This window comes from Streptomyces sp. NPDC006385 (assembly GCF_040612485.1).
Classification (GTDB): domain Bacteria; phylum Actinomycetota; class Actinomycetes; order Streptomycetales; family Streptomycetaceae; genus Streptomyces.
This window is the reverse complement of the sequence record NZ_JBEXQG010000059.1, coordinates 1-56,106: the sequence shown is the minus strand read 5'-3', so window position 1 is coordinate 56,106 and position 56,106 is coordinate 1. Positions and strand designations below refer to the sequence as shown.

Sequence of the window (56,106 nt, the reverse complement as noted above, 5' to 3'; positions counted from 1 at the left end):
GATCGCGCTGCTCGCCTGGTTCTTCTTCGGACCCAGGAGGACACAGCTGGCCCAGGTGGTGGGCGGCGTCCAGGAGATCGGGATCACGGTGAAGGGCGGTTACTCCCCGGATGTCATCCGGGTCCGCCAGGGGGTTCCGGTACGTCTGGTCTTCGACCGGCAGGAGAGCGGGGAGTGCACCTCGCGCGTGGTCTTCCCCGACTTCGCCGTGTCGAAGTCGCTTCCGGCGTTCGGCCAGGCCGTCGTCGAGCTCGTTCCCGACAAGGCCGGCCGGTTCGGCTTCGCCTGCGGAATGAACATGGTGCACGGCGAGCTGCTGGTCGAGACCGGCTCCGGCGACGGCGAGGCGGCGCCGGGCCCTGCGACGGAGGAGGTGCTACGCGTACCGCCCACTCCCGTCACGGGTGCTGAGGAGGCCGCTGGAACGGAGGACGCCGAAGCCGCGGCGCGGCAGGCGGAGATCCGGGATCTTTCCCGGCGGGTGCTGATCGGGGCGCTCTTGTCCGCTCCGGTCGCCGTGGCCGTCATGCTGCACGAGTTCTTCGGCGTCGGCGTACCGGACTTGCTGCTCAACCGCTGGTTCCAGTTCGCGCTCATCACGCCGGTGATGTTCTACACGGGCTGGCCGATCCACCGCACCGGGTGGCTCGCGCTGCGCAATCGCAGCGCCGAGATGAACACCTTGATCACACTGGGGACGACCGCGGCCTATGGCTACAGCCTCGTGGCCACCGCTGTGCCCGGCCTGCTGCCGGCCGGCGTGCGCGAGGTGTACTACGAGGCGGTCGGCGTGATCCTCACCCTGATCCTGCTGGGCCGCCTGTTCGAGTCGAAGGCGAAGGCCGGCACAGGGCAGGCCATCCGTGAGCTGCTGGGCCTGCAGGCCAGGACGGCGCGGGTGATGCGGGACGGCACGGAGATCGAGGTGCCGGTCGAGGAGGTCACCCCGGGTGACATCGTGGTGGTCCGCCCGGGGGAGAAGGTTCCCGTGGACGGGGTCATCGTCGAAGGCCGCTCCACGCTGGACGAGTCCATGGTGACCGGGGAGTCGATCCCGGTGAGCAAGACGGTCGGGGACGAGGTCGTGGGAGCGACCGTGAACCAGACCGGGGCCTTCCGTCTGGAGGCCACCCGGGTCGGTGCGGACACGGTGCTCGCGCAGATCGTGCGGATGGTGCAGCAGGCGCAGGCGTCCAAGGCGCCCATCCAGCGGATCGCCGACCTCGTCTCCGGTTACTTCGTGCCCGCGGTGGTGTTCATCGCGATCGCCTCGTTCGCGCTGTGGTACCTGGTCGGGCCCGCGCCGGCCCTGACGCTGGGGCTGGTGGCCGCCGTGGCCGTGCTGATCATCGCCTGCCCGTGCGCGCTGGGCCTGGCGACACCCCTGTCGATCATGGTGGGCACCGGCAAGGGCGCCCAGGCGGGCATCCTGATCCGCTCCGCCGAGGCCCTGGAGACCGCGCACCGGCTGGGCACGATCGTGCTGGACAAGACCGGCACCATCACCCAGGGCCGGCCTGTGCTGACCGACGTCGTGCCAGTGAACGGGTTCGCCGAGGACGAACTCGTACGCCTGGTCGCCTCCGCCGAGAACTCCTCCGAGCACCCCCTCGGCCAGGCAATCGTGCAGGGCGCCACCGAGCACGGCATCGATCTGGCCCGGGTGAGCGAGTTCGACTCGGTCACCGGCAAGGGCATCACCGCCACCGTCGAAGGGCGCAGCCTGCTGGTGGGCAAGGCCGCCTTGCTCAGCGAGACGGGCATCGACACCGCGCCGCTGCAGGCCGACGCCGACCGGCTCTCCGCCGAAGGCAAGACCCCCGTCTTCGCCGCCATCGACGGACAACTCGCCGGAGTGGTGGCGGTCGCGGACACGGTCAAGGAGGACTCGGCGGCTGCCGTGGCCGAGCTCAAGCGCCTCGGCCTCGAGGTCATCATGATCACCGGCGACAACCGGCGCACCGCCGAGGCCATCGCCCGCCAGGTCGGCATCCAGCGGGTGCTCGCCGAGGTGCTGCCCGAGCACAAGGCCCAGGAGGTGCGCCGCCTTCAGGACGAGGGCAAGAGGGTCGGCATGGTGGGCGACGGCATCAACGATGCCCCGGCCCTCGCCCAGGCCGATGTCGGCTTCGCCATCGGCACCGGCACCGACGTCGCCATCGAAGCGTCCGACATCACCCTCATCTCCGGCGCGCTGGGCGGGGTCGTCACCGCCGTAACCTTGAGCCGGGCCACCATGCGCAACATCCGCCAGAACCTCGTCCTGGCCTTCGTCTACAACACCGCCGGCATCCCGCTCGCGGCCGGCGCCCTCTACCCGCTGACCGGCTGGCTGCTCAGCCCGATCATCGCCGCCGCCGCGATGGCCGCCTCGTCGCTGTCCGTGGTGGGCAACGCCAACCGCCTGCGCACCTTCACCCCCAGGCCGCTTCCCACCGCCCCGCACCCGCGGCGGGCCGAGCCCGCCGCAGCAGGAGCGGCGGCGTGAGCAGCCAAGCCCGCAGCCGGGCAACAAGGACAACAAAAGAAGAAGGAGGAGCACACGTGACCGCGACCGTGCTGGTCGTCGACGACGAGGCGAAGCTGCGCGCTCTGGTACGCGACTACCTGGAGCGCGACGGCTACACCGTGCTCGAGGCCGGGGACGGCCGCCGGGCACTCGACCTCGCCCGCGGCGCCCACCCCGATCTGATCATCCTCGACCTGGGCCTGCCCGGACTGCCCGGCGAGGAGGTGGCCCGGCTGCTGCGCAAGGACAGCGATGTGCCGATCGTGATGCTCACCGCCAAGGCCGGCGAAAACGACCGGGTGATGGGGCTGCGCACCGGCGCCGACGACTACGTGGTCAAGCCGTTCAGCCCCCGCGAGCTGGTCGCCCGGGTCGAGGCGGTGCTGCGCCGCGCCGGGACCGGGCGCGCCGCAGCGCAGGAGACCGCCGCCGTCTCCTACGGAAGCGGACGGCTGCGGATCGACACCGAGCGCCGTGAGGTGCACGCCGACGGCCAACCAGTGGAACTGACCCGCACGGAGTTCGATCTCCTGGCCGCCCTGGCCTCGCGGCCCGGGCGCGCCTGGACCCGCATGGAGCTGGTCGGCCGGATCCAGGGCCACACCTTCGAGGCGTACGAGCGCACCATTGACGTGCATGTGAAGAACCTGCGCCGCAAGCTCGGCGACACCCCGCCCTCCCGCGTGGTCGTCACCGTGCCCGGCATCGGCTACAAATTCGGGATCGACCGTGATGCGTGACCTGCTGCGGGGCCGCTTCGCCCGCCGCCTCGCCCTGGCCTTCGCCGCCCTGGGCATCGGCGCGGCCCTGTTGACGGCCCTGCTCGTCAACACCGCCTTCAACGCCCGCTTCGATGACTACCTCGGCGCGCAGCAGCGGACACAGCAACAGCAGCTCGTCGGATGGTTCGCCGCCGACTACGTCCGGGAAGACGGCTGGAATCCCGCGACACTGAACCAGCTCGCGCCGACGGTCACCATGACCGGCTCCGAGGTGGAGCTCCTCGATCCGGCCGGGCGGCGTGTCTGGTCGCTCGCCGACGCCGATGTCGACGCTGCCACCCTCGCCATGCACCGCGAGATGATGGGCACCGGCGACCTCGGCCCTCCGCGCAGCGTGCCCATCGCCGTGGACGGACAGCAAGTGGGCACCCTTCAGGCCCGCGTCCCCCAGGGCGTGATCCCCGCGGTCGACAGGGACTTCCGCTCGGACGTCAACCAGCTGCTGATCGCCGGGGGCCTCGCCGCCGGCCTGGTCGCGCTCGCCGTCGGCCTGTTCACCGCGCGCCGGGCCACCGCCCCGATCGCCGAACTCACCCATGCCGCGAAGGACCTGGCGGCCGGACAGCGCGACCGGCGGGTCACCACGATCCCCGACAACGAGATCGGCCAGCTCGCCTGCGCCTTCAACACCATGGCCGACCGGGTCGAGAAGGAGGACGAACTGCGCCGCCTGTTCGCCTCCGACGTCGCCCACGAACTGCGCACCCCACTGGCCATACTGCGCAGCGAACTGGAAGCCGTCCAGGACGGCGTCCGTGAACCCACGCCCAAGGTCATCGCCTCCCTGCACGACGAAACCCTGCGCCTGGGCCGGCTCATCGCCGACCTGGAGACCCTCGCCTCCGCGGACGCCGCCGCCTTCACCCTCGAACGCCGCCCGCTGTCCCTTGCCTCCGTAGTCCGCGACACCATCACCAGCCTGGCCGGGCGCTTCTCCGAGGCCGGGATCACCCTGCGCACCGATGTCACGGACGTCACCGTCGACGGCGACCCGGTCCGCCTGCGGCAGATCGTCACCAACCAGCTCACCAACACACTCAAGTTCGTCCCCCGCGGAGGCACCGTCACCATCACCCTGCACCGGGACGACGGCTGGGCCGAACTACGCGTCGCCGACACCGGCCCCGGCATCCCCGCCGAAGACCTCCCCAAGATCTTCGACCGCTTCTTCCGCAGCCGCACCGCCCGCGCCGACGGCTCCGGCATCGGCCTCGCCGTCGCCGCCGAACTCGCCACCGCCCACAGCGGCACCATCACCGCCACCAGCACCCCCGGTGACGGCACCACCTTCACCACCCGCATCCCCGCCCGCTCCAAAGAGCCGGCGCACCCATAGCGGTTCGCGCCCTGGATGCACCGCCGCGCGCCGGTCCATGCCACCGCACACACCCCACACCTAACAAACTTAGGGATGCTGTGTGGGGTGGCGGGGCAGAGTCCCGGAGGATGCCGCCGCCCGGCTCGGTCCGGCGGCGAACCCGGGACCATGAGGGGCGTGGACATGCTGTTCATACAGGACTGGGCGCATGCACCCGACGAAGGGCAATCGCTGCCGGTGCCGGTCATCGCCGGGGCCGTCCTCGTGGCAGCGGCCACGCTGGCAGGCGCGTGGCTGGCCCGGCGGCGTCCGGGGCGGGAGGGATTATGGCTGGCGGTCGCCGCGGGCGCGCTCCTGGCGATCTCCGGCCTGCACCTCCTGCCCGACGCGTGGACCGCTGCGCGTGCGGCCGGGATTCCCCTCTGGGCGGTGCCGGCCGCTGCTGCCGCGTCCTTCGTGCTGTGCGGCCTGGTGGCGCGCAAGGGCTGCCCGTGCGAGCCGGAGACAGCGGGCGGCATGGGCACCGCCGGGGCGGTGGGCGTCCACCGCTTTCTGGAGGGCTCCGCCCTGGCCCTGGGCGGATCACCGGCAGTGGCCGCCGCCCTGGCGGTCCACGCCTTCGCCGAAGGACTCGCGGTCGGGGCCCTGCTGGGCTCCCAGCCGCGGCTGCGGACCGCTGCCTGGCTGACCGCGATGTGCCTGAGCCCCGCCGCAGGGGCGTGGGCCACCGGCCTCCGTCCCCTGCCCGCCGCAGCGGACCCCATACTGATCGCGCTCGTGGCGGGCGTCCTCGGTCAGGCCGCTTACATCAGCCTGACAGCGGCCTCACGCCACGCACCGGCCGGCCGCTACCTGACCGCCCGTGACGGCACGGCGCTACTGGTCGCAACCGGTGTCACCGCCCTGACGGTCCTGGGCGCCGGATGACCCGGCCCCGCACAGCCCGTCCTGTGGGCGTACGGGCGCTGACCGCGCGCTCTGGAGTTGAACCGCTGCGACGTTGACTACTGCCCGGCCTGCGCGGCAGCCTGCCTGGCTACGACGACCGCATTGCGGCGCTCACCACCAGGCGCGGAAGGGGCGTGCCATCACGGCATGCCCCTTCCGCCGTTTCCCGGCGACGGAGCGGTCTCCGGTCCGGGGCTCGCCTCGATGATCTGGCACACCACGGCGTCGCCGCCGGCCCGGCGGACCTGGTCGGCGGTGCGGCGGGCGGCCAGCAGGGACCGGCGCAGCTGCCGCAGGTCGGCCAGGGTGCGGTCGATCTGGGTGATGTGGGCGTCGAGGAGCTGGGTGACCCGGCCGCAGGGCTGGGCGCCGTCGCGCTGCAGGGCGAGGATGTCGCCGACTTCGGCGAGGGTCAGGCCGAGGGTCTTGGCCTGACGGATGAAGTGCAGCACGGCGATGTCGTCGGCGGTGAACAGCCGGTAGCCCGCGTCGGTGCGCTCAGCGGGCGGCAGCAGCCCCTTGTCCTCCCAGATGCGGATCGCCTTACGGCTCACCCCGGCCTGCTCCGCGGCCTGGCCGACCGTGTAGAGGTGCTGGTCAGCAGCGGTCATGGCGCCCTCCGGCGGTTCTGCGGGATTCGGTTCCCTGCCCAGTCTTGGCCTGGCCCTTGGGGCCAAGTTCCAGCGTCGCACTGTGAGGCGGGAACGCGCGAGGTCTTCCCGCACCAGAGCAGGAAGGAGCCGGTCATGACCGAGCGGATGGTGCTGAAGGTACAGGGCATGGACTGCACGGGGTGCGAGCAGCGGCTGACGGCCGCCGTGCAGCGCGTAGAGGAGTGCGCGCGTCCTCAGCCGATCACACGGCAGGGGTGTTGGAGGTCGAGCTGGCTGCTGGTGCGGATCGCGATGCGGTGACCGCGCGGGTGGCCGGGGGCGGGCTACACGGTCACCGAGGAGGAGGTGCGGTCATGACCACGCTGATTGATCGCACCCCGGACTGGGCGGCCGAGCCGAGCAACCTGCCCGGGCACGCTCGGGTGCGGGCCAGGATCGCGGGGCTGCACTGCTCGCTGTGCACGGGCACGATCGAGAAGGCGCTGGGGCGCCAGCCCCGGGTGGCGAAGGTCGCGGTGAGCCTCACCCATGAACAGGCGCTGGTGGACTACGACCCCGACCGGATCAGTGGCGCCGAGATCCTGACGACGCTGCGGGACATCGGTTACGACCTGTACGACCCGCGCAAGCTGCGGCCCTTCGAGGAGGAAGAAGCCGTCCTGGTGCGCGAGGGGGTGCGGTGGCTGGCCGGCGTGGCGGCCAGCCACGGCTCAAGGATCGACGACAGGGACCGGCGACCGCCTGGGGCCTGTGGGCCGCCCAGGCCCTCGCTGCGCTGCTGCCCTGGTCTACGCCCTCGGCGACAGCCTCCGCGGCGTCGCCGGACCGTCGGCGCGGCGCCGACACCAGGGAGGGCGGTGAAGCCCGTACCGCGTTACGGCCGGGATGGCCTTCGCAGGGGGAGCCGCGTCGATGTGGCCACGGTCCGGGTAGCCACTGCCAGGCCGGTAGGGCCCGGTCTACGTGATCATCACCTTCCTTGTCTCGGCCCAGCGGTGCGACGGCAGCGGCCCTGCGCTGGGTGTCCAGATGCCCGGCAATGGGCCCCAATGTTGCACAGAGCGGGCACATGGGCGCTTCATGGCTTCTTCATACCGGCGGCCTAGCGTCGGCGCTGCTCGCTGAAGGCGGCGGAACCCGGGATCGGACAGGGCGTCCTCGAATGGGCCCGTCTGGCCGGTCTCGTTGGACCGTCCACCCGTCCACCCGTGCACGGCGCACGGTTGCTCCGGCAGTCGCCGCGGCCGACTGCCGGGCGAGCGGCACCGGATCGGCGCCGTGCCGTACGTGATCAATGGCCCGTGTCCGGCCAGGGCACCGTGCGGCAGGCATCCGCGACCGAGAAAGGGCCAGGACCATGGCTGAGAGATCGTGCAAGCAGACGGCCAAGGCCCGGAAGCAGCGGACGGAGGCAGGAAACTCCCGGGCTGCGGCTTCCAGGGGCGGCTCGGCGAGCCGGTCGAGTACGTCGACGACCGCGGCGCCGCAGACCAGTACCTCCGTTCCCGCCACGTTCGGGCGCGGGACGGCTGCGGGGCCTCGTGCGGTGACCGGTACGGCCGGGGTCGGGAAGTCCCGGAAATCCGCGGAGTCCGCGGCGTTCGGGAAGGGCGCGGAGAACTGGAAGCCCACAGTGCATTGGAAGGCCGGGGAGCCCTGGAAGCCTTTGGAGCGCACGGAGTCGGGGAAGTCCGTGGAGCCCACGGAGTTCATCGAGCCTGCGGAGTCCGTGGAACAGAGCCGGGAGGTGCTCGGCGCACGCGCCGCGGGCGGGGGATGCGCCGGTCTGATCGCCGAGGCCGAGCCACAGGGTCTCGGTGCCACCTACTGGTTCGATGCCGCCCCGTCCGCCGCCCCGTACTCGGTGACGATCCGGTTCACCGGGACCCGCATAGGGACCGAGGGGAAGCCCGGGTCCGGTGACCGCTTCGAGCAGGTCGAGCGGGTCTCCGGCATCACCGAGGGCATGGGACGGATCGCGGTCACCGCCCGCGTGCAGCAGGGCATCAACGCCGGAACGTGGCGTGTCACGGCGACCCCTGCCGTGCAGGTCGGCGAGGGGACCCCCGCCTCCGACTCCGCTCCGAGGCCCGCCTCCCTGCCGCGTACCGTGACGACCACCACGACCCGGCTGTTCCCCCTTGTCCACGGCCCCGGGGCGCGGCCGTTCGTCTGGCCCTCGCTGGTCGGCCTGGGCGTGGCGGTCGCCATCGCGGTCCAGGCCGCGCTGCTCGCCCGGACGAACGTGAACGTGGTGGCCGCGATCCTGATCTCGCTGGCCGCCTGCGTCATGGGCTACCTCGCCGCGAAGTTCTATTACCTGGCACTGCACCGCAAGCATCCCCGCCACTTCGTCACCGCCGGCACCTGTATCCAGGGTTTCCTGGTGGGCGCGGTCGGCACGCTCGGGATCGCCGCTGCGGTGTTCCAGCTGCCTGTGGGCACCTTCCTGGACGCCACCACCCCGGGACTGTTCTTCGGCATGGCCGTCGGACGGCCCGGGTGCTTCTTCGGCGGCTGCTGCGCGGGACGACCCACCGACGCGCGATGGGGCCTGTGGTCCTCCGACCGCCGCCTCGGCATCCGCCGCCACCCGGTCCAGCTCGTCGAGGCGGCGGTGGCCCTCGTCCTCGGCGCCGGGGCGCTGGCGCTGACGCTCACGGTCGAGGTGCCGGTCGGCGGAACGGTCTTCATAGGTGCGGTCGCCGCCTACACGTTCATCCGGCAGCTGCTGTTCCCGCTGCGCGCGGAATCCCGTACGCCCAGGGGCCGCGCGCTGACCATGGCAATCTGCGCGGTCGTCGTCGCCGCTGCTCTCGCGGTGTCCGTGGCCGCCTGAACATGCCGGCGTTTCCGGAGCCCCCGCAGCATCTCGCCGCCTGACGGGGCCGGGCAGTGGTGACCCGGCGTCCGGTGAGCATGTTGAGTTGCCGCCGAGGCTCGCCGCTGAAGTCCAGCGGGGCTGCTCCCTGCCGCTGGGCTGCGGCGGGCGCGGTCGGACCGCGCAGGCCCTGTTCTCGATGTCAGCTGCGGGAACCGGGGGACTTGCTCTCAGCCGCAGGTCACCCTGTCGCGGGGTACGTAATGGGTTGCGAAGGTCTCTCGTTTGACTTCCTGGCCGCCGGACTTGAAGACTCGGTCCACCTTGACGTCGAAGCCTTCGAGCGGTGTCTGCGGCACGCAGTTCTTTGCGGATTCTGTGCGGGTGCCCGGCTGTTTCACGTTGGTGCGAGGGCCTGTGACTGCTTCGACCGAGTCGTATTTCTTGGTGCCGAGGAAGGTGACGGTGACGGAGGTGTCTGTTGCACTCGCCTGGATGTAGATGGCGTTGCCCGAGTCGTTCTTGAACTTCAGGTCGAGACTGCCCCAGGCCACCGTTGCTTCCCGGCCTTCCGGGTAGCGTTCGATGTAGAACGAATGGGCCCCGTACTCCACCGGTTTGACCCCGGCGAAGAAGATGGCGTTGAAGACCGTGGTGGCGACCGAGGAGACGCCCCCGCCGGACGCTTTGACGTACTGGTCGTTCAGGATGATGGTGCCGTCCACGAAACCGTTGGCCTTGGTCCGCTCGCCCACGGTGCGGTTCAGGCTCCAGGTCTCGTTCGGCAGCACGACCGAACCGTTGATCAATTCGGCGGCACGGCCGATGTTCGTCGTGCGGTACGGGGCGGGCTCGAAGTTCACCGTGAAGGTGGACATCTTTTCCTTGATACCGAGTCGGCCGACGGTCTCGCTGGTGAGCTTCGGCTGCACCTCCTGGGTGGCGACCGCCGCGGTGCGGGCCGCTCCGGTCCTGGTCAGCGCAGGCAGTACGGCTTGTCTGAGCGTCTTGGCGGTGACCTCCTGCCCGGGTCTGCCGTCCGAGGCCACCACCACCCGCTCGCCGTCCAGGCGCAGTTTTGCCTCGACCGCCTCGTCTGTGGCCTGTGCCAGGGGCCGGGCGACCGCCGGATCGTTGAGGAGCCCCGCGCCGTCGAGCCCGGGGGTCAGCCTGTTGGCCTTGTCGGGTTTCATCGTGAGGTGCTCACCGACCGTCGCCGGGGCGATCTCGATGTGCCGACCGCCCGTGGTGAGTGTGACCGGGGCCGACATCGCGGGCGTCGCGAACTCCCTCATGGCGCGGGACACTTCCCCCGCATCGACACGGGGTGCGGTCTGCCGGACCGGCAGCCGCACCGGGTCCGTGCCCTCACCAGGGACAGCGGAGCTCAGGGCCACCAGCGCGCGGTCCACGTCCAGTGACTGACCGCTGCGTGGCTGCACAGGCACCGGCTTGTCCTTGTCGAAGGTGATCCCGCCGTCCCGGGCCTTGTGGTCGTACGACTTCGCCGCCTTGGCCAGCACCGCGCGGGCCTTCGCCTCGTCCATGCGGATCACCGGTTCGACGTCGCGGTCGCCGGATGTGAACAGGCGGCCGATCACGGTCAGCGGTCCGTTCCCCGCTCGCGCGGCACGTGCGACGGTCTCCTCGCTGTCCAGAGCGAGGCCGGCCGCACGCGCGTCGAGGGTGCCGGTGCGGTCGCCGATACGTACCTTCAGTGGCGATGACCAGGCGTCGCCCAGCTGCCTGTCCAGCTTCTCCTGGGCCTGAGTGCGGTTCAGGCCCCCGATGTCCACACCGCCCACTCGGGTGCCTGCGGGGATGTCGTCACCGGACGACAGCAGCCCCACCAGATACAGCCCGCCGAAGCCGAGACCTGCCGCCGCCCCGGCTGCGAGCGCGACAGTACGTATTCGGCCACGACCTGTCGGCGCGGCGCCAGCGGTCATACCGATGCGCGAAAAGCGATGCACTCACGTCTCCTTGTCGATGGCCGTCGCGTCGCTGAATCCCTTGTGATGACTGGGCGGCCCCAGCCCCCCGTAAGCGCCGCCCGCTCGTCTGGGTTCGGATCAGTCGGTTACCGCCCGGTGCCGGCCGGGGACGGGCCGCTTACACGCACGCGCGGGTGGCCGCTCCTGGCCACGGGAAATGGTGGCCGAGGGATATGAAGGAGCCGTGAAGGCGTCATGGGTCATCCATGTGACCTTCGCTCCGGCGCCTGGCCCGTGGACGACGGCACGGCCTCCACCGTACAGCCGCGACCGTATGACCCTGTCGGACAAGCCCGATACCCCCTCGCGGTATAGTCCGGCACTGATCGGTCGAGAGCCCCAGAGGGATGCCATGAACGGACAGCGCAAGGCCGCCGCCTGGTGCGGCAGGCTGCTGCTGTTCGCCGCCCTCGTGCTCGGCATCGTCACGATGCACATCCTCGGCCACCCCGCCGAGCACGGATCCTCACACATGCCGGACGGCAGCGTCGTGGCCACCGCATCCGGGCCCACCGGCCACGCCAGGCAGCCGATGGCGACCGAGGAGTCCCGAGCCGACGACCCGCCGCCCCTCGGCGGGATGGATCCGATGTCCGTCTGCCTGGCCGTACTGAGCGTGTGGACCATCGCACTGCTTGTCACCGGAGCCCTCTCGCGCCGGCCCGCAGGCCGCCTGGCCGCTCTCGCGCGGCTGTCGCCTGCGCTGTGGCCGATCCCGCCGCCGGGCAGCCACCGGACCCTTCTCGCACAGCTGTCGGTATTGCGCATATAGGGCGGCGCCCGGCCGCTCCGCCATGGAGCGGCGTACCGCCTGCCCCTTCACGCATCAATACCGATACGAGGTGCACCCACTCATGCGCATACCCAACCGCCGCGCCGTGCTCGGCGCGGGAATCGCCGTGGCCGGCAGCGGACTGCTCGCGGCCTGCTCCAGTTCCGGCACGGACCACTCCACCATGGGCAACGACGGCACACCGGCGCCGAAGGGCTATGTGTCCCCCGACGGCCAGGAGGTCGCCGCCGCCGAGGCCAAGCGCAACCCCGGCCCCGAGCGGAAGGTGAAGCTCACCGCCGTCGAGACCCAGCTCGACCTCGGCGGCCGTACCGTCAGGTCGTGGGCGTACGGCGACCGGCTGCCGGGCCAGGAGGTCCGTGTCACCGCAGGCGACACGCTCGCCCTCACCCTCGCCAACCACCTGCCCCAGTCCACCTCCATCCACTGGCACGGCCTGGCGATGCGCAACGACATGGACGGCGTCCCCGGCCTGACGCAGCGAGCGATCAAGCCGGGCGCCTCCTTCGAGTACCGCTTCGCGGTCCCCAACCCGGGCACGTACTGGTTCCACCCGCACTCCGGGGTCCAGCAGGACCGCGGCCTGTACGCCCCGCTGATCGTCGAGGACCCCAAGGAGCCGCTGACGTACGACAGGGAGTGGGTCGTCGTCCTCGACGACTGGGTCGACGGCATCGACGGCAGCACCCCGGACGCCGTCCTCGCGGAGCTCAGCAACGGCATGGGCGGGATGGACATGGGCGACTCGGGCGGCATGGACCACGGCGACATGTCCAACATGTCGATGAGCACGAAGTCTCCTTCCCCGAAGCCGTCCGGCCCGCCCCGGATGATGATGGGCGCCACCAGCGCCCTCCTCGGCGGCGACGCGGGCGATGTCGCCTACCCGTACTACCTGGTCAACGGGCGCACGCCGGATGATCCGCAGACGTTCCAGGCCAAGCCGGGCGACCGTATCCGGCTGCGCATCATCAACGCCGGCGCGGACACGGCCTTCCGGGTCGCCCTCGGCGGCCACACGATGACCGTCACGCACACCGACGGCTTCCCCGTCGAGCAGGCGGAAACCGAAGCTCTGCTGCTGGGCATGGGCGAACGCTACGACGTCCTGGTCACCGCCAAGGACGGCGTCTTCCCGCTCACCGCGCTCGCCGAGGGCAAGAAGCAGAGCGGGTTGGCACTTCTGCGCACCAGCAGTGGCGCGGCGCCGGGGCCGTCGGTTCGCCCGAAGGAGCTGGGCGGGAAGCTGCTCCAGGCCGGCCAGCTTCGAGCGGCCGAGCCGGTCCGGCTCAAGCCGGGCAAGCCCGACCGTACGATCACGTTCAAACTCACCGGCTCGATGACGAAGTACGACTGGGCCATCAACGGCAAGAAGTACGACCCGGCGCAACGGTATCCGGTCCGCTCGGGCGAGCGTGTGCGGCTGTCCTTCGTCAACGGCACCGAGATGTGGCACCCGATGCACCTGCACGGCCACACCTTCGCCCTGCCGGGCGGCGGCCCGCGCAAGGACACCGCGATCGTCCTGCCCGGCAAGACCCTGGACGTCGACTTCGACGCCGACAACCCGGGCCTGTGGATGATCCACTGCCACAACGTCTACCACGCCGAATCCGGGATGATGACGGTCCTCGGCTACCGCAAGTAGCCGCGGCATCCTGGCTTGCTGGCCCGCCACACAGCTTGTGGTCACCATGGAACGAGCAGGGGCCCGCGCCGTCTGCGCGGGCCCTGTCGCATGGAGCCGGGCCGGCACTCCGCGGCCGGCAGCCTCAACACCGAAGGCGCTACAGGCTGTCAGCGGGGCGGGCGGAGGTGCCGGGAAGCGGCCGACGGCCGCCCTTGGCAGTGGTTCCTGCCAGACAGTGAACGAAGCCATTCCGATGAAGCCTCCATGCGCCTGTGCGGAGGAGAATCGCTTGGAGTCACTGAATCAGCGTTGGCTCGGCACAAGCCGGGTTGGTTGCGTCCATGGAGATGGTGTACGGGTTCGACCTGATCCGGGGGTTTGCTCCGGCGTCGTCGGGATGGTGCCCGCATAGATGAACGGCCACCGGCTGATCTTCGAAGTGTCGAAGCCTCGAAGGAGATCAGCACGATGACCGCACCGGACAGTCTGCCCCTGCACGCCCTCGCGGAAGACAACCTCGCCGCGGCGAGTCCCGATCTGCTGCGCGCGATGGTCAAGACGTTCGCCGACGCACTCATGTCCGCGGAGGCCGACGCCCTCTGCAACGCCGAATACGGGCAGGTCAGCAACGAACGCGTCAACCACCGCAACGGCTACCGCCCGCGCGAGTGGGATACGAGGGCCGGCACCGTCGACGACTCCGCCAGATGATCACCCGTCGGGCCGGCATGCGGTGCGAAGCCTGCGGCGCCGGCGAAGACCGGAACGCCAAGCGATGGCTGGAGGCCCACGAGCGATGGGTGTACGACGACGCGGCCCGCGTCCAGCGTCTGAAGCGGTTGATCTGCTTGTGCACGGACTGCCACCCCGTCACCCACTACGGATACGCCCAGGCCCGTGGCCTGGAAGCGAAGGCGTTCGCGCATCTGGTCAAGGTCACGGGGATGAGCCGTGCCGCGGCCCGCCGCCACATCAATACCGCGTTCACGCTGTGGGACCTGCGTTCGGCCACGGCCTGGAAGCTCGATCTGAGCATCCCCACCGACGCCGGGGTCACTCTCCAGCGGCCGCCCCGCGCGGCCGAGCGTCCCGGGGTCGCCGCGGCGACGCTCGCCGCTGAACGCGGCGTCCCGCGGCCTGCTCCCGCTCCTGCCGACCCGGGGGAGATCGCGGCGAGGATCGTCGTCGAATGCGGCATTGCCCTGCCCGCTCCCTCCCCTGCTGATCCCCGGCCGGCGTCGCCGGCTGCAGTACCCTCCCCGTCCCGTGCCCCGGTAGTGCCTGGCCCGCGTGAGGAGGCGGCGCCCTCGCTGCTGCGGCGGATCTTTCGCCGAGGTCGCTCACTGCTTGACCGCTACTGGCAGGGGACCATTGCGGCGCCTCCGCATGCCACGGCACGTTCCCTGCCCGCGTGGTCCGGGCCGACGGCCAGGGCCACGAGCTAGGTGCCGAGGGCCGTCATACCTGTTCACCGAGACAACAGCCGCCACGGAGCGATCCCGGACCAGACCGCACCCCGCCCGGCTTCGTCACGATGTCGGGCGGGTTGCGGAGTGCAGGTCTTGGCGTGCCGCGGCCGCGAACCGGCTGCGGGCCTCACGCAGGCGCTGGACATGCTCATCTCTGGCAGGCGGGTCGGCGGACGGGTCGAGGATCCAGGCACGAGCCAGCAGGCGCATCTCATCCGCCTCACCGACGAGTTCAGCGGGCCGCTCGCGCACAGGGTCGCCGCCGTACATCTCGATCACGGAAGCGGCATAGCGGATGTGGACGAAGTTCGCTGCGAGGTCGGCGTACTTGTCCCAGCGTTCGTCGTAGCCGAGCGGTTTCCACGTCCGCCGCCACCAGGGGTGTCCGCTGCGGTTGAAGTCAGCCTCCATGAACATGATCATGCCCTCGAGTGCGAGTGCATCGGTGATCAGGTTGGCGTACGCGTGCGCCGAGGCGGACGCCATCCAGTTCTGGCCGGTATTCCGAGCCTGGGCCCACGCACTGCTGGCGGTGGCGTCCGCCTGCGCGTGGGCACCGCGGGCCTGCATGCGGGCGCCGAGCAGGGTGCCGAGAGCACCGACGACGACACCACCGATGCCCACTGCGGCTGTCACGAAGTCGGATGGCATGACCCGATCATGATTGATCGGGTCGGAGCGTCTTGCCTCAATCGGCTACTTGGACACCCGGGCCAGGATCGCCTCAGCACGACCCGTATGGGGCCGTGCTGCTGGCGGGGGTGGGGAGGCTGCGGACGTTGCCACCGGCGGCGAGTTGTTTGCGCAGGCGCTCGATCTCGTCGTGCTGGGCGGCCAGTCGGGAGATCGCCAGGCTCTGGAACGCGGTCAGTTCCTCGATCTTCGCGTCGCGTTTGGTGAGCCGCTCTTTCAGCTCGGCGTTCTGTGCCTTGAGGCGTTCGATCTGCGCGACGCGGGGGTCGACGATCTCTCCGGCGTCCTGGAGCTGCTTGACCCGCCGCTCGAACTCCTCGGCGAGGTGCTCGTAGGCGCCGGGCCTGGGGGTGCCGTCGCGGTTCTTCTTGGGGTAGAAGCCGGTGCGGGTGACCCCGGCCAGCGCGGCGAGGGTCTTGAGGTCGGCCTTGCCGCCGGGCGGGAGATTCCCGCGCAGGATCTGTTCCATCGCCGTCCGGATCGCGGCCTCGTTGCGGGCCTTGTCTTCCTCGGTGAGCCGGGCCATCTCAGGCCACCTCCTCGAGGGTGGTTGCGGCATTGGCGTCGATCTCTGCGACGACCCGCGCCGCACGCTCACGCTCGGGAAACAGCCGGGTCTTCTCTCCCTTGGCGATGCGGGGGCTGTCGAGGAGGGCGTCGATCGTGGCGATCGTTCCGATCCACACCGGCCGCTGGCTGCGGTGGTGGGTGGCCTGCGGGCAGCGGGCCGAGTCGCACAGCCCCACCAGGGGCCGCGTCGCGTCTGGGGTCCCCGCGAGGCGCAGGCACAGGGCCTTGGACGGATCGCGGAACCAGCAGAAGTTGGCCGGACCGACGTGCAGCGCCTTCGCCAGTTTGCGTAGGAGGCTCTCCAGGTGGCGGTCGTCGGTGAGGACCTTCGGGTCGGTCCGAGCCGCTTCCTTGAGCTGGGCATCCACATGGCGAAGCGCATCAATCAGACCACGGGCGCCGGGCCCGGCGGGCATGATGCCCGCCTGCGCGTCGCGGAACGCCTGCACGGTCAGCTTCATGTGGTGCTCTTCCTCGGCCGCGTGCACCTCGGCGTGGAACAGGCGCTGGGAACCGCCGGGGCGGGCAGCACAGCCCTCCGTCGTGGCCACAGAAATGTGCTTCAGCGCAATCTTCGCCGCCAGCAGCCCGCCCGGCCGCTCGGCTATCGACAAGGCGAGCGTACGGCGCAGCATCCTTGGACTTGTCGGGCCTTGAGGAATCACGGGCAGTCCCCAGTGTTCCCGGTTTCCGGTGCGCTCCAGCCAGCCGCGCAGGTTCTTCACCCGGCTGCTCAGGCCGACGGAGCCGAACAGGGGGGCGCCCTGGGGACGGCGCACCAGCTGCTCGGCGAGCGCGACGGCCCGGTCGACCTGTTCGATGACCACCCACTCGTCCGGCACGCCGCCAAACCGCTTCCCCTTGATCAGGCGGCCTGCGAGCCCGTACCGGGTGCCCCCGCCCGGCACGCTGCGGGACCGGCGGCAGCCCACCGAGAGCTCCAGCAGTTCACTGGTCCGCATCCCTGAGAGGGCCGAGGTCAGCACCAGGCAGGCGGTGACCACGTAGTTCGCCATGAGCTGGAGGTCTTCGTCGCCCACCGGGTCGGTCCACGGGACCTGTTCGCCGTTGTCGGCCCGGGCGATGAGAGCGGCCTGACGCGCCCACGGCCGCTCGATCCCCACCTCGGCGGCCAACTCCTGGATCTCCGGGAGTACCTGCTCGCGCGCGTACTCGTTGAAGGCGCTGGCCCCGGCCATGCGGGCGAGTCGGCCCCACGCCAGATGAGTCAGCGGATCCGCTCCGTACCGTCCGACGCGTCGGCCCACCACGCTGGTGGAGAGTGCGGGCAGCGGTTCGCCGGCGGCTCTCAACCGTGCGAGGACCTGGCGCACGGCGGGCACACGCTCCTTGGTGACCCTGGGCAGATCCTGGCCGGAGTCGGCCTCGGCCCGCACCACGTCGAGGAGGCCGGCTACGTGCGGGCCCACGACGTTGACCAGGTACAGGCAGGTGGCCAGCAGCGGCTGCAGAACGAGATCGGGGACCGGGGGGACGCGGTTGGGGCCGCCCTTCTTGAGGCCCACCACGGCGGAGGGCGACCTGCCCTCCCACGGGGCGAAGCCTTCGGCGTAGCCGTCGCTCGACAGCAACTCGCCATAAAGCACCGGCAGTTGCATGGCGCGGACGACCTCGGCCATGGTGTCCGGTTCCAGTCGGCGCCGCGGTTCGCCGGGCACCGGCACGCTCCAGTGACGCTCTTCGAGGTAGCGCTCGCACATGTGCTGGGTGACATCGTCGAGGCGGGTGACGCCCTGGTTCGTCAGCCAGTTGAACCAGTCGGTGAACTGCTGCAGGAAGCGGAAGCAGGTGCGTGGGCTGCGGACCGACCGGATCGCGTGTGCGCACTCCAGGACGGCTTCGTGCTGCGGCGCGAGCAGCGCCAGCAGGATCTCCTTGGCCACCGTGCGCCAGCGCGGGTTGAGGATCTCGGCGAACTCCCAGATCAGTTCGCGGTCCAGGACCATGCGGTGGGCGTCGATGAGAGCGGAGAGCACCCATCGGTCCTGCTCGAACAGCACACGCGCCGCGCCGGGCGCGAGCCGCAGTCCGGCGGTCTCGCACACGTCCAGTCCGGTGAAGGCCGAGACCGTGCGTCGCGGCCGGGCGGCGGGTGCTGGGGGACTGGGCATCATGCGGTGATCTCCTCGGGGCGGAGCGGCAGCTCGGTGCCGTCGTCGTTCGCAACGTCCTGTTCACCCTTCGCCTTCGCCTCGGCGGACAGCTTGGGAAGGATCTCGCGGGTCAGCCGGTCGGCGTACGGGCCGAAGACCCGCAGGTAGTTCTCGGTGGGCATCTGCCGGAACTGGCGGGCGAAGAAGGAGTCCAGGCGCAGCAGATTCGCCGCGTGGCGCGGCAGGAAGACGGCCAGGGGGCAGAGCAGGCAGACCCATGGGCGTGCCGGGCACGGCTGTCCGGCCGGTCCGTGGACGCCGGCCAGCTGGTCCGCGCAGGCGGCGGTGAACACGTCCCGTTCACCACCGACCAGTTCGCTGATCGCGTCGGCATCCAGTCCGAGCCGCCTCACCTCGTTGGGGAAGTCCTCAGCGAACGCCGCAGCCTTCTCGGTCGTCAGGACGACCGGTGGCAGGGCCTTGCGCAGGACGTCCGACATCCCGTCTTCGATGATCGACTCAACGGCGTCGATCTGGGGCGGAGTGGTCGGGGTGACGTAGTGGTCACCTTCGGTTCGGGGCGTGTGGTTCGGGTCGATGGTGGCCCGGCCGGTCCAGCCTCTCCTGGCGAGCCGCTCCTCATACGTCGCCCGGATCCGGCCGCGGTGGACAGCGAAGGGCTTCCCAGTGTCGTCCACGAGGCCCAGGTCCTGGACGAGCACCTGCTGCGGCCGACCGGTCGGAGCCGTGCCGACAAAGCCCTGGGGCAGAGCGAAGGCGAGCCAGAAGCGGTCTCGGTACTCGGCGGGCGCAAACCGTCGCAGCGGCGCCGAGAACTCCAGCCACCGTTCCAGAAGGCGCACCGCACGATCCGCAAGGTTCAGGCTCTCCCTCGCGGTCCGGCCCTTGAGGTACGTCAGCAGGACCGTCGTGTCGCCGGCCCAGTCGATGCCGGCGAGGTCCAGGCCGTCGATGCCGTCGGGGACGACGCCGGAGCAGACGCCGAAGAGGAGCGCGTAGGCGATCTGGACGGATCGGGTGGGGAAGAGTCCTTCCCGGACCCTGCCCACGGTGGCACGGACGGGGTCGGCGGCGCGCCTCGGAACATATCCGCCCACGTACTCCTGATACCCGTTCTCGAACGACAGCGGGCCATCACGGAGCATCAACCATGCGATGTCCTCCTCGCTGTGCCGTCCGCTGACCAGAGGGTCCATGCCCTGCTTGGCCGCGGCCAGCAAGCGCTTGTGCTGGGCCCAGCTGTCGTCCACGGCCTTGCGGCACGCCGCCTCCAGCCGCTCCCACTCCCCGTCGGTGTACGCCTTGTGGGCCTTGGTGACCTGGTTGGCCTGGATCGGCGCTCCCTCGAGGTAGGTCCGAACGTCCGGGCGCAGCCCACCGGTTACCTGGTCGAAGCCCTTGAGCAGCAGCCGGGTTTCCGACTCCCGGGCACGCGTGCTGGCCAGCCAGTAGCGCATCAGCACGGGGCGGGTCAGGTCCGATGCCGCTCCGGTGAATCCCGCTGCGGACAGCTTCTTCACCATCTGCCGAAGCGCGACGGCCCGGTACTCGGCCACCCGCTTCTTGCCGATGGCGCCGGTGGGATGGGTGTTCTCCGCGAGCCCCAGTGCGAGGTCCCGGGCCAGCCGAGGATTCGGAAGGCCCTCCAGGTTGGCCGTCCACTCGGTGCCGTCGGGCAGAATGAAGTGGACGGCCAACGGGTTCGTGATGACGGTCGCGGGCATCAGTCGGTCTCCTCATCGCTGAACTCGGCCGCCACCTCGCGCGCTACAGCCGGGTCCGGGCCGACGGCCGTGGCCTTATAGGCGTCACGGAAAATCCGGTTCACGTCGAGTCGAGCGATGTAAAACTCCGTGGACGTGACGCTCCAGTGCCCCAACAGGTCCCGCAAGATCACCATGGGGTCGTTCTTCAGCAGGTACAGGGCCATCGCCGCGTCGTCGCCGGTGTCCGAGACCAGCGCCGCGGCCCGCTGATAGTGGCCGGTCAGCAGCCACTCCAAGGTCTGCATGGCCATCGTGTGACGGAGCCGGTGCGGAGCGACCGTCGGGAAGCGCGGCTCGTAGCGCTCGCGGATCCGGGCCGACGTGCGGCGGAAGACCGTTGCCCAGTCCACGAACGGCTTGCCCGACGACTGCAGACCGACCAGCGGCGACTGGCCCTCCGGCGTCACCAGGCACAGGCGCTCCTGCGGCCGCAGCTTCCGCCACGACCGGCGCACGCCATTGAAGTGAGCCCCCTCCCAGTCGGGGTTCTCCACCAGCAGCATCGGCCCCAACTTCGCTGGTGGGCGCCACTTGAAGCCCTCTGCCGATGCCGCCCGGTCCAGGTCGATGTACTGGTGCATCGCGGCGAGCCGGTCGTAGTGGATCCACGTCGTGCGGTCCTTCTCGCCCTTGGTGATCGCACGCGCGAGGGGGAACAGCACCGGCAGCGTCGTCGGACGAGGCGGCAGCGGAGGCACCTCGTAGATCGTCAGGTGGGTGAACTCCTTCTTCCGCAGCCCGCTGGAGAGGACCAGCCCGCCCATCGCGGAATTCCGGGCGCCCTCGCGCGGCCGACGGTATCGGGCATCGGGCTCGCCATCCGGCCCCAGCCCCTCCAGAGCCCGAACGAACAGCTCCGAGAAGTCCCGCTCCAGGTGCTTGATGGTCGTGTGCGGGCGCGGTTGCCGCACCTTCGCAAGGTTGCGCTCCACGTCCACCAGCACCCCCTGCGCCATGCGCTTGCCGGCCTGGTAGGTGAAGGGCACGGCCACGGGGAGTCCCTCGTCCCGGGCCCACCGGTAGAAGTACGACAGGATCCCAACATGAAGGTTCCAGGTGGTGTGGTCCCATCGCGCTTCCAGTGGACCGGCGAGCCGGTACTGCGCGTACATGCTCAAGGCCGCACGAAGGACCTTCCGGTCGTCCAGCAAGTCAACACCCCGCCCCTTGAGGAAGACCATCCAGCCGCGCAGACACCCGGCGTTGTTCTCCCAAGTCCGCCGCGCAGGGGCTCCGTTGAGAGGCAGTTCCCGCAACCACTGGTTCACGTACACCGTGGGGCGTGGGGATCCCGGAGCGTTCTCGAAGACCAGGTCCTCGTCAACGAGGACTGGCATCTGGTCCCGTATGAGCGGCTGATGCGCCACGTCCCAGGACTCCCACCCCGCGGGGAAGAAATTGATCAGGTACATGGGCCGGGACAGTAGGTATCCGACTCGCTTGGATGCAACAGACTGTCCAACTCACCCCGGGCCTGCGCGGACGCAAAGCGACACGAGCATTAAGCAGCGACTTGTGCGTCGTACACCCTCGCGCGCCGAGGCGACCGGGACGGAATGCGGGACCTGACCGACGAAGCTGCCGCCATCGCCAAGGAACTCGGCGGCGTCACCCTGCTGCGCGACCACGGCGGCGGCTTCAGCCCCCTCACCGTGCAACTTCACAGGATCAGCGCCGAGAACCACGCCGGCGATCCCCGGGCCGCGCTCGATGCCGCTCGCGCGATTTCGCTGAAGGCGCTGCCCAGCGTCGAACGCCGCTCCCGCGCCCTCGGGGACATCGCCGTCACCTACGACCGCCTCGGCCGCCGCAGCGACTGCGTCCGCACGCTGCTGGCCGCCGAGCGATGCGCTCCACAGGAGACCCACGCCCGACCTGCGACGAAGGCCTTGATCTCCAGCCTGCTGGTTTCTGGCCCCACGTCAACGGAACTCCGCGGCCTCGCCGAACGCAGCGGCGTTCTTGCCTGAGGAGAGAGCACTGACCGGCTGGCCAGGTCGGCCGACGGCCGGAGCGGTATTCGTGGTTCGGGCCGGCGCTCATGCCTCCGTGGCTGGCTGATCGGTGATTTCTGCCGAAGTAGCTCAGGGCGGTGGCGCTCGCCCGTAGCGTGAGGCGGCATGACTGTGCTGATCATCGGCGGCAACGGCTTCCTGGGCGCCGAGCTGGTACGCCAGGCGGTGTCCGCGGGCCTGCACCCGGCCGCCACCTTCCACTCCCGACCCGGCAGCGGCGACGGGGCAACCTGGCATCACCTCGACCTTCGCGACCCCCTCCGCCTGGAGGAGGTCCTCGACACGGTGGCTCCGGCCGTGGTGATCAATGCGACGAGCGGCGGAGCGGACTGGGCAGTCACCGCCGAAGGCGGGATCCGCCTCGCCCAAGCTGCGGCCGGCCGCGGCATCCGCCTGGTGCACGTCTCCAGCGACGCCGTCTTCTCCGGCACGGGCCGTGACCGCTACGACGAGTCCTGCCTTCCGGACCCACTCACCCCCTACGGGGCCGCGAAGGCAGCCGCCGAGACCGCCGTACGCCTCCTATGCCCCAACACCGCGGCCGTCGCCCGTACTTCCCTGATCATCGGCAACGGCCGGTCCGAGCACGAGCGGCTGGTGCATGCGCTGGCGGACGGCACCCGGCAGGGCGCCTTGTTCACCGACGACATCCGTTGCCCCGTCCACGTGACAGACCTGGCTGTCGCTCTGTGGGAGATCACCCGGTCCGACGCCGCCGGCGTGTTCCACCTCGCTGGGCCGGACGCGCTCAGCCGCTACGAGCTGGGCGAGCTCATCGCCCGCCGCGACGGGCTCGACCCCGCCCGGCTGCCCTCCGCACGCCGCTCCGATACGGGGCTGCCCGGCGGGCTCGACGTACGACTCGACAGCCGCACCACCCAGCAGAAACTGCGCACCCGGCTCCGCGGCGCCCGCGAGTTCCTGAGCGGGAACAGCCCGGAGCTGACCTGACAGTCACCCACCACCCTGCCCCTATTGAGGGCGAAACGTGCCGCCCCGTGACAAGCCGTGGGGCAGACTCTCCATGACCGTTCGCGAAGGGGGAGATGGTCCGATGCGAGCCAGTCAGCAGATGCGCGACCTCGGCATAGTTCAGTATGGCGCGCCTGTCCTGCGTGACCCTGCCCTCCCCTTCGCACTCCCCGACGAGCGGGAAACCCTCGACACAGTCGTCGGTCAGCTCCTTGAGGTCATGGAGCGCATCCGCCGCGCGCACGACTTCTCTGGCAAGGGCCTGGGCCTGGCTGCCCCGCAGATCGGCATCGGCCGGTCCGCAGCCGTCGTCCAGCCTCCTGGATCCGACCCAATCGTTCTGCTCAACCCCCGTGTCACCGACGCCTCCGAGGACGTGGACGAGAGGTTCGAAGGGTGCCTGTCGTTCTTCGACGTACGGGCACAGGTTCCCCGACCCCTGCGGATCACGGTGGAAACGATGGCAGCAGCGGGCAGTACCGAGAAGGCCGTCTACGAGCGGGGCGACGCGCGGCTCATCGCGCACGAAATTGATCACCTCGACGGACTTCTGCTGATGGACCGGATGCGGCCCGGCGTGAGACCGGTCCCCGTCGAGGAGTACCGCAGGACGGCCGAGGCCACTGGCCGACCCTGGTCGTACGAGTAGAAGGAGGCGGGGCCGACCGTGGGCGGGCGCGACATACTCGCGACCAAGAAGCTCTGGCGGGTCAGGCGCGCGGGCGTTCTCAGAAGGCCGTGCGGATGTCGCTGCGCGGGTCCCCGTCTACCAGCCGGTCCTCGTACAGCCCTTCCTGCGCCCGGCGGCGCCAGGGCCGGGCGTACCGAAGAGCCACGTCGATGTCCGGGTCGGCCGAGTCGAGGTCGATGTCCGCGACCGCCAGAGCAGGCTGCCCATCGGCGGGGCACTGCGCCAGCCACCGACCGCCGGGCGCCACGATCCCGGACGGCACCGTGGCGCTGAACTGGGACGGGATGGAGTAGCCGACCCAGTAGTTGTAGAGCGTTCCGTACGCCTGGGCGACACGGGCACGGGGCGCGTCGTCGACCATCACCGACAGCAGGACGCAGTTGACGTCCAAGCGCTCGTACTCGGCAAACACCTCCGGGAAGTTGGCCTCGATGCACAGCGCGAAGCCGAACCGAATCCCGTCCACCTCGACGACGAGCGGCTGATGTCCAGGGGAGTACAAGTAGGACACCTCGGTGTGCGACAGGAACCGCTTGTCGTACCGTGCGACCAGCTGGCCGCGGTCGGAGACGATGTAGAGGCTGTTGTGCGGTCGGTTCGGCGGTGTGAGCGGGTGGATCGATCCGAACACCGTCCACAGGCCAAGCCTTCCCGCCAGGACGGTGATCGACTCCGCTTCCTCGCGCAGGACATCCCACGCGGCACGGCTCCAATCAGCCGGCACCAGCTCGCCCGCCGGGCCCGCCGCCATCACGTGCTTGCTCGGATAGGTGACTGCCCCCTCGGGGAACTGCACCAACCGCGCACCAGCCTCGGCGGCCTCAACCATCAGGGCCCGGATCTCCTGCCCGGCCGCCCGCAGTGCTCCTCGATCAGTGGGGTCTTCCGGCACCGTGCTCTGTGCGACTGCCAGCCGCAATGTCCTGGCCACACTGGGGCGTTCGTCGGGTGCAGAAGTCGTCGTCATCTCTCTCCGATCGGTGAGTGCTTGCTCGTGGGCGGTGAAGGGTGGTCGGCACGGGGCTGCGGTGTCAGATGGATAGCGCGGCGGAGTCGCCCTTTGTGGGGCCGGGGGTGAGGCGAGTGAAGTACTCGGTTTGGATGATCTGGGTGCGGTCGGCTTCGGGAAGGCGGGCGAGGATGCCGGGCAGTGGCCGCTCGCGTGCGACCTCACCGCGGTGCGCGAGGATCGCGCGCCACTTCTGCTCCAGCCAGGGGGAGACGTCGACGGTGGTGGTGGCGTACGCGTCCGGCACCGCGAGCGCGGCTTTGCCGACGGACTCCAGCAGCGGCCCGAGTTCGCCGACACCGGACTCGGGGTGCGTGGCGCAGTACACGGCGCGCGGTTGCCAGGGCTTGCCGGCCTCGGGGTGAAGGTGCGGGAGCCCCGCCTCCTGAGCGGCGAGGAGAGCGGCCTGGTGGGTGCGGCGGTGGTCCGGATGACCGGTCAGCTGGCCCAGGGCGTCGTGCGTGACCACGATGTCGGGGCGGAACGAGCGGATCTGCTGGACCAGGGCGGCGACCACCTCGTCGAGTGGCGCGTCGACGAGCCGGGGACGGCCGGGAGCCGCCTGCGGGTTGCGGGCATCGCCGTATCCGAGCATGCGAGGGGCGCCCGCGCCGAGCGCCCGCAAGGCGTCGGCGAGTTCGGAAGCCCGCGGACTGTCGGGCGCCCACGTCATGGTGACGACGGCGGTGCGCGCGTGCGCGGCGGCGTGCTGGGCGAGGACACCGCCGGCGAGGAGGCTCTCGTCGTCGGGATGGGCGAACACGCCGAGCAGGGACGGCATCGTGGAGGACGCCGCCTTCTCGGGGATCAACTCGTCGTAGTCAGGCACGCTGTCCCCCTGCGGTCGAGAGGCTCAGTGCGCCGGCGGGGGTCCGGCCCGGCCACTGGAGGACAAGCCGTGCGCTGGGCTTGTCGAGCACGTCGCCGGGCGGCAGCTGGTCGTCGGGCGTTGCGGCCGGGTGGACGGTCATCGGCGGATAGCCGCTCTCGCGCACCTGGCGGTCCCAGACGCGCACGCACTCGGCGAAGCCGTTCTGCCACCTCTTCCGCTGCTGGGCCGTAGGCGTGGATGAAGAACTCCGTCATGCGGTCGGCCGGCTCCGGGGCATCCCTGACCTTCCGGTAGGTCAAGTAGGCGAGCGAGCCGTCCGCCAGGATCGCGGCCGCGTCCTGCTGCTCCACGAACGTGGACCCCTTCGGCGCGGACAGACGGCAGAACCCCGGCAGGGTCGTCGCGGCATAGACCTGCAACGTCTCGAAGTTGAAGATCCCCCGGACGACCAGGCCCGTGGAGCGCTCGTCCCGGGGCCCGCGCAGAGCCTCCTCGAGACCGGCGGTGTCGGCGGGCGTCCCGTCCTCCCACCGCACCGTGACCTTGCCGTCGGCCAGAGGGACGGCGGGGGCGGTACGAGCGGCGGCACCGCGGTCCCGCACGAAACCGCAGTACGTCCAGTGCTCACAGTGCAGCACGTCGCCGCGCCGGACCAGGGTGAGGGAGCGGGTGTAGCCGCCCATCTCCAGCGGCACGACCAACCGGGCCCCCTCGGCAAGCTGCTCTCGCCATGCTGGTGCGATGTCGGACGCGTTGTGCGTGATCACGATCCCGTCGAACCCGTTGGCCGGGACGTGGCTCGGCGCGCCAAGCCGGCCGTCGCCGAGGACGGCGGTGACCCGACCGCTGCCCGCCTCCGCGCACAGCCGCTGCGTCCGGTGCACCACGTACGGGTCGACCTCCACGGTCACCACGCGCCCGCGTTCCCCGAGGACGTGGGCCAGGAGTTCCGCGTTGTATCCGCCAGAGCCGACCTCCAGCACGGTCATCCCAGGCTCCAGCCGGAGTTGCTCGATCATGTCAGCCTGCAGCCAGGCCGCGGAGACGGAGCTGAGCGCAGTCTGGGGCGACTCCCGGACCGTCACCACGGCGAGGTCGTCGTGGTAGGCCGTCTCCAGCCGGGTCTCCGGGACGAACCGGTGCCGGGGCACCTCACGCAACGCGGCCTGGACCCGCGGCGAGGGCGCCCAGCCCTTGCTGATCACGATGTCCGCCATCCGCTCGCGCAGCCGGACCGCCTCGGCTGGCTCCCCGGGCACCGGAGGGACGGCGGCGGAGCACGCGTAGGAATGGACCGGCGGGAGCCCCGGCAGCACCCCGGGCCACACCGCGGTCAGAGCCAGGGTACTGGGCGCGAAGATCTTTCCGAGGGTCACCAAGGTGTTCAGGTCGTGGAACTCCCAGCGTACGAAGCGGTGTGGCTCGGGCAGAGCGAGTTCACCGTCCCAGCGGGAGATGCGGACCACGGCGGTGACGCGGCGCACGTCCAGGCGGTCGTCGTGCAGCACGGTGATGACGTGAGCGTCCTCCACGCGCGCCGTCAGCCCGGTCTCCTCGTTCAGCTCCCGCACGGCGGCCGCTGGTGCGGCCTCGTATGTCTCGATGCGGCCGCCCGGTAGCTCCCACATGCCCCGGGTTGAGCGCCCCAGCAGGACCCGGCCGAACGTGTCGGTGACCACCACTGCGGCACCGAAGACGGCCTGCGGCTCGGGCCGCAGCTTCTCCTCCGCGCTGAACGATCCAGCAGGTCCGCGCAGGACCAGCACCGCCAGGCCCTCCGCGTCAAACTGCTCAACGTCCTCGAACCCGTCGGTGAGCGCGGCGAGTTCGTTCTCGTCCAGCGCGATGTGGCGCCGCTCCTCCGGCGTGTTCTCCACGATCGGCGTGATGATGACCAACACCCCACCCTCGTGCAGCCGGGCGGCCAGACGGCGAAGGACACGGGCGCGATCGCGGATGAACGCGATGCACAGCCGCAGCACGATCAGGTCGTAGCCGTCCTCGGCGAGAGCGGCCAGGTCGTCGCGCTCGACATCCAGGCTCAGCCAGCGCACCCCCTCCACCCCGGCGTGCTCTGCGCGAGCCCGCTCGAGCGCGCCTTCGGCGAAGTCCGCGCCGTCGACGGTGTAACCGAGCGAGGCGAGGTAGACGGACGTCTCGCCGGTCCCACAGCCGATGTCGAGCGCGCGACCCCCCTCGAGTGCCGGGGTATGCTCTACGAGCAGGCTCTTCTCCTCGTCCCCGAGCCGCCGGAAGCCTCGCCCGCCGTTGTAGTGCTCGGACCAGTCAGTCCGGGTGTATCCCACAGGTCGCTCCTCGTTTTCGTGAAAGGCGGGGGTGGTGGTGCGGTGTCAGGGCAGTTCGATGGGGCCGTAGAGGGCGGCTGGCTGCTGGGTCTGCAGCGCCCAGTACCGGTCGCCGAACGACCAGTGCCACCACTCGGTCCCGTAGTTGATCAAGCCTGCGGTGGACAGCGCGCCGCCCAGTGTGGCCCGGTTCGTGCGGGCCCGGGCGCTCAGGTTGGGGGCGTCGGTGTAGCAGGCGCCTTCGGACTCCTCGGGGGAGGCGTTGACGCGCGTGCCCATGTCCAGCTCGCGGCCCTGGTGGTCGATCAGCGTCACGTCGACGGCCGCGCCGGCGGAGTGCGGCGCGATCTCCGGCGGTGACACGAAGCGGCTGGCGGCCTCCCGGAGCTCGGCGGCCTGCCAGTCCGGGTGGGCGCGGGCGAGCTCGTCGGAGTACTCCTCGAAGTACCGGCGCTGTAGGGACGGGGGCCGGTAGCCCTCGATGAACAGCAACTGCACGCCGACGGGGAGCAGCGCCTGCGCCTGCTGGAGCCGCGTGAGCACGCCCTCGCGGACGTGGGCCCATGCGCCCGCAGCGTCCTGTTTACGGTCGTCGACCCTCAGGCCGTGCACGCGGGCGTCGAGGAGGACCTCGCCGCGCTCCTGGACAGGGATCGCGGCGACTCTCCGGTCGGACATCAAGACGATGCTGCTGGTGGTCATGCGTTCCCCCAGGTGTCGACGTATGCGGCCACGCCGGTGCGGCGGGCCTCTTCCACGGCGCGCAGCCGCGCGAAATCGCGGGCTGGCATCAAGGCCTCCCACTCGGCCAGGGGCAAGACGCGGGCCTCGTCGTGCTCGCGCAGGTGCCACTCCACGCACCGGTCGGGCTCCAGGACCTCCGGGTCGCCGGTCCAGGACCGGGCCTGGAAGACGAGCGCAATCCTGGGCCGCACGTTGGGCGAGTCGACGTGGTGCACCGTGTGCACAAGGTCGACGTCCTCAGGCGCGATGGTGAGGCCTGCTTCCTCCTTCGCTTCCCGGACCAGGCAGTCGATCGCGGCTTCCCGCTCGCAGTGGCCGGCCATTCTCTAGGCTCCTCTGAGTTGTCGGTTCAGGATGTGTCGGGAGGGGCTCGTGAACGTACTGGAGCACTGGAGTGTGGACTTCTATGACTTCACCGTCCCGCCCCCACTCACTGTTGATCCGGACATTCTGAGGTTCGGCGATCTGCTCGACAGAGCGGCCCGCAACGGCGCACGTCACGGAACCCCCGTGCTCACCGCTCCGTCGGGTCGGCCGGACCCTCGCATCAACCTGTTCTTCCGTACGGGGCGCATGGCGGCACACGAAGCAAGCACTTGGCGGCGGTACGCGTATGCGCTGATCGTGTGGCTGGACTTCTTGGATGTCATCGGCACGTCGTGGGACTGCGCGAGCGTACGCGATGTCGAAGCGTTCAAGGACTGGCGAATCACGGATCTGCGTAATGATGAACGGATCCGGCCGACCTCTTTCGATACGGACCGTGCAGCATTGAAGTCCTTCTATTCCTGGGCGAGTTCGCGCTACGGCGTGTTCAATCCGGTGCCGACCGTCCAGGCGGACGACTCGGACGAGGCCGCCTGGACGCCGGGGCCGGGTTACATGCAGCAGCGCCGGGATCCGTTGCGGCCAGCGGGTTCGAGACGTCGCCAGGTGAAGTGGTTGCTGCGGGCTGCGCTGGAGCAGTGGCGGAATATCGGTCTGCGCGGCTTCGACTTCGATGGTCTGCGCCGGGACGGATGGCGGGGGTTCAACGAGGACCGTGACTGCGCCTTCGTCGACGGGCTCTACGGCACCGGCCTGCGGGTCCGGGAGTGGGCCAGTGTCCTGGATGTCGAACTCCCCGCTTCGGGCGGCGAGCGGATGGCGGAGGCGTGGCTGGCGGCGAAGTGCATCAAGGGCGGCGAAGAAGGCCGAAAGTACTGGATCCCGCGACGCGTGCTGCAGTCAGTGGAAGGATACGCGGATCCCCTGGAGGGGTCGCGGGCGGAGGTGATCCGCCGAGCTCAGCGGCGGGGCCGCTACGACCGGCTGCGCGGCGTGCGCATCGTCACCGGCCACAACCCCAGGACCGGCGAACTCTATATCGAGGGCAGCAACGGGCCGGCGGCGCTGGCCTTGGACGTGCTCTCGCCGGACGAGCGCCGCATGCTCTTCCGCCGGACCCCCGCCGGGCTGGAGCCCCTCTGCCTGTGGCTGTCGGTGAACGGACTCCCGAAGAAGGTCCACAGCTGGGAGGACACCTTCGACGACGCGAACAAACGCGTCGCGGAGGCGTGGGTGCGCAGAGCCGACCCGGACGGGCGCCTGACCGAGGAGGAACGCGAGCGGATCCGTCGTGAATGCTCACTGTGGGCGACCGCCCATATGTGTCGGCATTCCTTCGCCCTGAAGTGGTTCTCAATCCTTTCCCTGCTGGAGGAGCGGCGGCTGGAGGGATTCACCCCAGAGGAGGTTGAAGACTTCCGCGATCAACTCGGGGATATCTGGCTACAGCTGGCGATCTTGCTCGGCCACAAGCACCCGGACACCACTCGGGGCCACTACCTGGAGCCCTTCACGGGGCTGCAGTTGTCCTACTTGATGTCGTTGCTCGATGATGACGAGCAAGCTGGCGTGGACTCACTGGTGCGCATCTTCGCCCGGCACGGCGGTTCCACGATCGTGCCCGTTGCCGTGGCAGGCACTCCAGGAGGCGCCCGGTGAGTAGGCGAGGTGGCCAACGAGCGTCTCAGCCGCCCTCGGACTGGCAGCCTCCTGCCCGGCTGCCTGCCGACGGGGATCACACCAGGGTGGTCTTCTACGAGGAACAGAGCGGGAAGAGTCACACCCTCGACTTTTCGTCCTTCCCGGCGCCGCTCGCGATGCAGCGGTGGATGGCCGAGTTGCTGGCCGCTCGGTGCGGTGCGCGTGGCGGCAGTAAGCGCCTGGCCACGGCGAAGAAGTACCACTGGGTACTGCGCCGCTTCACGGTGGTGCTGTCGGACGCCGGCCGGGTGCCGTCGACGCCGGGAGAATTGGCGCCGGAACACTTCCAGATCCTTCGCGACCGGTACGAGGACCATCCGACGAGCCTGCGGATGTACCTGCAAGCGCTGCGGCGGCTCATGCGCAAGCGCGACGACCTGACGGAAGAAGCCCTTCAAGATCTCCTGCGTACACGGCTTCCCGTCGCCGCGGAGGCAACGCAGGTCATGGCGTACAGCGACCACGAGTGGCAGCAGATCATGACTGCTGTGCGTCGTGATGTTCGTATCAGCCGGGACCGTATCCGTGCGGGGGTGCGGCTTCTGGCCCGCTTCCGGCAGGGTGAACTCATACCGGGCAGCCGAGAGGAGGCTCTGGGAAGGATGCTGGAGGAGTTCGCCTCGACGGGGGATCTGCCCCGGGACGAGTCCGGTGTCCTGCGGGACGAGGTGTCCCGGCTCGGTGGTGCGATGGCCATCAGCGGCATGCTGAGCCTCACCCGTGACGAGTCGACGGCCTTCGCGCTGCTGCTGAGCGCGCTGACCGCGGAGAACTTCGGCACTGTCAAGATGTGGCCGGCTCTGCACACTCGGCCCGACGGCGGGGTGGCGGCGCAAGCGGTGGCCCTGGTCGAGGAGACCAAACCGCGCCGCGGCCCCGAACGTGAGCACATGGTCGCCGCACTTGAGGATCTCCCCGCGTCCGTGCGCGAGTTGGCCGAATCCGAGGACACCGAGCCCCGGCTCTTCCACTCGCCGCTGCGGGTGTACCAGCTGCTGCTGGAGCTGACACAGACCGCTCGCCGCCTCAGCGGAGCAACCCGCGCGTTCGTCAGCTACAGCCCGAAGCGTCGTTCCGCGTTCGGCAGGGACATGTGGAACACGGAGGTGCACGTGAAGCACTGGAGCCAGACGAGGGGATTCCCCTCGATGCACGAAGCTGTCGCCGGAGGGCCCCCTGTCGTGCAGGTGCGGCGGATTCGCCAGAGTGCGCTGGAGCTGAAGCGACGCCCGGTCGCCCACAGCCGCGAAACGTTGCGGGACCACTACCTCAAGCGCAGCCGCACGGTGCAGGAGTATAGCCGTTCCGTGGTCGGCAAGGCGCTGCGCGAACAGGTCGCGAAGGCACGCACAGCGATGGAAGTCCCGGTGTTCACCCCGGCCTTCCTCGACCGCGCGGCTCGGGACCCGGAGGCGGCAGCGGCGGAGGCCGGGCTCGACCCGGAAGTCCTGAAGCGGCTGCTGGCCGGGGACCAGGACACGGTGCTGAGCGGATGCGTCGATCACCTCGCCGGGCCTGACACGCCGCCGGGGATACCGTGCACGGCGTCGTTCTTCGCATGCCTTGGCTGTGGGAACGCTCGCGCTCTCCCACACCAGTTGCCGGTCCAGATCGTTGTTCGCGACCGTCTTCTCGCCACCCGCCCCAACTCCGACCCCGCGACCTGGCACGCGAAATATCAAGCGGCTGCCGACCGGCTGGAGGACATTCTGCGTCACTACACCCCTGCCGAGCGCGAGCAGGCCCGCGCCAAGCTGAGCGACGGGCAGAGCGAACTGATCGACGATTTGCTCGCCGGAAGGCTGGATCTTCGATGACCGTGCCCTCGGCCGCTCCAGCGCCAGGAGGCGGCAACCTGCCGGGGCAGGCGCTCTGGCCTGCCGACGACGTCCTCATCCTCCGCAACCGACCAGTACGGATCGGTACTCCGCCCTCGCGCATGTCGCGATTCGGAGACGAGCAATGGCATGTCCAGCCGGCCCACCGTGACGCGCACCTGCAGATCTCGGCCATCTCCTGGTCCACCTTCCCCGCCGCGCTGCGTCAGCATTTCCGTACGTTCTTCCTGGCCGCCCTGGACCACCCGGTCCCGGTCGAGCCGGGCGGGCGGCAGCGCCCCGCCGAGCAGGCCAGCGTCGGCAGCTTCCCCTACTGGGTCATCGACATGCGAGCCCTGGCGCTCTGGCTGGACGAGCAGGGGTGCCGCGACCTTTCCGAGATACGCGACGCCGACCTGGAGAGCTTCCGCACCTACGTTCTGGGCCTGGACCGCGACGGCCGCCGAAAGTCAGACCTGATTACCGCGGTACGCCTGCTGTGGCTCTTCAGCGAGCATATGCCCGCCCAGTGCCGCCTCGACTGCGACTTCCCCTGGGCAGGCCAGACCGCCAAAGAGGTCGTCGGAGCACCGGCAGGGACGGGACGCGAGAACAAGACCCCCCGCATCGCCGACGACACCATGGAAGCCCTCTTGGCCTGGGTCCTCGTGATGATTGAGGAAGTCGGCCCCGACATCCGCGACGCCTGGCACGAATACCAGCAACTGGAGACCGGGAGGCACATCTCGCAGGTCCGGTACACCGGCACGCGGGAGGAACGGCTTCGCACATACCTCTCGTACTGCCGTCAACAGGGCATCGCCCTGCCCGGCCACGAGGGGGGAGGTATCAACTATGGGCACGTCAAACGGCTCATGGGCATCCCGAAGGCGCACCGCCAAGGAGTGTCCGCGGCCATGCTGGATCTCCTTGTCGACAGCGGTCTGCCAGTCGCTCACTTCTCCGGTGTCGGCCGCATCACCGGACAGATCCATGGTCGTCCCTGGCGTGAGCACCCCATCGCTATCGGGGAACTTCCCACCCTGGTACGGCTGCTGTCTGCCGCACTGTTCACGGCGGTCTGCTACCTCTCCGGAATGCGCCCCGGCGAGGTTCTCAATCTGCGCCGGGGCTGCCGTGATACCGACGAAGAGACAGGTGAGCTCCTGGTCCATGGCTTCCGTGGCAAGGGCTTCGACCGCGTCCCCGACCAGCCGGACGCTTCCGAGCCCCTGCGCCCGTGGGTCGTCGTGGACGTGGTGCACGCGGCCATCGGCCTCCTGGAAGACCTGCACGATCTCCCGCTGCTCTTTCCCTCAAGCCTGATCAGCGCCCACGGCCAGCGCCCCGCCACGGTCAACGCCCGCACAGGACGAGCCATGAACGACGACATCCAGGACCTGATCTCCTGGATCAACTCCACCTACCGCCGGGCAGACAGCGGCGCCCCCATCCCAGCCGACCTTGCCGGCCACATCAACGCCAACCGCTACCGCCGCACCCTGGCCCGCTTCATCGTCCGCAAGCCGCGGGGACTGATCGCAGCCGCACTACAATATGGGCATGTTCACACAAAAGTTACCCTGAGCTATGCCGGGTATGCCGACCCCTCCTGGCTGCACGACATCGCCGTGGAGAAACTCGAGCTCATCATCGACCAGGCCGAACAGGACGGCCAGCACCTCGCGGCCGGTGAGCACGTCAGCGGTCCCTCTGCCGACGAGTACCGGGCCCGCGTAGAGCGCACCGCGTCGTTCGAGGGCCGAGTGGTGACAAGCGCCGGCAGCGCGGAACGCCTTCTGAAACAGGTGGATCCCGCGATCTATCACGGTCAGGGCATGACGTGCGTATGGCGTGCGGCCACGGCCGCCTGCCGCAAGGCCAAGCTCGCACTCGGGCTGCCAGACGATGACGCACCGGACGAGTCGGAGTGCCGGTCCTCGTGCACCAACCTCGCCTACACCGACCGCGACATCGAAGACGTGCAGCGCCGGCGCGAGCGGCACCGGGCCGACGCCGCCGATCCGCTGTCCCCCAAACCCCGGCGCGACCGCGCGGCGGCGCAGGCCGCTCAACTATCGGCAATCATCGACCGCCACCAAGGCCAGAACGTCTTTGGTGCTGAGGAAAGGACCGTATGACTAGCCGACGCCCGCGGAACCGGGAAGCCGAACGCGCCGCGCTGCGGGCCGCAGCCGACCGCCTCCTGGCCGGCACGCCCCTGCGCTCGTCCTCTGGGAGACTCACCGCCTCCGAGCTGCTTCGTGAGTCCGGGCTCCGACGCGATGTCGCCTACGGCGACCATAAGGACCTCGTCGAGGAGTTCCAGGCACGCGTCAAGGCGCAGAGCGCCACACCAGACGCCATGCAGAAACTGGCCGACAAGTACGCTGAGGTGAAGGAGAAACTGGCGGCCATCAACGAGGAACTCGCGAACGAGCGGGCCGCTGGTGCCACGCTACGACGGATCATCGCCGAACTGAGCCTGGAACTCGACCAGGCGCGTGAGGAACTCAGACAGTCCGGAAACGTCGGCCGACTGCCAGCGCCGCGACGAGGGGTCTCGCGTCAAGGACGAGGCTCCGGCTGAAGCTGATCTCGGCGCTTCCAAGCTCGCCCACCCGAATGACCCACTCTACGATCGACGAAACGTGGAACGCGGCTCACCCCTGGGGTCCGCCGTGCCGTCCAGGGTGCGGCCCCCTGGCGGCACGGCGAGCGCAGGGGCATCAGCCGAGTCGATGCGTCCCTACGGCCGCAGCACAGGCTAGTCGAAGGAACAGGGCACCACTGATGGCGAACTGCCAAGCCAGGCCGGGTGAGGCGAGCAGGAGAGGAATCTGAGTGAGTGGGGTGATGGTGAGCGCGGCAAGCATCATGGGCCCGGGCCCGAACCGCGCCGCGAGTGACGGCGCGGCCAGCGCGCCGGCCGCCGCCCCCAGGGCTCCGAGTCCCAGAACGACACCGAAGGCGGTCACGCTCATCGCGAGGGACTGGAACAGGTTTGTTTCCACAGAGACTGTGTCCCCCGCAGGTCGTGTCCCTTCACGAAATGGCCGGCGCTGTGGCCGGTGGGATAGCAGCGGCGCATCGTGTCGCTATCTCCATCGTGAGCCGTGACGAAGCCCACACTCCACTTGCCCCTCTTCCCGTCTGAACACGATCCACCGAACCGCTGTCCGGCGTGTGTCTGGAGGGCGACTGTGGCCTACGTCGCATACCTGGCCGGCGCCGAGGCGGACCATCAAACCGTGTGGCCGACGTTGCGAGCGCCCGCACAGGCCGCGGCCGCCTCAGCCCACTCACGTGCCATCAGAACCGGTTCGCTTTCTGGAACGGTCGGAGGCGCCCGTGAAGGGGCGATGGTGCGTCAGGGTGGCGGGCATGGGGTGCTTCGGATGAGACGATCGGTTCGCGATTGCACTCGCCCTTGGCGGGAAGGTTCTAGCGTCCGGTTATGAGCACAGACACGAGCGATGACGCTATGGGCGTGATGGCGGTGGCGCCTTTGAGCAGCCGATGCGCGGCCGTGTTCGAGCGGGCTGAGAACGTGTGCTTCGGGGTTAGCCCGTTCAACAGCCATTTCTCCAGGGAGCTGATTCGGAGGCTGGCGGATTGGGGCTGGCCCGGTTCGAGGGGGTGGACTTTTTCGTGCGGGACGCGCCGAGCGCGTTCATCTTGGAGGCGCTGGGGTACGCGCCGGAGAAGGCCGCGTGGAAGGCGCGGCGGCAGGGCCAGTAGGCCCACAACAAGATCGTCACGGCCCTCGGCTCACTCGGTGTGACCGACGCGGCGACGCGGGTGCTGGGCTGGGCTTGGAGGGCAATCCGGCGTTCGTACGCCTTCAGGAGCTCGGACTGCGGCGGTACGCCGAGTTCACGGATTTCTGGGACCCGTGCCGGGAGGCCACCGGCTGGGTGCTGGCCGGGTATCTGCCTGCCGGGCAGCGACCGGGCGCGGAGCAGGTGCGCTACTTCCTGGCGGAGCTGCCGTTGTTTCTTGACACTCGGGCCATCGTCGGCGCGGAGGCGTCGTCTTCTGCTACCGCCGGCCGCCGGATGTGCTGCGCCCCCTGTGCGCGGGCGAGTTCGGCCGGTGGCCCGCCACCGGTCAGGGCTTCGCCATTGTCGCCGAGTCCGGGCGGGACAGGCGGGGCCCGCCGTCAGCCGGTGGCCTCGGTCTCGGCGGGGTCGGTTTCGAGGATCCAGCAGACGCCGGCGCTGTCGTGGTCCGTCGGCTGTCCCTGGTCGGCGTGGGCGAGCAGAGTTTCCAGGTGGGCTTCGAGGGTGACGAGTTCGGCGATCTGGGCGCGTACGTTGTTCAGCCGGTCGCTCAGGACCCGGCTGACGTGGCCGCACGGACTCTCGCCCTGGTCGTGGACGGCGAGGATCTGTCGTACTTCCTGCAAGGACATGCCGGCTGCCTGGCAGCGGCGAATGAAACGCAGCCGGTCAGCGGTCTCCGGGCCGTAGTCGCGGTGGCCGCCGTGGGTGCGCGCGGGCGGCGGCACCAGGCCGGAGTCCTCGTAGAAGCGGATGGTCTTGGTGCTCGTCCCTGTGAGCTCGGCCACTTCGCCGATCTTCATGCCGTTCCCCTCTTGAACTTCCAGTGGACTGGAAGTGTAACGCTTGGCGCGTCCAGGGGTCCTGGCCCGTGACCGCCCTTTGCGGCGGTCGTCCCGATAGCGAGGAGCGTTTGATGAGCGAGTCCACGTACATGGTCACCGGCATGACCTGCGGCCACTGCGCCGATGCCATCACCCAGGAGATCACCGCTATCTCTGGTGTGCAGAAGGTCGACGTCGAAGTCGAGGCGGGCCGGGTCACCGTGTTCAGTGACAGCCCGCTGTCGCTGAAGGACGTGCGGTCGGCCTTGACCGAGGCCGGCGACTACGAGCTCGTCGCCTCCTGACACACGCCGGGAAGTAGCAGGGTCGCGCTCGTGACGCCGGGGTAAGACCACTCGTGACGCGGACGGTCCGACGTACCCGCTGACCTGCGGTCACGTGTTCCCGCAGTCGGCCGACCGCAGCCCGTGCGAGCTCGCCGGGACCGCATCGATCGCGGGAGCTCCAACGGACCGGCGCTGCTGCTTCGGCCCGACGCTGCCCCGACTCCCTCCGACCTCCACTGGGCCAGGCAAAGAAAGACGAGTCCCGCATGACGACCACGACCATCCAGCTACCGGCTGTCGAGCCGCCCGGTGAGACTGATCCGGCGCAGACCGTCGACCTGGCCATCACCGGCATGACCTGTGCGTCGTGCGCGAACCGGATCGAGCGGAAGCTGAACAAGCTGTCCGGGGTCAGCGCGACGGTGAACTTCGCCACCGCCAGCGCGCGGGTCGCCTACCCTGACGACCTGACGCCGCAGGATCTCATCGCCACGGTGAAGGCCACCGGGTACGGAGCGAGCATCCCCGCCCCAGCCGGCTCCACCGAGCCCCCGGCGGAGGGCGGCGGCTCCGGCGACGGGCCCAGCGGGGAGGAGGAGCGTCACGTCAGGGCGCTGCGGGACCGGCTGCTCGCTTCGGCGGTGCTGACGGTTCCGGTGGTGCTGCTGTCGATGGTGCCCGCCACGCAGTTCCGGTTCTGGCAGTGGCTGGCCTTCGCACTGGCTTCGCCGGTGGCGCTGTGGGGGGCGTGGCCGTTCCATCGCGCTGCCGTCGTGAACCTGCGGCACAAGGCGGTCACGATGGACACGCTGGTGTCGGTCGGTGTGCTGGCGGCCTGGCTGTGGAGCGTGTACGCGCTGTTCCTTGGCGGCGCGGGCGAGCCGGGCATGCAGATGGGCTTCTCGCTGCTGCCGAGCTCGGGCGGGCACGGGTCCGCCGAGATCTATCTGGAGGTGGCCGCGGCGCTGACCGCGTTCATCCTGGCCGGCCGCTACTTCGAGGCACGGGCCCGCAGACGGGCCGGTGAGGCGATCCGCGCGCTGATGGAGCTGGGCGCCAAGGAAGTCACCGTCCTGCTCGACGGGCGCGAGGTACGGGTGCCTATTGAGCAGTTGGAGGTCGGGCACGAGTTCGTGGTGCGGCCAGGGGAGAAGATCGCCAGCGACGGCGTGGTCGTCGAGGGCACCTCGGCGGTGGACGAGTCGCTGCTGACCGGTGAGTCACTGCCGGTGGAGGTAGCGCCCGGTGACCCGGTCACCGGAGCGACCGTCAACGCCGGAGGCCGCCTCGTTGTCCGCGCCACCCGCGTGGGCACCGACACCAAGCTCGCCCAGATCGCCCGCCTGGTGGAAGAGGCCCAGACGGGCAAGGCGGAAGTGCAGCGACTGGCCGATTCGATCTCGGCGATATTCGTGCCGGTAGTCATTCTGCTTGCGGTGGAGACGCTGGCCGCCTGGCTAGTCCTAGGTTACGAGCCGAACATGGCGATGACGGCGGCCGTCGCGGTGCTCATCATCGCCTGCCCCTGCGCACTGGGTCTCGCCACCCCGACCGCGCTGATGGTCGGCACCGGCCGAGGTGCCCAGCTTGGCCTGCTCATCCGCGGGCCCGAGGTGCTGGAGTCCACCCGCCGCATTGACACCATTGTGCTGGACAAGACCGGCACCGTCACCGAGGGGAAAATGCGCCTGGCCGACGTGATCGCCGCCGACGGCGAAGACCGGACCCAGATTCTGCGGCTGGTCGGCGCGCTGGAGCACGCCAGCGAGCACCCCATCGCCAAGGCGATCGCCGATGCCGCCGAGGACGAGACCGGCGACCTCGCACCCGTCACCGATTTCGCCAACCTCGCCGGGCGCGGCGTCACGGGCGCCGTCGACGGACACCTGGTGCTTGCCGGACGGGCCAGCTGGCTGGCCGGGCAGGACTTGGAGGTCCCCGCGGCACTGACCCGTGCTCAGCAGCAGGCCGAGCGCGCGGGGCGCACCGTCGTTTTCGCCGCCTGGGACAAGGAGGTGCGTGCGGCGCTGGTGGTGGCCGACACGGTCAAACCGACCAGCGCTGAGGCGGTCGCCCAGTTCAAGAAGCTCGGCCTGACCCCAGTGCTGCTGACCGGGGACAACCAGGCGGCCGCCGAACACGTCGCGGCCGAGGTGGGCATCGAGAAGGTCATCGCCGAGGTCCACCCCGAGGACAAGGTCGCCGAGGTCAAGCGGCTGCAGGGCGAGGGCAAGATCGTGGCGATGGTCGGCGACGGCGTCAACGACGCCGCCGCGCTCGCTCAGGCGGACCTGGGACTGGCGATGGGGACGGGCACGGACGCCGCCATCGCCGCAGCCGATCTCACCCTGGTCAAGGGGGATTTGCGCGGAGCTGCCGACGCTATCCGCCTGGCCCGCAAGACGCTGTCCACGATCAAGGGCAACCTGTTCTGGGCCTTCTTCTACAACGTCGGCTCCCTGCCCCTGGCAGCCCTCGGTCTCCTCAACCCGCTCATCGCCGGCGCCGCGATGGCCACCTCCTCGGTGTTCGTCGTCACCAACAGCCTGAGGCTGCGCCGCTTCCATCCAACCAACCGCCAGTAGCCACCGGTGATCCCTCGTTCGGGGCAATTCGCACCACACGAAGAAACCTAATGAACTAAGGTACTTGGGAGATGTGTGACGCTCCCCGGGCCTCGTCCAGTAAGACGCCAAACGCGCACACCCACACGGAAACGGATAAACCCATGGCCAGCATCAAGCATCGGACTGCCCTCGCCATCGCCGCGGCGGTCGTGACCGTCGGGGTCACCGGAGTTGCCGCCACCGCGGCAGTCGCCGGCGGCGGCCCGGACACCCCGCCGGTTACACCGACCCCGTCGGCATCCTCGGCCTCCCCCGACCCGAGTGCCCCCGCACAGGGCAAGGGCAACGGCAACACCAGCCCGGCGCCCAACAACGGCAACGGCAACGGCATGCCGAACAACGGCATGGGTGGCATGAACGGCGGCATGGGCATGGGCGGTCAGGGGGGCATGGGCATGGGCATGGGTGGCCAGGGTGGCATGGGCATGGGCATGGGTGGCCAGGGGGGCATGGGCATGGACATGAATATGCAGATGAACCTGGAAGCCATGCGTATGGGCATGAAGACCGGCATGGAGATGGGCATGGGCATGAACAAGGATCAGGGCGGAACCTCCACCACGCCCTCTCCCTCTGCGACACCCTCTCCCAACGCCTCGGAGACCCCTGATGGCTCCGGGCGGCAGAACCAGAACGGCAGCGGCAGCATGAACGGCATGTCCGGCATGGGTGGGAGCTGACCGCTCGTGGGCGTCGCCGACGGGGAGCGGGCCCGCCGCACAGTGGGCTGGGGTGCCGGTGCTCGCTGACACGGGTGATGCGGTGCACTGCCGCTGCGGGCCGGAAGGCAGGGCGGGCACATGGCTGTTTCATTAGATCTTCATCGTGAGTAACTAGCGTCGCCGGGGGACCGCCTGGCGGGCCGTCAGCTAAAAGGGGAAGCTGAGTTCGCTTATGGATACAACTAGTTCGGTCATCGCAAGGCTGGGGCGCCGTACCGTCCTGGCAGTTGTGGGCGGGATCGCCGTGGTCGCGGCGACGGTGGCCATCGCCACCGCGGCGGCGGCCGGAGGCGGATCGGGCACACCGGCCCCCTCGGCTTCTCCGTCGGCGTCGTCTTCGCCGGGCAAGGAAGGCTCCGGCACTACGCCCGGCGACGGTGCGTGGGGGCGTGGCGCGGACGGCTGCTGCGGGGGGAACGGCCCAGGATGGAATGCCCGAGACGACGGGATGGAGATGGGCAGGCGCCACATGGAGCACGGCATGGGGATGAGTGATGGCTGACCGACAGGATGCCGCCGATGAGCAGGACCGCCGTACGGCGGTGCGGGTGGGGGTGGCCGCCGCCAGCCTGGTCGGCGCCATCGTGCTCACGGCGGCGCTGGCCGCTCGTGCCGAGTCGTCCACCGAGTCGTCCGTGCCGGCGTCCGATGCCCTGCCGCAGTCGGTGTCCCCGTCATCCGGCGGAGCGGGGGAGACCTCCGTGCCGACCGCCGCGACACCCGCCCCACCTCAGACGCAGGGCCAGACCACACCGTCCTTTCCGGTAACGCGCAGCAGCGGCAGCGGCTGTGGCAAGAACACCACGCAGGAGACGTCCCCTCCGACGGCCACGGCGGCACCGTCCCCGTCCGCAGCCCAGGAGCAGCGGCAGGCGATGCCGCCCCCTCCGATGACGCACAGCCGTGGCAGCTGAGTGTATTGAGGCACAGTTCCCGGTGATGGGCAGCGCCGGCCACCTGCTGGTGGCCGGCGGACCAGAACTCCTGACGCGGGCGCGCTCGCGCCTGGAGGCGCTGGAGACGCGGTGGTCTCGCTTCCGTGCCCACAGCGAACTGTGTCTTCTCAATGCTTCGCCCGGCCGGTGGGTTCGCCTCTCAACGCCGACGGTTTGCCTGATCTCCCTCGCGGTACGGGCTTGGGAGCTGACCGGCGGCCTGTTCGACCCGACTGTGCTGCCCGCCCTGGAGCAAGCCGGATACACCCGGACGTTCGAGGCGGTACCGCGCGACCTGCCGACCGGTGCCCCGGATGCCCCCGCTGCCCCGGGCTGCGCGGGCATCGAGCTCCGCGGTGAGTGGGTCCGCCTGCCTCCCGGCGTGCGGCTTGATCTGGGTGGCATCGGCAAAGGGTACGCGGCTGACCTGGTCGCCGCGGAGCTGATGGCCGCAGGGGCAACGGGAGCCTGCGTCAACCTCGGCGGCGACGTACGTACGGCGGGATCGGCTCCCGGCGCCGACTCCTGGGTGGTGGCCGTGGAGGACGAGGCGCGCCCGGGCACGGACCTGGCCTGGCTGGCTCTCGCTGAAGGCGCGGTCGCCACCTCCACCCGGCTGCGCCGTCGGTGGCATCGCCAGGGGCGGGAGCTGCACCACCTCATCGACCCGGGCAGCGGAGCGCCCGCCATCAGCGAGGTCGCCAGTGTGACCGTGGTGGCCGGCGAGGCGCACTGGGCGGAGGTGCTGGCCAAGGCGGCGCTGATCGCCGGGCTGCCCGCCGGAGCCGCGCTGCTGGAGATCTACAAGGTCGCCGGCCTGCTCGTGACTGAAGACGGCACGGCGCACAGCGCCGGGCCCTGGGAAAGGTTTGTCTCGTGGACTCCCAACTCTGGTGGTACCTCGCCCGCGTCGGCGGGTTGACGTCCTGGTGGCTGCTGTCGGCCACGGTGGTGTGGGGACTGCTGGTGTCCACCAGAGTGTTGGGTCAGAAGGTGGTGGCGGGGCGCCTGCTCGACCTGCACCGCTTCCTGTCCGGGCTCTCCCTGGTCTTCCTGGTAGTGCATGTGATCGGTCTGCTCGCCGACTCCTGGGTGGAGATCGGACTCGTGCAGATCCTCTTCCCGTTCACCTCCGACTACCGGCCGATGGCGGTGGCCTGGGGCGTGATCGCCCTCTACCTGCTCGCCGCCATCCAGACCACCTCTCTGCTCAAGTCACGTATCCCGCACCAGTGGTGGCGCTATGTCCACACCAGCACCTTCGCGCTGTTCGTGCTGAGTACCGTCCACGCTCTGACCGCCGGCACCGACGAGGGCACGGTGCGCTGGACGACGCTCGCCCTGACCGCGATCGTTGCCTTCCTGGTCATCTACCGGCTACTGATCGGGCGGCGCACCGACACCAGCGGTCCTGCCGCACCCACTGCTGCGGGGCGTACCGCCGAGCCGTCGGCACGGCGCGAGGCGCCCGGATCCCGCCGGGTGGTCGTCCAGCAGCTGCGGAGGGCCGCCGACGGTGTGGTGGCCGTCGACCTCGCCGCCGCGGACGGCGCGCGGCTGCCCGCCTGGGAGCCCGGCGCCCACGTGGACCTCGTGCTGCCCTCCGGCCTGATCCGCCAGTACTCGCTGTGCGGGGACCCGGCCGACCGGGAGACCTATCGCGTCGGTGTCCTCCACGTGCCGGACGGGCGCGGCGGCTCTGCGGAAGTGCACAGCCTGCGCGCGGGCCAGCAGATCGCCATCAACGGTCCCCGCAACAAGTTCCCGCTGGTCCTGGCGAACCACTACCTCTTCGTCGCCGGCGGCATCGGCATCACCCCCCTCCTGCCCATGGTCCGTGCCGTGGCCGCGGCGGGACGGGAGTGGCGCCTGGTCTACGGCGGGCGCTCCCGCGCAACCATGGCCTTCACCGGCGAAGTCCTGGACCTCGGCGGCGACCGAGTACGCCTGGTCCCCGAGAACACCGACGGCCTTCCCGACCTTGCCGCTACCCTCGCCGACACCCCGCCCGCAGCCGCGGTCTACGCCTGCGGCCCCGAACCGCTGCTCGCCGCCCTGGAGAAGACCATTACGGACTTCCCTGACCTGCATCTCCACACCGAACGCTTCGCTGCTCCCCGACCCAAACCGCCGAAATCCGGCGCCCCCGACCGGACCGGGGAGTTCGAAGTCGAACTGCGGCGCACCGGACGGGTGCTGCCCGTCCCGGCCGACCGCAGCCTGCTGGAGGTCATCCGCGAGGCGGTTCCCGACGCTCCGTCCTCCTGCGAGGAAGGCTTCTGCGGCAACTGTGAACTGCGCGTTCTGGACGGCATTCCCGACCACCGCGACACCGTACTCTCCGCCGACGAGCGCGACCGCCGCGATGTGATCTACCCGTGCGTCTCCCGGGCCCGCAGCCCGATCCTGTCAGTGGAACTGTGACCAGCAAGTAGCAAGACGCTTCCTCACTGGCCAGAAGGATCCGCGGCATGTGCCGCCGCCGTTGCCTCCGCGGTAAAAACATGGACACTTCACAGGCCCTTCATCCCCTTCCGCATAGTTTTGCCCTGACCCCCCGGCGGCGCTCACCGCAGGGGCGAAGGGAAAGCGTTACGAGGAACAGCGATGAGCCCCGACCACAGTTGTCGGAGCGAGCCCAAGACCGTAGAAGCGGCAGGCGCGTCCGGCACTGAGCATGCTCCCAGAGCCGTGGGCCGACGATCGGCTGACGTCGTATCGACCGCAGCACGGACGGCCACGTCACGACACCCCGCGCATGTCACGTCGTGTTCCCCGACGGCAGGGGCACCCATGCCTCAGCGAGCCAGAGGAGGAGGCACCGATGACACAGCAGACCGTCCTGACCGCAGCCGCAAACAGCTTGCCAGGCGACGAGCCCAGTACGCAGGAACGCTCCACGGCCGATGTCGACGTTTCCGACGGCCAGACGTGGACCGCGCAGGACTGGAACGAGATCGTCCGCACCCACGCCCACCGGGTCTACCGGCTCACGTACCGGCTCTGCGGCAACCAGCACGACGCCGAGGATCTCACCCAAGAGGTCTTCATCCGAGTCTTCCGGTCCCTGTCCGGCTACAGCCGCGGCACCTTCCAGGGGTGGCTGCACCGGATCACGGTCAACCTGTTCGTCGACACGGTCCGCCGACGATCCCGCATCCGATTCGAGTACCTGGCGGACTCGGCCGCCGATCGCGTACAAGCCGTAGAGCCAAGCCCTGCGCAGATCCACCACGACGTGCAACCCGAGCCAGATGTCCAGGCCGCCCTGGACGCGCTGCCCACGGAGTTCCGCACGGTAATCGTCCTGTGCGACATCGAGGGCCTGCCGTACGAGGAGATCGCCGCCACGCTCGGCGTGAAGATCGAGACCATACGCAGCCGCATCCATCGTGGCCGCGCCAGGCTGCGCATCGCCCTGGCCCACCGCGCCGGCCACGGTACGGACACGACGCCTCCCGCCGGCCCCCCGAACCCCGCACCGCCCTACCGCTGGCGACTGACGGAGTACCGGTAGCCAAGACGGTCTGACGTGGCTCGACGGACACCGTCCCAACCACCGGACCCAAAGTGGCTACGAGACGTGCGGCGCAGTGCGGATGCGTGCGAGCGATGGCGATCACCGCGGACACCGACGAGGTTTTCCTGCTTCCCTCATCCTGTCCCGAAATGGCCGCGGAGCCACGGCTCCCGGCCGCCGCCGCAGGCTTCCCGGCCGCGCTCTGGGAACGTGACGGGCCCCCACGCCGTGACGTTGGCCAGATCGCGGCCGGTCGGCCTATGACGGGCGTCGCATCCTGGCCGGCCCAGACGGCCTGGCCAGGGTGTCGGCCACGACGGCCTATCAGGAGCGTCAGCAGAGATGGCGCGGGTAAACCACGTGGCGATCCCATTGCCAGCCGCAGACCGTGTCGTCCACAACTCCCTGCGTACATCGGACTGCATGGACGGCACCGTGCACGTTCGCGCAGGCAGGAGTGAGCACACCATCCGCCCGAGCCTGGGAACTTAGGCAGAGGGGAGCACAGACTCCCCACATCGGTGCTTCATCGCTCCTTCACACCCTGTCCCTAGCGTCAATGACGCAAGGAGCCCCGCTTGGAACGAGGAGTCAAATAATGATCAAGCTCAGGACCATCGGTGTTGCCGCCGCGACCCTCGTGCTCGGCGGCATCGGCGCGTACGGTGCCACCGCGTTCGCTGCGGACTCGCCCTCCCGTCCCAAGCCTTCCAGCACACAGAGTCCTGAATCGGGCCGCGGCGCGGACAGCGATGGCGACAGGAAGGCCATGATCCGTCACTGTACGGATCAGCTGCCGAAGGAAGACCGTGCCGAGACGCGGCGGCAGATGGAGAAGATGATGTCCGACGGCATGGAGTCCGGCTCCATGATGGGCGGCTCGATGATGGGCGGCGCCTCGAAGGACGGACACCACGGCATGGACTGACCGCCCCGCGCACGGCAGGCCGTCGCATCAGGAGCGCTTCTTCTACACGCTGGACCGGCTCTGGACAGCGCAGGGGCGGCCCGGCGTTCCATGCCGACAGGGCACACCCCCGCCCACAGCTGTTCACCTCACTCGAAGTTGATGCGACTTATGAACCTGGCTTATCTGCCGAGCCCGTCAAGTCCCTATTTGAATCTCGGCCCGCTCATGATCCATTGGTATGCGGTCATGGTGGTCATCGGCGTGCTCGCCGCCGTCGCGATCGGCCAGCGCCGCTGGACCAACCGCGGCGGCGCGCCGGGCGTCGTCCTTGACATCGCGATGGTCGCCGCGCCTTTCGGCATCGTCGGCGGGCGGCTCTACCACGTCATCACCAGCTGGCAGCTGTACTTCGGCCCTGGCCGGAACCCCGTCGAAGCCCTCTACGTGTGGCAGGGGGGCCTCGGTGTGTGGGGCGCCATCGCGGGCGGGGCGCTGGGCGCCTGGATCGCGGCCCGGAGACGCGGTATCGACTTCGCGGCACTCGCCGATGCGGCCGCGCCGGGCATCCTGGTCGGGCAGGCGATCGGTCGTATCGGCTGCTGGTTCAACCAGGAGCTCTACGGCAGGCCCACCACCCTGCCCTGGGGCTTGGAGATCGACCCCGTCAACCGGCCCGCCGGCACCTCGGACGCCGCCACCTACCACCCCGCCTTCGCCTACGAAGCCACGTGGAACCTCGGCGCGGTCGCCTTCGTGGTCTGGGCCGAGCGGCGTTTCCGCCTCGACCGAGGCCGGGTCTTCGCCCTCTACGTCGCCGCCTACACCGCCGGACGCGGCTGGATCGAGCTGCTCCGCGTAGATCCCGCCAACCACATCCTCGGCCTGCGCCTGAACGTGTGGACCAGCCTGCTGCTGTTCACCGCCGCCATCGCCTTCATCGTCCTGCGCCGGTCCGCACGGCTGTCCTCGTCGGTGGTGACGGGCGAGGCCGCCGTTCCCCAGGCGGCTGTCGGCCCGGCCGCAGCCGAAGCCCGTGAGCGGTATGCGGCACCGGAACCGGGCCAGGAAGAGACCCCGCCTGGAGGAATCCGCGGAAGCGGAGACCGGCTGGACGGAACCGTTTCCACTGAGAGGAGCCACCGATAATGGAGCGAAGCCACCGCGGAGCGGGACACCCGGGCGCGGTCACCACCGCGCCCGGGTGCTGCACCGCACGCAGCTCCCGCTCCAGCTGCTGCCGTTCGGCCCCACCATGTCGGCCTCCACGTCCGTGGTTGGCCTGGTGTTCGCCTTGATCAGGGCCACGCCGCTGGAAGCAGCCCGGATCTGCCCGGTCCCTCGGACGCACATCGGCCGCCCATCGGTAGCTCATCGATCCTTCACAGCACGAACCTAACCTTCCGGACATAGGCCAGTTCGGTGCCGTATACCGGACCGGCGCTCGACCCCTCGGAGTGATCACCATGTGCCTCAACAAGAAGGCTGCCATCGGCCTCGGTGTTGTCGCCGTCGGCGTGCTCCTGCTCAAGCCCGGCTGGTTCGTACTGGCCCTGCCGCTGCTGATCCTCGCCCTGTGCCCGCTGAGCATGATCTTCATGATGCGCGGGATGAAGGGCGGCCAGGACAAGGGCCAGGCCGGCAGCGCGTGCGGCATGGGCGGCAAGACCGACAAGAACATAACCAGCACAACCTCCACCACCAAGACGGGCCTGGACGAGCAGATCAGTATCCTGCAGGCCGAATTGCGCACGCTGAAGGCCGCCCAGGCCCGGGCCGACAGCCTCACTCCCGCCGAAGCCGAGCAGCCGGTCAGCTTCACCAAGCACACCGGCACGGACCCCCGCGCCTGACCGCGCCCGGAGCACTGGGACGCAACGAGAGGGGTGAGGGGACCATGCCGAAGCCTTCAACAGGGTGCGACGAGATCCGCGAGTGGCTCGGGGCGTACGTCGTCGGCGCGCTGGAGTCCGACGAGCAGCCCCGGATTCGAGCTCACCTCGCCTGCTGCCCCGCCTGCCGCTCCGAGCGCGATGACCTCGCCGATGTGGTCCGACTGCTCCGCGGTGCTCTACCGGTGCGGACCGCGGCGCAGAGCCCACGACCAGCCCGGCCTTCGCAGACAGATGCGTCGGTTCCCCGGGAGTTGTGATGGTGGTGCGTGGACTGGCGGTCTGGGCAGCGACAGCCACGCTGGCGGACCTGATGGCGGCCTGGCTGCAGATGGCCATCTCGTTGGGCACATCGTCGTCGCCGGCTTCGGGGTGAACCAACGCGGTACCGGCGCGGCGGTGGGTGAAGAACGGTGGAAGTGCTGTTCGCCGTCGGTGCCGTCTCAGGGAACCATACTCAGGATGACCTGCTGGGTCCGGGAGGATCGGGCCGGGCGGGCCATGGGGCGGCCGTTCACGATCGAGTGCTCTCCACGTTCGACAAGATGGCCCCGAAGGTCCGCGCAGAGGTGAAAGCTTCGATCTGCAGGGCTATCCACGACCGCATGAGTCCGCTTCAGCGGGAGGAGCTGCGGCGGTTGGAGGAAGAACCTGATCAGTACAGGAGCGGATGGGCGGCCTCGGCGACAGAGTGGTAGGGATGGATGGCGTCGCCGCGTGGACGATCATCGACTTCGCCAGGAGGCGGACCCGGCGCTTCCGGAGGCTCGCTGGTCAACACGCTCCCGCTGAGCGCGCGTCTGGTGCACACGAGGCTGTGGAGAGCACCACCCTGATGGCGATGTTCTGCAAGCGTGGCGCCATGAAGGCCGATTGGGTACGTAGTGCCAAGGACATCGACGTCGACGGCCTGGCACAGTTGGCGCTCACGAAGGCGCACAGGTGACTGCCGTTGCTTAGGGACGGAGACCAGGGCGGCTTCACTCAGCGTAGACGCCGTAACGATCGACTACTGGCGGCTCTCCAGCCACGGGAACACCCCTTAGCGCGCCGCACCTGGTGCCCGCAGTAAGGACGGTGGACCAAGCGACCCATGAGGACCTCCTGCCGGAGAGGTCGAGGCCCTGCATGACGGCCGAGCATAATTCCCGGCCGCTGCTCGTGCGCCCGGCTCACATCATCAGCGTCATGACGAACATACCGACGGCCAGCGACACCCGGCATGCGGCGCCCACCTCCGGCGCGCGCAGCACCATTGGGAAGCCGACCCCAGCTACGCCGACCGACCGGGCTCCTTCCGCGCTGGCCGGCCGCCCAGCGGTGATCCGCGTGCCCGCCCATAGTACGTAGGCGCCGAAGTAGCCAAGCATCAGCGCGTTCACAGTCGGCACCCCCATCGTGTCGTGGCCCATGCCCGCCACCGAGCTCATATCCACGCCGACGGGGGCGGTCATCATCGTGGCTGCCATGTAGACCATCGCGCCTGCTTCGACGGTGTGATGGGCGCGGTGGCATTCGCCGCGTGCGAAGAGCAACGTGCGCAGTATCAGCGCGCTGTATATCGCGATGAGTAGCGGCGTCTGCCATACTCCTTGGCCGGGCATGGTCAGGGGCACCGCCATCAGCGCCATGGCGAGGCCATGCACGGCCTCGGCACCGGCGGTGCGCCGTGCGCATGGCCCGGTGCTGTCTCCGGCCCCCGCGCGCAATAGGCACAACACTCCCGTGCCCGCGGTGAGGGCGACCAGTAACCAACCCACCAGCGGTGGTCCGTGCATGAGCCTCCCTCGGGTCGCATTGCACCGATACCAGGACGATGCCCAGTGCGGCGGGCGCACATCCTGGCGCAGGGGTGTACGGAGGGTGCATGAGGGCGCCGCGGCTGGGAGAGGGGCTGGGGCGAGTCTGCGTCCCAGCTCCGCCGGCAAAGCCCTCGACACGGGGATCGGCATCAGCGCGGTCACCGGTTGTGGCACGCCGGAGGCAGGGAAAGCGGTGTCCGACGGCGCTGTCGCGGACTCACGGCCGACGAGCCCTCGAACCACAGCAGCGCCACCCCGCAGTTAGGAGGTGTAGAGATGTCCGAGACCATTCTGCTTGCCCTGATACTCCTGGCCTGCCCCATCGGAATGGGCCTCATGATGTGGCACATGGGGCGGTACCAGCAGCAGAATCAGCCGGAGAAGCAAGCCGAACCCCACGCTGGCCTCGACGCCCAGGACGCCGAGGCCGTCCGTCTGCGGGCCGAGATCGACCAGCTCAAGGCCGCACAGCGAGACTCGGCCACCCATCGAGGGGCGGCCCCGCCCCACAACGGCCCACCTGCCGCTGAGTAGGTTCGGCAGGGCAACAACCGCGCTGGACCCGACGGCTGCCGTCTCGACGCCTGCTCTGCCCGAACGCCCGGCCGGGCAGAGGTGCCGGGTCGGTCACCGCCGTGCATGCCGCCTGGCTGTTGCCGGTTCGCCTGCCTGCCCGGCCCGCCGTTGGGCCGACGGGCACGCTGGTGTGCTGGTCTCGGGCGCGGTCCGCGGTCTCGCGCTCGGGCGGAGCCGCGACGGTGGTCGTTCACCACGGCGCCCGGAGGCGGCGCCTCCGCGGTCGCGGCCACCACCTCTTCAAGCCCCCTTCGTGGCCGGCGTCAAACTGGTGGAGTAAGCGGCTCATTTGTTCTGCATCGACCGCTACCCGGAGCGGCTGGTCAAGGCGGCGGTGGCCGGGCCCCGGCTTCACTGGCTGAACCGGAAAGCTGCAGACCTATGGACCGGCGATCACCAGTGATCGAGACGATCTTGCGGAGACCAAGTCGCTGGGGAGAAGCATGCCATTGATCGCCGTACCCGACGCGCCCAAGCCGCTCCACACCGCGTATGCAGGGCTGTGTGAAACGCAGAACCCGTAGTCGGCCGGTGCCGGGTGAAGCCATGGGGCAGAGCAAGGCTCACCGGGAAGCCGGTCCGGAACAGCCCAGCGACGCTGACAGCCCCCCATGGCCATGGGCGAGTACCTCCACGCCTCGGGGCGCCAGAGCGGATGCACTGACCGGCTTCGGATGTCGGCGACCCTGGCGGCTCAGCCGCTCGCGGTTCGAGATCGGCGAGCAGCCACCGTGGCGAGTAACGTGCTGCCACGGCGCGGGCCGACCGGGGTCGCCCAGCCGGCCCGCGCCGTCTTTCGTCCGTCAGCCGATGGGCCGGGCCGTGTACTCGCCGGCGCGCTGCACCGCGGCGACAAGGACCTCGGTGTCCACGGCCGCGTCCTCCTCCAGGCGGATGGTGGAGTGTCCGCTGCGCACGTCGGTGCGGGCCGAGCGGACGCCGGGGATCTCCTCCAGTTCATCGTCGATGGACAGGCCGCAGCTGCTGCAGTGCATGCCCTCGACCTTGAGGATCACCTGCGGGACGGTCTCCGCGTCCTTCTTACGGCTGAACAATGCCATTACGCGCCTTTCTGGAAGTTGATGGTGCCGCTCTGCATGCCCATGGCACAGGAGAAGCGGAGTGTGCCGGGCTTACGGGTACCTAGGTCGATCTTGGTGTCGCCGTCGCGTTTGGCGATCTCCTGGACGCCAAGTTCGGGGATGGTGAAGGCTCGGGCGCACCCGCCGGAGTCCTTGCCGCGCAGGATGAGGGTGGTGGGTACCCCGGCCTTGGCGGTGAACTGGGTGGGCTCGTAGAAGTCGGTGACGGTCAGGACGACGGTCTGCTTGCCGGCGGCGTCGATGGTGACCGGTCCGTCGGCCGTCGCCTTCTGCCTGCCCGCCGTGGAGCCCGGGGATTGCGACGGGGCCGGTGCCGCCGCGGCGGCGTGCTGGTCGTTGAAGTTGAAGGTGGCCCAGCCTCCGGCCTGGAGCCCGGAGGCCGCGGTCCAGACGGCGACCCCCAGGACTACCACGCCGGTGACGACGGCCAGGCGGCCGGACAGGGCCCGGCTGGTGCGGCGGAAGAGGTAGCCGAGGACGGCGAACAGCGGGGCGGTGCCGACCACGAACCCGAACATGACCGCCGCGCCGGCCAGCGGTGAGCCGGAGGTGACCGCGAGCAGTTCCACCGACAGGGTCACCCCGCACGGCACGAGCACCGTGGCCAGGCCGATCAGGGCCGGGGTGGCGACGGAGTCGGTCTTGGCGCTGCGCCGCAGCAGCCGCCCGAAGGAGGCCGGGGGCCTGGGGACAAGTCTGGCGACGGCCTTGACGCCGAACAGGTCGAGGGCGAAGAGCACCATGAGGATGGCGGCGGCGATGAGCATGACGGCCCGGGCGCGCGGGCCGGGTTGCAGTGCATCACCGAAGACGCCAAGTAGCGCTCCGAGGAGGGTGTGGGAGACGAGCTTTCCAGCAAGGAATGCGCCGACGGGCACCAGGGTCTTGGCCTCCTCCTGAGCGGCGTTTTTCCCTGCGGACCTGGAACCGAGGCTGCCCTGCGCCGGGGCGGCGACTGACGGGGCAGCGAGGCTGCGGCGGGAACCGGCTGCTACGAGAGCCGGTGCGGGGGCGGGTGACAGGGTGGCCGGGCTGCGGCGGGTCACCGCGCCGGCCAGCAAGCCCCCTTGGACGGCGGCGCACGAGGCACCGCCGGCGAGCAGACCGGTGGAGAGACCGGTAGTGAGCAACGCGACAGACGACGGCATGTGTCAAGACTCCTGAACAGGAATGGCGGCACGCGGCGTGCCGAAACGGACGTGAGAGGCGAGGCGTCCGCAGAAAAACGATGCGGACGGGGCACTGTCACGTCCTGGACACGCACAACCGGTGCAGATCAGGAGGAGAAACGGACTCGACGGGCGGGGGAACCCCGGAGCGTCGATTCCCTGGCTGGACGGCGGCCACGGGCTCCTGCTGGCCGTCGGCGCAGGCTGGGGCGGCCGCAGTGCCGTGGGACGGTGTTCCCGGTGGCTGGGCGCAGTCGTCGGGGCTGGAGGGGCAGGAGTCCTCCGAGCTGAGCAAGTCGACCACCGTCGCTGCTCGGGCGGTCGGCAGGGCCACATCCGAGGCCCCGGACATCCGCTCCATCGACTCCATCGGAGCGGACATCACCATCGCCGTGGCCGGGCGGGCCACGCCGGTCAGACAGAGAGTGAGCGCGCAGGCCATCAGCACCCTGGACACCAGCCGGAGCGGGAGCGGAGCGCGCGAGATCACGATCGGGATGCTAGCAGCGGCCGGCGACTTGGCACGGCGGTTCACTCCTGTAGAACCTCGATACGAGGCAATGATCACGGGTGGCTCCCCTGATGCGGATGGCGCCTGGCGCGTAACACACCCGCGAAATCGGCAGGTCCTCTGACCCGCACCCTCGCCCAGATCCGCATCGAGAAGGACCGCAGCACCCGCAGCGCGTACCAGGGGCAATCGCGTCACCATCGACGGCACCGGCCTCTGGCTCTGCTACGGCCCTGACACCCACTGGCACACCTACCAGTAGATGGGCGGCGACGGATGGCCTGTGGGCGGAGGCCGGACGGCCCGCCCTCGACTGCGCTCCGCGAACGGAGCGCACGCCGTGGTCATGGACCTCCAGCGATCCCCGTACCCGGCGTTCGTCGGCCAATGCCGGGGAACGGATGGTTCGGACCAGTCGGACACTCCTCGATGTCCTGCCGGCCCGAAGGCTCACGCGGTCCGGAGTGACCCGCCGGAGAAACCGGGCGCACGTTACCGCGTCGAGTCGGCAGTCCGGGCCTGTGAGCGCGGGATGCTCCGCACCACGTATGCCCCGCTCAGGCTGGGACGTGGTGCAGTGGCAGGTACGTTCAGGCGGCCGCGGACACTGCCACGGCCGCGATGATGACGGCCGTGCTGACGGCGATGGTCAGTCCGCGGCCACGGGGCGTACGCGGGTCCGCGCGTAGCGGGAACAACAGCTGCCGTATGAAGGTGTAGGTGGCGACCGCACCGGCGAAGACCGCTCCGCCGACCGGGGGATTCACGGCGAGCACGAGTGCCAGCGTCGCGACGCCGAGGAGGAGTGCCACCGCCGCCTCCACGAGTTGGACCGGGTAGCGGCGGATGCCTAGGCGGCGATCGGAGGACCACAGGGCCCATCGCGAGTTGGTGGGCCGTCCCGCGCAGCAGCCGCCGAAGAAGCACCCGGGCCGTCCGATGGCCATGGCGAAGAACAGTCCCGGGGTGGTGGCGTCTAGGAAGGCGCCCGCAGGAAGTCCGAACACGGCCGCGGCGACCGTGAGGGTGCCGATCGCGCCGAGCAGGAACCCCTGGATGCACGTCCCGGCGGTGACGAAGTGGCGGGGATGCCGACGGTGCAGGGCTAGGTAGTAGAACTTCGCGCCGAGGAAGCCCACCATGCTGGCGACCATCGAGATCATGACCGCGGCCGCCACGTCGAGGTTCGCCCGGGCGAGCAGCGCGGCCTGGACGGTGATGGCGACCACCGTGCCCAGGCCGACCAGAGCGGGCCAGACGAACGGCCTCACCCCGGGGCCGCGGACCAGAGGGGCCAGCCGCGTCGCGGCCGTCGTGACGGTTCGCGGCAGGGCGGCCGGCTTCGGGGCGGTGCCTGTGGTGCCGGTCTGCGTGCCGATCTGGACGACGGGGGTCGCCGTGACCCGCCAGGTGCCGGAGCGGATGCCCTGTGCGCGGGTGGTGACCGCGATCCTGCCCATGCCCGCGGTGATGCCGTCGACCCGCTCGATACGTTCGAAGCTGTCATCGGTCCGGGGCTCGCCGTCGACGGGGATGCGGGTGCCGGAGAACCGGATCGTCACCGAGTACGGCGCGGCACTCGGGTGAGCTTCGAACCAGTAGGTGGCGCCAAGACCCTGCGGGTCGGCTTCCGCGATCATGGCGGCGCACCCTCCGCCCACGGCCCGTGCGCCGAGTACCTGCCCGCTCCGCGCCTCGGACCCGGTGGGTTCGGCGGGTCCGGCCGCTGGGTGGGACCGCGTCGGCGGGATGCCGGTCGGCGTCCGGATGCCCGCGGGGACTTGAGCACGGGCAGCAGGCGTCGCGGCCGTCCCGCGCGCGAGCGCTGCCGGAACGGTCGTGTGGGTCTCCTGCGCCGCGGTCGCCGAAGTGCCCGACCCGCTTGCCGGGCCGACCAAAGCACTCGCGGCCCGAGCGTCTGCCTGCATGCGAGCCGCCCGGCCCTTGGCGGTCTGCGTGCGGCGTGTCTGAGCCATGATCCTGACCCTTTCGGGTTCGGCCGCCGCCTCGGTGCGGCATCTCGCGGTACGGCTGTACGGCTCCTGAGTGCGCGTACGCCAAGGCGCAGCCGTAGGGGGCGTGCGCTGGCCCGGCGACGGCGGCAGGCGGACTTCGTACGCCGTACACGGAGAACGGGAGGGAAAGACGTTGTTCCCTTCCTCCCGGTCAGCGGGCCGCAGCCAGCCGTCAGGACCATGGGCCGCTCCACGGACAGGAGCACGGACGGATGTGGTCACGACGTCCGGGACCCGAGTTCCGCAGCCTTCATCTGACGTGTGCAGACGCTAAGTCGCCGGTATGAAGAAGCCATGAAGCGCGTGTGTGCCGCCTCTGTGCGTCTGTCCCCGCCCTCGGCCGCGGCAACGGAGACTGGCCCGAAAAGTCGGCGGTACGGCACCGGCGGGCCGGGTGCGGACCTGCGCGTGATCAATCCGCTTCGCGGAGGTTTCGGCAGCTCAGGGCGGAGGCCCCCCGTCGCGCCGGTCGGCCGTGCGCTGCGTCGGTGCTGGCCAGTGGCCCACCAAGGACAATGGTCTCTTCGCCCGTGTCGAGAGACCGAGACCGGCAGCGGCTCGCGGAGCGAGGTCCGAACGGATGTCCCCATCTCCCGTCCGCGCCCGTTCCTTTTCCTCCCCGGGCACTTCGCGCATCGTGGAATTCGCTTCCGCCAGGCTCCTCACGGCGGAAGCCCCGCCTGTTCTCACAGGACTTCCTCATGACCGGCGACGGGTACCGACGCGGGGATCGAGCGGGAGGGCACAGCCCCGTCCGGGCCGGCGCGGCGGTGCGGATTCCGGCTGTGGTGGGCCAGGGCCTCAGACGCCGGCGTAGGAGTGCAGTCCGGTGATGAAGATGTTGACGCCGTAGTAGTTGAAGACGAAGGTGATGAAGGCGATGAGGCCGAGGTAGGCGGCGCGGCGGCCCTTCCAGCCGGCAGTGACGCGGGCGTGGAGGTAGGCGGCGTAGGCGACCCAGGTGATGAAGGCCCAGGT

Annotated in this window: 51 protein-coding genes and 3 pseudogenes (1 of these 54 only partly in view); 33 read left to right on the top strand and 21 right to left on the bottom strand. The window is 69.8% G+C overall.

Annotated features, from left to right (window positions below; translation table 11 throughout):
* From ABZ078_RS33210 to ABZ078_RS33195, 4 genes are all read left to right on the top strand, one after another.
* Window positions 1–2,488, top strand: the 3' portion of a protein-coding gene (locus ABZ078_RS33210; protein ID WP_356581506.1) for a heavy metal translocating P-type ATPase. The gene continues 44 nt to the left of window position 1, outside the view; the window shows 2,488 of its 2,532 coding nt (coding positions 45–2,532); the start codon falls outside the window, past its left edge; its stop codon occupies window positions 2,486–2,488.
* 56 nt (window positions 2,489–2,544) lie between these two features.
* Window positions 2,545–3,249 carry a response regulator transcription factor gene (locus ABZ078_RS33205; RefSeq protein WP_356581504.1) on the top strand — a complete coding sequence of 235 codons (705 nt, stop codon included), beginning with the start codon at window positions 2,545–2,547 and terminating at the stop codon, window positions 3,247–3,249.
* Window positions 3,242–4,627, top strand: coding sequence for an ATP-binding protein (locus tag ABZ078_RS33200; RefSeq protein ID WP_356581502.1), 1,386 nt, complete (start codon window positions 3,242–3,244; stop codon window positions 4,625–4,627). The genes ABZ078_RS33205 and ABZ078_RS33200 overlap by 8 nt, the downstream gene beginning before the upstream one ends.
* 165 nt (window positions 4,628–4,792) lie before the next feature.
* A complete protein-coding gene (locus tag ABZ078_RS33195; protein ID WP_356581500.1) occupies window positions 4,793–5,536 on the top strand; it encodes a hypothetical protein in 744 nt (247 codons plus the stop codon).
* Between the two features lie 161 nt (window positions 5,537–5,697).
* Here ABZ078_RS33195 and ABZ078_RS33190 read toward each other — a convergent pair whose 3' ends face one another.
* Window positions 5,698–6,168: a heavy metal-responsive transcriptional regulator gene (locus ABZ078_RS33190; protein ID WP_356581498.1), complete on the bottom strand. Its 471-nt coding sequence runs from the start codon at window positions 6,166–6,168 to the stop codon at window positions 5,698–5,700.
* A 135-nt stretch (window positions 6,169–6,303) separates the two neighbouring features.
* On the opposite strand from ABZ078_RS33190, the gene ABZ078_RS33185 reads away from it, so the two are divergent.
* The 3 genes from ABZ078_RS33185 to ABZ078_RS33175 all read left to right on the top strand — a co-directional run bounded on the left by ABZ078_RS33185 (window position 6,304) and on the right by ABZ078_RS33175 (window position 9,010).
* The gene (locus ABZ078_RS33185) at window positions 6,304–6,471 is read left to right on the top strand and encodes a heavy-metal-associated domain-containing protein (protein WP_356581496.1); all 168 of its coding nucleotides are present in this window, start codon (window positions 6,304–6,306) and stop codon (window positions 6,469–6,471) included.
* A gap of 53 nt (window positions 6,472–6,524) precedes the next feature.
* Window positions 6,525–7,277 (top strand): heavy metal-associated domain-containing protein, encoded by a 753-nt coding sequence (locus ABZ078_RS33180; protein ID WP_356581494.1) that lies wholly within the window; start codon window positions 6,525–6,527, stop codon window positions 7,275–7,277.
* 587 nt (window positions 7,278–7,864) lie between these two features.
* Window positions 7,865–9,010: a prolipoprotein diacylglyceryl transferase family protein gene (locus ABZ078_RS33175; protein ID WP_356581492.1), complete on the top strand. Its 1,146-nt coding sequence runs from the start codon at window positions 7,865–7,867 to the stop codon at window positions 9,008–9,010.
* A 212-nt stretch (window positions 9,011–9,222) separates the two neighbouring features.
* Here the strand turns inward: ABZ078_RS33175 and ABZ078_RS33170 are convergent, their stop codons facing one another.
* Window positions 9,223–10,941, bottom strand: a complete 1,719-nt coding sequence (locus tag ABZ078_RS33170; RefSeq protein WP_356581516.1) for a VanW family protein — start codon at window positions 10,939–10,941, stop codon at window positions 9,223–9,225.
* A 397-nt stretch (window positions 10,942–11,338) separates the two neighbouring features.
* On the opposite strand from ABZ078_RS33170, the gene ABZ078_RS33165 reads away from it, so the two are divergent.
* From ABZ078_RS33165 to ABZ078_RS33150, 4 genes and pseudogenes are all read left to right on the top strand, one after another.
* Complete coding sequence (locus tag ABZ078_RS33165; protein WP_356581490.1) at window positions 11,339–11,758, top strand: hypothetical protein; 420 nt, start codon at window positions 11,339–11,341, stop codon at window positions 11,756–11,758.
* An 82-nt stretch (window positions 11,759–11,840) separates the two neighbouring features.
* Window positions 11,841–13,427, top strand: coding sequence for a multicopper oxidase family protein (locus ABZ078_RS33160; RefSeq protein WP_356581488.1), 1,587 nt, complete (start codon window positions 11,841–11,843; stop codon window positions 13,425–13,427).
* 450 nt (window positions 13,428–13,877) lie between these two features.
* Window positions 13,878–14,105 (top strand): annotated as a pseudogene (locus ABZ078_RS33155) (transposase); the annotation flags it as partial.
* Window positions 14,106–14,116: 11 nt separating this feature from the next.
* Window positions 14,117–14,854, top strand: a complete 738-nt coding sequence (locus tag ABZ078_RS33150; RefSeq protein WP_356581486.1) for a hypothetical protein — start codon at window positions 14,117–14,119, stop codon at window positions 14,852–14,854.
* A gap of 84 nt (window positions 14,855–14,938) precedes the next feature.
* On the opposite strand, the gene ABZ078_RS33145 is transcribed toward ABZ078_RS33150, so the two are convergent.
* From ABZ078_RS33145 to ABZ078_RS33125, 5 genes are all read right to left on the bottom strand, one after another.
* On the bottom strand, window positions 14,939–15,529 hold the full coding sequence (locus tag ABZ078_RS33145) for a hypothetical protein (RefSeq protein WP_356581484.1): 591 nt from the start codon (window positions 15,527–15,529) through the stop codon (window positions 14,939–14,941).
* Between the two features lie 73 nt (window positions 15,530–15,602).
* Entirely contained in the window at window positions 15,603–16,097 is a 495-nt protein-coding gene (locus ABZ078_RS33140; RefSeq protein WP_356581482.1) for a hypothetical protein, read from the bottom strand.
* A gap of 1 nt (window position 16,098) precedes the next feature.
* Window positions 16,099–18,276, bottom strand: a complete 2,178-nt coding sequence (locus tag ABZ078_RS33135) for an integrase (protein ID WP_356581480.1) — start codon at window positions 18,274–18,276, stop codon at window positions 16,099–16,101.
* The gene (locus ABZ078_RS33130; RefSeq protein ID WP_356581478.1) at window positions 18,273–20,000 is read right to left on the bottom strand and encodes a hypothetical protein; all 1,728 of its coding nucleotides are present in this window, start codon (window positions 19,998–20,000) and stop codon (window positions 18,273–18,275) included. The genes ABZ078_RS33135 and ABZ078_RS33130 overlap by 4 nt, the downstream gene beginning before the upstream one ends.
* Complete coding sequence (locus ABZ078_RS33125; RefSeq protein ID WP_356581476.1) at window positions 20,000–21,454, bottom strand: site-specific integrase; 1,455 nt, start codon at window positions 21,452–21,454, stop codon at window positions 20,000–20,002. Before ABZ078_RS33125 ends, ABZ078_RS33130 begins: the two co-directional genes overlap by 1 nt.
* 144 nt (window positions 21,455–21,598) lie before the next feature.
* Here ABZ078_RS33125 and ABZ078_RS33120 point away from each other — a divergent pair, with 144 nt between their 5' ends.
* From ABZ078_RS33120 to ABZ078_RS33110, 3 genes are all read left to right on the top strand, one after another.
* Window positions 21,599–22,012 (top strand): hypothetical protein, encoded by a 414-nt coding sequence (locus ABZ078_RS33120; RefSeq protein ID WP_356581474.1) that lies wholly within the window; start codon window positions 21,599–21,601, stop codon window positions 22,010–22,012.
* Window positions 22,013–22,162: 150 nt separating this feature from the next.
* Window positions 22,163–23,008 carry a sugar nucleotide-binding protein gene (locus tag ABZ078_RS33115; RefSeq protein WP_356581472.1) on the top strand — a complete coding sequence of 282 codons (846 nt, stop codon included), beginning with the start codon at window positions 22,163–22,165 and terminating at the stop codon, window positions 23,006–23,008.
* A gap of 103 nt (window positions 23,009–23,111) precedes the next feature.
* Window positions 23,112–23,678 (top strand): peptide deformylase, encoded by a 567-nt coding sequence (locus tag ABZ078_RS33110; protein WP_356581470.1) that lies wholly within the window; start codon window positions 23,112–23,114, stop codon window positions 23,676–23,678.
* A gap of 79 nt (window positions 23,679–23,757) precedes the next feature.
* Here the strand turns inward: ABZ078_RS33110 and ABZ078_RS33105 are convergent, their stop codons facing one another.
* The 5 genes from ABZ078_RS33105 to ABZ078_RS33085 form a co-directional block, all read right to left on the bottom strand.
* Window positions 23,758–24,687, bottom strand: coding sequence for a carbon-nitrogen hydrolase family protein (locus ABZ078_RS33105; protein ID WP_356581468.1), 930 nt, complete (start codon window positions 24,685–24,687; stop codon window positions 23,758–23,760).
* Window positions 24,688–24,751: 64 nt separating this feature from the next.
* Window positions 24,752–25,510, bottom strand: coding sequence for a PIG-L deacetylase family protein (locus tag ABZ078_RS33100; protein WP_199810563.1), 759 nt, complete (start codon window positions 25,508–25,510; stop codon window positions 24,752–24,754).
* Between the two features lie 26 nt (window positions 25,511–25,536).
* Window positions 25,537–27,867 carry a methyltransferase, FxLD system gene (fxlM, locus tag ABZ078_RS33095; RefSeq protein ID WP_356581466.1) on the bottom strand — a complete coding sequence of 777 codons (2,331 nt, stop codon included), beginning with the start codon at window positions 27,865–27,867 and terminating at the stop codon, window positions 25,537–25,539.
* A 45-nt stretch (window positions 27,868–27,912) separates the two neighbouring features.
* On the bottom strand, window positions 27,913–28,569 hold the full coding sequence (locus ABZ078_RS33090; protein WP_356581464.1) for a M15 family metallopeptidase: 657 nt from the start codon (window positions 28,567–28,569) through the stop codon (window positions 27,913–27,915).
* Complete coding sequence (locus ABZ078_RS33085) at window positions 28,566–28,934, bottom strand: NUDIX domain-containing protein (protein WP_356581462.1); 369 nt, start codon at window positions 28,932–28,934, stop codon at window positions 28,566–28,568. Before ABZ078_RS33085 ends, ABZ078_RS33090 begins: the two co-directional genes overlap by 4 nt.
* A 49-nt stretch (window positions 28,935–28,983) precedes the next feature.
* On the opposite strand from ABZ078_RS33085, the gene ABZ078_RS33080 reads away from it, so the two are divergent.
* From ABZ078_RS33080 to ABZ078_RS33065, 4 genes are all read left to right on the top strand, one after another.
* Window positions 28,984–30,597, top strand: a complete 1,614-nt coding sequence (locus ABZ078_RS33080; RefSeq protein WP_356581460.1) for a site-specific integrase — start codon at window positions 28,984–28,986, stop codon at window positions 30,595–30,597.
* A gap of 86 nt (window positions 30,598–30,683) precedes the next feature.
* Window positions 30,684–32,456 (top strand): hypothetical protein, encoded by a 1,773-nt coding sequence (locus tag ABZ078_RS33075; protein ID WP_356581458.1) that lies wholly within the window; start codon window positions 30,684–30,686, stop codon window positions 32,454–32,456.
* Window positions 32,453–34,597, top strand: a complete 2,145-nt coding sequence (locus tag ABZ078_RS33070; protein ID WP_356581456.1) for an integrase — start codon at window positions 32,453–32,455, stop codon at window positions 34,595–34,597. Before ABZ078_RS33075 ends, ABZ078_RS33070 begins: the two co-directional genes overlap by 4 nt.
* Window positions 34,594–35,046: a hypothetical protein gene (locus tag ABZ078_RS33065; protein ID WP_356581454.1), complete on the top strand. Its 453-nt coding sequence runs from the start codon at window positions 34,594–34,596 to the stop codon at window positions 35,044–35,046. The genes ABZ078_RS33070 and ABZ078_RS33065 overlap by 4 nt, the downstream gene beginning before the upstream one ends.
* 139 nt (window positions 35,047–35,185) lie before the next feature.
* Here ABZ078_RS33065 and ABZ078_RS33060 read toward each other — a convergent pair whose 3' ends face one another.
* The gene (locus tag ABZ078_RS33060; RefSeq protein WP_356581452.1) at window positions 35,186–35,470 is read right to left on the bottom strand and encodes a hypothetical protein; all 285 of its coding nucleotides are present in this window, start codon (window positions 35,468–35,470) and stop codon (window positions 35,186–35,188) included.
* A 443-nt stretch (window positions 35,471–35,913) separates the two neighbouring features.
* Between ABZ078_RS33060 and ABZ078_RS33055 the strand changes: the two genes are divergently transcribed.
* Complete coding sequence (locus ABZ078_RS33055) at window positions 35,914–36,240, top strand: tRNA-dependent cyclodipeptide synthase (protein WP_356581450.1); 327 nt, start codon at window positions 35,914–35,916, stop codon at window positions 36,238–36,240.
* Window positions 36,170–36,478: pseudogene (locus tag ABZ078_RS33050) on the top strand (tRNA-dependent cyclodipeptide synthase); the annotation flags it as partial. The gene ABZ078_RS33055 and the pseudogene ABZ078_RS33050, both read left to right, overlap by 71 nt.
* Before the next feature lie 140 nt (window positions 36,479–36,618).
* Here ABZ078_RS33050 and ABZ078_RS33045 read toward each other — a convergent pair.
* The gene (locus ABZ078_RS33045) at window positions 36,619–37,041 is read right to left on the bottom strand and encodes a heavy metal-responsive transcriptional regulator (protein WP_356581448.1); all 423 of its coding nucleotides are present in this window, start codon (window positions 37,039–37,041) and stop codon (window positions 36,619–36,621) included.
* Between the two features lie 113 nt (window positions 37,042–37,154).
* On the opposite strand from ABZ078_RS33045, the gene ABZ078_RS33040 reads away from it, so the two are divergent.
* From ABZ078_RS33040 to ABZ078_RS32985, 12 genes are all read left to right on the top strand, one after another.
* Complete coding sequence (locus ABZ078_RS33040; RefSeq protein ID WP_356581446.1) at window positions 37,155–37,367, top strand: heavy-metal-associated domain-containing protein; 213 nt, start codon at window positions 37,155–37,157, stop codon at window positions 37,365–37,367.
* A 248-nt stretch (window positions 37,368–37,615) separates the two neighbouring features.
* Complete coding sequence (locus ABZ078_RS33035) at window positions 37,616–39,934, top strand: heavy metal translocating P-type ATPase (protein ID WP_356581444.1); 2,319 nt, start codon at window positions 37,616–37,618, stop codon at window positions 39,932–39,934.
* Between the two features lie 143 nt (window positions 39,935–40,077).
* On the top strand, window positions 40,078–40,656 hold the full coding sequence (locus tag ABZ078_RS33030; protein ID WP_356581442.1) for a hypothetical protein: 579 nt from the start codon (window positions 40,078–40,080) through the stop codon (window positions 40,654–40,656).
* Between the two features lie 536 nt (window positions 40,657–41,192).
* Window positions 41,193–41,612, top strand: coding sequence for a hypothetical protein (locus tag ABZ078_RS33025; RefSeq protein ID WP_356581440.1), 420 nt, complete (start codon window positions 41,193–41,195; stop codon window positions 41,610–41,612).
* A gap of 25 nt (window positions 41,613–41,637) precedes the next feature.
* On the top strand, window positions 41,638–42,555 hold the full coding sequence (locus tag ABZ078_RS33020; RefSeq protein WP_356581438.1) for an FAD:protein FMN transferase: 918 nt from the start codon (window positions 41,638–41,640) through the stop codon (window positions 42,553–42,555).
* Window positions 42,510–44,057: a 2Fe-2S iron-sulfur cluster-binding protein gene (locus ABZ078_RS33015; protein ID WP_356581436.1), complete on the top strand. Its 1,548-nt coding sequence runs from the start codon at window positions 42,510–42,512 to the stop codon at window positions 44,055–44,057. Before ABZ078_RS33020 ends, ABZ078_RS33015 begins: the two co-directional genes overlap by 46 nt.
* 400 nt (window positions 44,058–44,457) lie before the next feature.
* Complete coding sequence (gene sigE, locus ABZ078_RS33010) at window positions 44,458–45,150, top strand: RNA polymerase sigma factor SigE (protein ID WP_356581434.1); 693 nt, start codon at window positions 44,458–44,460, stop codon at window positions 45,148–45,150.
* Window positions 45,151–45,751: 601 nt separating this feature from the next.
* Complete coding sequence (locus ABZ078_RS33005; RefSeq protein WP_356581432.1) at window positions 45,752–46,081, top strand: hypothetical protein; 330 nt, start codon at window positions 45,752–45,754, stop codon at window positions 46,079–46,081.
* 150 nt (window positions 46,082–46,231) lie between these two features.
* The gene (gene lgt, locus ABZ078_RS33000) at window positions 46,232–47,209 is read left to right on the top strand and encodes a prolipoprotein diacylglyceryl transferase (RefSeq protein WP_356581430.1); all 978 of its coding nucleotides are present in this window, start codon (window positions 46,232–46,234) and stop codon (window positions 47,207–47,209) included.
* A 317-nt stretch (window positions 47,210–47,526) separates the two neighbouring features.
* Window positions 47,527–47,913, top strand: coding sequence for a DUF2933 domain-containing protein (locus tag ABZ078_RS32995; RefSeq protein ID WP_356581428.1), 387 nt, complete (start codon window positions 47,527–47,529; stop codon window positions 47,911–47,913).
* 44 nt (window positions 47,914–47,957) lie between these two features.
* Window positions 47,958–48,212 (top strand): zf-HC2 domain-containing protein, encoded by a 255-nt coding sequence (locus ABZ078_RS32990; RefSeq protein ID WP_356581426.1) that lies wholly within the window; start codon window positions 47,958–47,960, stop codon window positions 48,210–48,212.
* 440 nt (window positions 48,213–48,652) lie between these two features.
* Entirely contained in the window at window positions 48,653–48,898 is a 246-nt protein-coding gene (locus tag ABZ078_RS32985; RefSeq protein ID WP_356581424.1) for a hypothetical protein, read from the top strand.
* Between the two features lie 226 nt (window positions 48,899–49,124).
* Here ABZ078_RS32985 and ABZ078_RS32980 read toward each other — a convergent pair whose 3' ends face one another.
* A complete protein-coding gene (locus ABZ078_RS32980; protein ID WP_356581422.1) occupies window positions 49,125–49,730 on the bottom strand; it encodes a DUF5134 domain-containing protein in 606 nt (201 codons plus the stop codon).
* A gap of 300 nt (window positions 49,731–50,030) precedes the next feature.
* Between ABZ078_RS32980 and ABZ078_RS32975 the strand changes: the two genes are divergently transcribed.
* On the top strand, window positions 50,031–50,288 hold the full coding sequence (locus ABZ078_RS32975) for a hypothetical protein (RefSeq protein ID WP_356581420.1): 258 nt from the start codon (window positions 50,031–50,033) through the stop codon (window positions 50,286–50,288).
* A gap of 365 nt (window positions 50,289–50,653) precedes the next feature.
* Here ABZ078_RS32975 and ABZ078_RS32970 read toward each other — a convergent pair.
* The 6 genes and pseudogenes from ABZ078_RS32970 to ccsA form a co-directional block, all read right to left on the bottom strand.
* Window positions 50,654–50,987, bottom strand: a pseudogene (locus ABZ078_RS32970) (QacE family quaternary ammonium compound efflux SMR transporter).
* A 146-nt stretch (window positions 50,988–51,133) separates the two neighbouring features.
* Entirely contained in the window at window positions 51,134–51,391 is a 258-nt protein-coding gene (locus ABZ078_RS32965; protein ID WP_356581418.1) for a cation transporter, read from the bottom strand.
* Window positions 51,391–52,581, bottom strand: a complete 1,191-nt coding sequence (locus tag ABZ078_RS32960) for a sulfite exporter TauE/SafE family protein (protein ID WP_356581416.1) — start codon at window positions 52,579–52,581, stop codon at window positions 51,391–51,393. The genes ABZ078_RS32965 and ABZ078_RS32960 overlap by 1 nt, the downstream gene beginning before the upstream one ends.
* A 97-nt stretch (window positions 52,582–52,678) precedes the next feature.
* The gene (locus tag ABZ078_RS32955) at window positions 52,679–53,092 is read right to left on the bottom strand and encodes a hypothetical protein (RefSeq protein ID WP_356581414.1); all 414 of its coding nucleotides are present in this window, start codon (window positions 53,090–53,092) and stop codon (window positions 52,679–52,681) included.
* 611 nt (window positions 53,093–53,703) lie between these two features.
* Window positions 53,704–54,753, bottom strand: coding sequence for a prolipoprotein diacylglyceryl transferase family protein (locus ABZ078_RS32950; protein WP_356581412.1), 1,050 nt, complete (start codon window positions 54,751–54,753; stop codon window positions 53,704–53,706).
* Between the two features lie 1,176 nt (window positions 54,754–55,929).
* Window positions 55,930–56,106 (bottom strand): cytochrome c biogenesis protein CcsA (gene ccsA, locus ABZ078_RS32945; protein WP_356581514.1); only part of this gene is annotated, 177 nt, incomplete at its 5' end.

Bases quoted from the DNA above. Each gene is read 5' to 3' on its own strand.
- ABZ078_RS33200 (WP_356581502.1), top strand. From the start codon at position 3,242: ATGCGTGACCTGCTGCGGGGCCGCTTCGCCCGCCGCCTCGCCCTGGCC.
- ABZ078_RS33195 (WP_356581500.1), top strand. From the start codon at position 4,793: ATGCTGTTCATACAGGACTGGGCGCATGCACCCGACGAAGGGCAATCG.
- ABZ078_RS33190 (WP_356581498.1), bottom strand. From the start codon at position 6,168: ATGACCGCTGCTGACCAGCACCTCTACACGGTCGGCCAGGCCGCGGAG.
- ABZ078_RS33185 (WP_356581496.1), top strand. From the start codon at position 6,304: ATGACCGAGCGGATGGTGCTGAAGGTACAGGGCATGGACTGCACGGGG.
- ABZ078_RS33180 (WP_356581494.1), top strand. From the start codon at position 6,525: ATGACCACGCTGATTGATCGCACCCCGGACTGGGCGGCCGAGCCGAGC.
- ABZ078_RS33170 (WP_356581516.1), bottom strand. From the start codon at position 10,941: ATGACCGCTGGCGCCGCGCCGACAGGTCGTGGCCGAATACGTACTGTC.
- ABZ078_RS33165 (WP_356581490.1), top strand. From the start codon at position 11,339: ATGAACGGACAGCGCAAGGCCGCCGCCTGGTGCGGCAGGCTGCTGCTG.
- ABZ078_RS33160 (WP_356581488.1), top strand. From the start codon at position 11,841: ATGCGCATACCCAACCGCCGCGCCGTGCTCGGCGCGGGAATCGCCGTG.
- ABZ078_RS33150 (WP_356581486.1), top strand. From the start codon at position 14,117: ATGATCACCCGTCGGGCCGGCATGCGGTGCGAAGCCTGCGGCGCCGGC.
- ABZ078_RS33145 (WP_356581484.1), bottom strand. From the start codon at position 15,529: ATGCCATCCGACTTCGTGACAGCCGCAGTGGGCATCGGTGGTGTCGTC.
- ABZ078_RS33140 (WP_356581482.1), bottom strand. From the start codon at position 16,097: ATGGCCCGGCTCACCGAGGAAGACAAGGCCCGCAACGAGGCCGCGATC.
- ABZ078_RS33135 (WP_356581480.1), bottom strand. From the start codon at position 18,276: ATGATGCCCAGTCCCCCAGCACCCGCCGCCCGGCCGCGACGCACGGTC.
- ABZ078_RS33130 (WP_356581478.1), bottom strand. From the start codon at position 20,000: ATGCCCGCGACCGTCATCACGAACCCGTTGGCCGTCCACTTCATTCTG.
- ABZ078_RS33125 (WP_356581476.1), bottom strand. From the start codon at position 21,454: ATGTACCTGATCAATTTCTTCCCCGCGGGGTGGGAGTCCTGGGACGTG.
- ABZ078_RS33120 (WP_356581474.1), top strand. From the start codon at position 21,599: ATGCGGGACCTGACCGACGAAGCTGCCGCCATCGCCAAGGAACTCGGC.
- ABZ078_RS33115 (WP_356581472.1), top strand. From the start codon at position 22,163: ATGACTGTGCTGATCATCGGCGGCAACGGCTTCCTGGGCGCCGAGCTG.
- ABZ078_RS33110 (WP_356581470.1), top strand. From the start codon at position 23,112: ATGCGAGCCAGTCAGCAGATGCGCGACCTCGGCATAGTTCAGTATGGC.
- ABZ078_RS33105 (WP_356581468.1), bottom strand. From the start codon at position 24,687: ATGACGACGACTTCTGCACCCGACGAACGCCCCAGTGTGGCCAGGACA.
- ABZ078_RS33100 (WP_199810563.1), bottom strand. From the start codon at position 25,510: ATGCCGTCCCTGCTCGGCGTGTTCGCCCATCCCGACGACGAGAGCCTC.
- ABZ078_RS33090 (WP_356581464.1), bottom strand. From the start codon at position 28,569: ATGACCACCAGCAGCATCGTCTTGATGTCCGACCGGAGAGTCGCCGCG.
- ABZ078_RS33085 (WP_356581462.1), bottom strand. From the start codon at position 28,934: ATGGCCGGCCACTGCGAGCGGGAAGCCGCGATCGACTGCCTGGTCCGG.
- ABZ078_RS33070 (WP_356581456.1), top strand. From the start codon at position 32,453: ATGACCGTGCCCTCGGCCGCTCCAGCGCCAGGAGGCGGCAACCTGCCG.
- ABZ078_RS33065 (WP_356581454.1), top strand. From the start codon at position 34,594: ATGACTAGCCGACGCCCGCGGAACCGGGAAGCCGAACGCGCCGCGCTG.
- ABZ078_RS33055 (WP_356581450.1), top strand. From the start codon at position 35,914: ATGAGCACAGACACGAGCGATGACGCTATGGGCGTGATGGCGGTGGCG.
- ABZ078_RS33045 (WP_356581448.1), bottom strand. From the start codon at position 37,041: ATGAAGATCGGCGAAGTGGCCGAGCTCACAGGGACGAGCACCAAGACC.
- ABZ078_RS33040 (WP_356581446.1), top strand. From the start codon at position 37,155: ATGAGCGAGTCCACGTACATGGTCACCGGCATGACCTGCGGCCACTGC.
- ABZ078_RS33035 (WP_356581444.1), top strand. From the start codon at position 37,616: ATGACGACCACGACCATCCAGCTACCGGCTGTCGAGCCGCCCGGTGAG.
- ABZ078_RS33030 (WP_356581442.1), top strand. From the start codon at position 40,078: ATGGCCAGCATCAAGCATCGGACTGCCCTCGCCATCGCCGCGGCGGTC.
- ABZ078_RS33025 (WP_356581440.1), top strand. From the start codon at position 41,193: ATGGCTGACCGACAGGATGCCGCCGATGAGCAGGACCGCCGTACGGCG.
- ABZ078_RS33020 (WP_356581438.1), top strand. From the start codon at position 41,638: ATGGGCAGCGCCGGCCACCTGCTGGTGGCCGGCGGACCAGAACTCCTG.
- sigE (WP_356581434.1), top strand. From the start codon at position 44,458: ATGACACAGCAGACCGTCCTGACCGCAGCCGCAAACAGCTTGCCAGGC.
- ABZ078_RS33005 (WP_356581432.1), top strand. From the start codon at position 45,752: ATGATCAAGCTCAGGACCATCGGTGTTGCCGCCGCGACCCTCGTGCTC.
- lgt (WP_356581430.1), top strand. From the start codon at position 46,232: ATGAACCTGGCTTATCTGCCGAGCCCGTCAAGTCCCTATTTGAATCTC.
- ABZ078_RS32995 (WP_356581428.1), top strand. From the start codon at position 47,527: ATGTGCCTCAACAAGAAGGCTGCCATCGGCCTCGGTGTTGTCGCCGTC.
- ABZ078_RS32990 (WP_356581426.1), top strand. From the start codon at position 47,958: ATGCCGAAGCCTTCAACAGGGTGCGACGAGATCCGCGAGTGGCTCGGG.
- ABZ078_RS32985 (WP_356581424.1), top strand. From the start codon at position 48,653: ATGGATGGCGTCGCCGCGTGGACGATCATCGACTTCGCCAGGAGGCGG.
- ABZ078_RS32980 (WP_356581422.1), bottom strand. From the start codon at position 49,730: ATGCACGGACCACCGCTGGTGGGTTGGTTACTGGTCGCCCTCACCGCG.
- ABZ078_RS32975 (WP_356581420.1), top strand. From the start codon at position 50,031: ATGTCCGAGACCATTCTGCTTGCCCTGATACTCCTGGCCTGCCCCATC.
- ABZ078_RS32965 (WP_356581418.1), bottom strand. From the start codon at position 51,391: ATGGCATTGTTCAGCCGTAAGAAGGACGCGGAGACCGTCCCGCAGGTG.
- ABZ078_RS32960 (WP_356581416.1), bottom strand. From the start codon at position 52,581: ATGCCGTCGTCTGTCGCGTTGCTCACTACCGGTCTCTCCACCGGTCTG.
- ABZ078_RS32950 (WP_356581412.1), bottom strand. From the start codon at position 54,753: ATGATCGCGGAAGCCGACCCGCAGGGTCTTGGCGCCACCTACTGGTTC.